Genomic DNA, 57671 nt, shown 5'->3' with positions numbered 1-57671 from the left:
CGATCGGTGACAATTGCCGGACGCCGATATCGTCGCGCTGATTAGCTCGCGACCTGGACGCTCGTTACGCGCTACGCGCTTTCTTGACCATCTGCACTCGACGTTATCGCAACCGCGTTAGCTGCTGTCCGTTGCCGCCGGATCGGCCGCGGCCGCCGTTCGCCGAGAGCCGAAGCCGCATGTGGCGCTCGCATTCACGCGTAGATTGATATGACAGTCTTCGGGATGGAAGTTGACCGGGCATCGGATGTGACGAAGAAGCGCTGTTGCAGGCTTGTCGCAAAGCGCCTGAGGCAGGTATCAGTTCGGCGCCGCGCTGATCCACTGCTCGCCGCAACGGGTAGCGCTCGTACACGCGGCGTATCAAACTCACCGTCAAGAAGCGATGCAGTGGCAACTTGCGACACGCCGCTTCCATCCGGAGTACGAAGCGCCGCACTGGCTGTCTTGCACTCCAGGAAAAGTATCGGGTGGTAGGCTGACCCGACCGGCTACCAGGGCCAGGCTAGCGAGGTTCCCACGCCGGTTTCACGGGCACGCTCATACAGCATGCGCGCCACGGTCAGGTCCTGAAGTGCCAGGCCTGTCATGTCGAACACTGTAATGTCGTCTTCGCGGCGGTTCGCCTGCGCCTTTCCTGTCAGTACATCGCCCAGTTCCGTGCACGGGTTATCGGCTGCCCATTGCGTTTCACCGATCTGGCGCGCCTGGACTTGATCGTCGACGAACAGACGAACCCGCCCTAACAGGCCCTCGGGAAGCTCACGCTTTCCTTTGGTGTCGGCACCTACACAATTAAGGTGCGTGCCGGGTTGAACCGAGTGTGAATCGAACAGCGCTCCGGCGCCTGGGGTAGCCGTGATTACGATGTCGCTTTCACTAACAGCAAGATCACCGTCATTCACATGCGAGATGTCGCAGCGCTCCACGAAGTGAGCTTCGAACGCGGGGTCGCGGTGGCCAGTCGCAGTCAGGTAGCGAACACGAACAAGCGACGGCATGAGCTGCAGAGCGAAGGTCAGTTGCACGCGCGCCTGTACGCCCGAACCGAAGACACACACTCGAGTGCTGTCCGCGCGCGCAAGTTGCAGGAGGCCAAGCCCGCCAGCCGCACCCGTGCGCATGGTGGTCACCGCATTGCCGTCGATGATGCAGAGAGGCCGTCCAGTGGCCGGATCGATCAACATGATGGTTGCCTGGTGAGGTTCACCATTCAGTCCACGATTGGTGGGCCAGAATCCCGCCGCCTTGAAACCCAGTAGTCCTTGCGCCTGAACATCGCCTGATTTGATACCGAATATGCCGCCCGTTACCAACGGTTCCCTGACCACGGGAAAAACACGGCCCTCGCGCTGGCTATGCAGAACAAACGCCTCGCGCACCGCTTGCATCACATCATCGGGCAACAGCAATGACTCGACTTCATTCTTGTCGAGGAGCAACAATTGAGCGTCACTTGGCATCGTTGTATACCGTCGCTCGCGATACGCCCAAATGTAGCGCAACGACCTCCATAGACCGACGTACGTCCATGCTGCCTGACTCTCTGAGCTCCCGCATCAAAACCCGCCTTTCCTCTGTCTTCAATGCTCTGGGTGTCGTCGCCAGCCGCGCGGCGAATTGGTCTATCCGCATTCTTATTCCGTCCGCCCCAGGAGGGTCGAGCTTTTCGTTCGTACCGGCAGAATCGTCCGTGCGCGCGAACTGCCCCAGTACGTTTTGCAAAGCGCCAAAAAGCGTTAGATCGATATTGATGCACAATGCGGCAACGTACTGCCCGTTCGAGTCCTTGATGCCGATTGACGTGCTTTTTGCCTGTCGACCATCGGCGAAACGATTTGAGTAATTGGCGATCACTTGCGGATACTCCGCATTACCGATGCGCGCCAATCCAAGTTCCGTGGCAGGATCACCGACTTCGCGACCCGACAAGTTGTTGTGAATCGCCGCGATGGCGTGATCGGCGTCCAGCAGGTCATGCACAACTACTTCGCAAAACGGCGCAAACGTCTCGCCCAAGCCGAGCGCGACTTGCTTCAGTTGTGCGACCAGCACTTGCTGTTCTTTCGTTTGATTTGACATTTACACAATATATCCAACATTAGACACGTCGTCAACAAGCAAGCCTCAGTGTGCGTCGGGCTTGTCGTCGAACGGAGTAATTTCAAACACTGATCAAAGCACGCTTCGGCGGTTTTTGCTTTTTCTGGGCCATCCGTCAATATGCGACTTTGAAGGTCGGCGAGTCCTTGGGACGGCTCTTGCGCCGGCAATAGATCCGCGTGGTCGCGATGTTCGCGTGGCCGGTCGTTGGGATGAGGGGTTAGGTACCTGACTCGTTGCCCTTCCGCATAGCCGGATGCCCTATGAAGGCCTGCTGGAAAACGCGTTATGACGAGCGATGACAAAATTTACAAATTCCATTACCGATTCTGGAATTGCTCGTCCTTGCCGGGCGATGATGCCCGATGTCGTTTGCGCCAACCGTTCATGCTGCAATGGAATTAACTTAAATACGGATTCCCAGCCACTTGTTTTAATTGCAAATTCAGGCAAGATGGTTATGGCCAGCCTGTTTTTAACAAGTGATTTCAATATTTCGTAAGAGTTACTTTCAAGCACTGGGTGCAACTTGATCCCGACCGCATCCTCGACTACTTTTATACTCTGTCGAATACGATGTTGAGATGGCAGAAGTCCAATCGCAAATTGCTGAAGATTATTCAAGCTCAGCGACTCGGCTTCCGACAGGGCATGTCCTAGCGGAAGAACGACCAGGAGCGGTGGAGCGGAATGAACAACCTTGATGAGGTGATGCTGCGGTGGATTCATGGTTATTCCAATATCAACCACTTCATCAATCACCATCCTTAATACGGCATCGCCGTTGCCTATGTCGATACCGTACGTCATTTGAGGATGGCATTCTAAAAATTCCGGTATTACAACATCGGCTAAATCTGAAACGTATCCATTTCCTGACGCCACTTTTACATGCCCGAATTGCAAGCCGTTCGAAGTGCGGATGGCGTCCTTCACCGCGGCGTCTTGCAGCATGAGCTGACGAATATGCTCACGCAATATGTTTCCCGCGCTTGTTAGCACAATTCGTCGGCCGTGGTGCTCTATCAGCGCCTGTCCAAACTCGCTTTCTAGCAATCTGACTTGGCGGCTAAGCGCTGAAGCAGAAATGTGGACACGTTCTGCGGCTCGTCGAATTGAACCTTCCAGAGCGACCGCGTAAAAATACCGATAAGCAGAATTCAACATGGTTGGCGTAATCAGCTAGCCTGAGTTTCACGATTGTGAGAGGGCGCCTTCGCCGTACGGCACCCCCAGAGACTCGCGGCGATGCATTCGATCGGGGGCACGAGATGGCTCTGCACACATACCTTTCCAGAGCGCGGCCAGGATTTCGCCAACGTCGCGATATCTTCAGACGCGTCAGACGCGACGATAGCACCGATGGAGCAAGAACTGCCGAGACTATCTTCTCGACGCGGTACGGAGAACGATCACGCTCCTCCGAGCGTTACGGTGTGCGGTTCCCTGTTCAAGGTCAGATGCTTCCGGCTGGTTCATCGACGAAATGCACAACACCTGTCACGCGTCGACCAAGGGGACCTACGCGCGAGCTACCAGAAGCCGATGATCCACCGCCATATTTGGCAGAAGTGGTTGCAACACAACCGACCGACTCTGAGCAGACGAAACACACTGCCGGGCGTCCGGGTAAGCACGGTGCTCAAGAAGCCCGCCGCCCGAGAAACCAGCCACACGGGCCGCATCCAATCCCTGGCTGACGCGATAGCGTTCAAAAATTAGAACAATCGCATCCAATAATTTGCCTTGACCCGTTCTTTTTGTAAAAACATATTGGCGCTTCCTGCCATTTTTATCCGAATACCGCTATGCAGACATCGCAATTTGATTCAGCCCTGAAATTGTTGAAAGATATGGTGTCAATCGATTCCAGAAGTTTTGTTTCAAACGTTGAAATAGCGGATTTAATTGAAAATGAACTAGCAGATTGGGAATTGGAATTCATAGATTATTTAGATAATTGCGGGGTAAAAAAGATAAATATTATCGCCCACAATCCAGCCAGCAAATCCACCGTTGCCTTTGCCGGTCATCTGGATACCGTTCCAGACACTGGTTGGACTCGAAATCCTTTTGAACTCGTTATGGAAGGTGGCCGTATCTACGGTTTGGGCACGACTGACATGAAAGGTCCCATTGCGGCCTTCATCACTGCAGCGAAGAGCCTTGATCCCGTGGCGCAGCCCATTTTGGTATTTACCGCCGATGAGGAAGCAGGCAAGCAAGGCGTCCGTGAAGTCGTCGCACGAAGTGAAATACTCAATCGACTAAGGCCGCCGAAGTGCTTTGTTGTAGCAGAGCCGACCAACCTCGGGCTGGTGCGCGGTCATCGCGTGGACATTCAATTCATAGCGCACGCAAAAGGCGTTCAAGCTCACTCGTCAACAGGGAAGGGAAAAAATGCAAATATTTCTCTTGTCCCATTCTTAAGCGATCTGAGAGATCTGCATTTACGCCTCCGCCAAGATGTCACGCTGCATGATACTCAGTATGACCCTCCTTTTTGCGATTTGAATTTCGTAATCGATAACTATGGCGCATTCCCCAATACCACGGTGGGCCTGGCCACATGCCTCGTTAAATTTCGATATTCAAAATCTTTTGATCCAGAGTTCGTAATGAAAGAAATTCGCGACTCGGCATCCGCGCATGGAGTCGATCTGACTATCAAAATGGAGGCGTCGCCTCCCGAGCTTGATAAAAGACATTCACTTGTGACCTCTGCAGAACGGATTTTGGGGTGCCGTGCGTGTGTGTCCGGGCTGGGCACGGAGGCTTCAGAGTATTCCAAGCTTGCTCCCTGTCTGATTTATGGCCCCGGTCATATTGAATGTGCTCACATGCCGACAGAATACATCGACGAAGAACAGTTTTATCGTTCGATCGAAACGTTTAGAAATCTCGCACTCCGTCTGGTTTGATTTCCAGTGCCCCATTAACTTCCAAGCGGGTTATCCCAGGCGCGTCTTCGCGATTGCCGAAGTATTCCCAAAGAACGATCGAGTACGCGTCAATGCCCTTGTTACAGGCGCACTCTTCATTGGAGGCGCGCCAGGCACCGGCTCCATAGCGGCGCGCTAATACATGGCTATGGATGGCGAGTTGCCTACCATGTTTCCTCGATTCATTGAGATCGCGTGGCGTCGGTTCTCTGTTTGCGATCAAAGATGTGCGGCCTCGCTGCTGGTGATGGCCGGCGGCAGCACGAACGGGGCTCGCATATCGCAAGCCTCGTCCACTGGCGAGCATTCGGTGAACCGCTAGAAATCGCTTAGCAGATTCCCTATCACACGCTGATGCGATAAAAATCCGCCGCCGTATCGTGGAACAGGCTTGCCTTCTCTGCATCGGAAGCGCCGCTTGTTATGCGCTTGAAGGCGTTCCACAGCACCCCATATGCGAAGTTGCCCTTGTCGACCGGGAAATTGCTCTCGAACATGCATCGGCTCGTTCCAAACAATCCAATGCATGTTTCCACGTAAGGCCGAATCGCCTCGGCGACAACGACGGATCCCGGCGGGCGAGCCAATTCATGGAAATCGAACCCGAACAGGGTCATGCCGAATCCCCCAAGCTTGATCGATACATTCGGGAAGCTGGCGAGAGTTTTCATTGCCTTGTGCCAGTGATCAAAAACTTCACTGCGCCGTCCCCGATAAGGTCCAATGCCAAGCGGTCCACCGACGTGATTCAAAACGATCCGCGTTTGCGCAAAGGCTCGCGCCAGCGAACACAGTTCATCGATTTGCGTATGAATCACCCAGGCGTCGAAGCTTAAGCCACGCGGCGCCAGTTGACCGAAGCCCTCTCTGAAGCGAGGATCCGTCAGCAGATGCGGCGGCGGTGTTGCCGCCGACGCCCGAACGGACGGGTCGGCATGCCAGACGCCGATATTCCTGATCCCCCTCACCCGTCCACCCGACACGGATATCAGTTCGTCGAGCACCGGAGCCACTTTCGCGCCGAGGGACAGGTCGGCGAAGGCTACCATCGCCGCTCCGACTTTCGTTCGCGCGCCACGCTCCTCGGCCGTGCGGATCTCGCGCAGCACGAACTCTATTTCGCCCACGGGCGACGATTCGACGGGCCCCTCCGTTCTGTACCCCGTTTTGCACTCGATGAACACAGTCGCGCGAACGTTTTGCCCTGAGCCGATGTCGTCGAGCAGGTCCGCGCTCATGTAGCTCTTCTCGGGAAAATGCCACAGATGATGATGCGCATCGATGATCGGCCGTGCAGGCTCGAGCGCCGCTTCCGAATACGACGCAAGCCAGTCGGGCCGTACCGGTATGTGCGGGGGTTGGGTATTCGCGAGTCCATGCCCGCCGTTCTCGAGACTCATGTCAGCTCCCTGCGTGTTGCGATGACATGGCGCCACTGGTCACGGATGCAGCGTCCGCACCGATGGCGCGATGCGTGAGGCACCATGACGACAGCGCGCCGGCTATGAATAGAGCGCCTGCCGTGGCGATGGCGGCGGCGAAATGTCCGGTCGCCTGGACGATGTATCCCGTCACGATGGGCGCGAGAAAGCCGAATACGTTTCCGCCGATCAGCAAGAGGCCCATGGCGCGTCCGAGGTCGCCCCGGGACTGCAGCAGATCCCCCAACAGAGCGATGTTCAAGGCAACGGCCGACGATGCGCTGCCGAGCGCGATCGTGATCAGGCCGAGAACGATCCAGACATTTGAAACCAGGGGCACGAATACGATCGCCGCTCCCGCGACCATCACCGCGCCAACGAGCCTTCGCCGCCGCCCGCTCTCCACTGCCTTTTCAGTCAGCATGCGATCGCTCAGGATTCCCAGCGCCATCGCAAGCACGATCGATCCGAGGTACGGCATCGCCATTGCTGTTCCACTGCCGAGCAGCGTCATGCCGCGTTCAGCCTGCAAGTAGTTCGGCAGCCATGTCAGAAACAGGTATTGGGCATAGACGTTGCATCCTTGCGTGAGCATCAGTCCCAGCATGGTTCGCGAGCGCACTAGTCTGCGCAGTCCGATTGGCGCGGCATCGACGCGCATCTGTAGCGTCGTTTCACGCTCGCGTTCAATCGTCTGCCGCTCGTGGGCGCTCAACCATCCCGTGTTTTCGGGCTGTCGAAAGAAGATGAGCCATACCGTGATCCAGATGAAGCCGACCCCGCCGCAAATCGCGAACGACCAGCGCCATCCCGAGAACGACACTAGCCACGACAGCGCAAACGCGCCCACCGCCGGACCGAAATAGGCTCCCGAATTGAAGATGGTCATCGCCGTGGCGCGCTCACGGGCTGGCGCCCATTCGCGAACGATCCGGGCCGCCGACGGATAACAACTGGATTCGCCGACACCCATCACCATTCTCGCGGCAAGCACGGAGCCCACGCTGCCGGCGGCTCCCGTGAGCATGGTCGCGAGAGACCACACCGTCATGCTTACCGCGACGACGTATCGGGAGCCGAACCGGTCGATCAGAACGCCCACCGGCAGCAGGAACAGCGTATAGCCCCACAAGAACGATGAGAACAGATACCCCAACTGGACCTTGCTGATCGATAAGTCAGCCGACATTTGTCCCGCGCCCACGGAAAGCGCAACCCGGTCCAGGTAATTGATCATCGCCAGCAAGAACAACATCACGTACACCCAGTACCGGGCCTTCCAGCTCACGTCTCCTCCAATGCGATTGGCTTTCCCTGGCAGAACGATCTGTCAACGAACGTGCTGTCGACATCAGGATATAGCTGAATAATCGCTTAGTTTTCCTATGTATATAAAATAGACACGGCCTACTCGATGCAAAAGTTTCGCAGCGGTGAAAAAGTCGCCTCAATATGAGGCGTAAGGAAGGCCGGCTATCGCCAGCCGCTCAGCCGGAAATGAATCCGCGCCCCATATGAAGCGTGACCGGTCCAGACCGTGTTACGGGAGACCTTGCGGCGCGACTCGCCGACCAATCGAAAGAAATCCGAATGATTCCGGCTGGCATTTGTAAACGCTTACTCGACTATAAGCCGACGACTGCTTATCTGTCAATGCACCCGAACCGACAAATGAACCCGGCAGGCCCGCTGTCTAAAGACCGAAAATCGATCGGCTCCAATGCGTTTGTCCGTCCAACGTGAGTGACTACCGCTAAGCGTTCGCTGTTTTTCCTCAACAATTGTAACCGCTTACTCTCGCACTCAGGTCAAATTCATCAACGAACACGTCGATCACGCGTACAAGATTGGCATCGTTTCTGAGCGGAACCCCGGTGACATGGTGAACTTCCACCGCTGACCGGCTCTGCCCTTCGGTGAACGGTCTGCGAATCCAACCTCGACGGGAAAGAATACCGACGGTCTAAAGCAGTCTGGGTGTACCGACCCAGACAACGACCGACTCGATGTGGGCGGTATTCGCCCAGCTATGCGGCACCGTCGATTCGTAATGCGCGCTATCTCCCGCGTGCAATACAAATGTCTTGCCCTCCAGCGTCAGCGATACCTGACCGGCGATCACGTATAGAAACTCCTCACCGGCATGCGTTGTGACTTCCGAACGCTGTTGCCCGGGCGGCATCCTCACGAGAATGGCCTCAAGATGACGGCCTCCGGTCAGGTTGGTGAGTCTGGCAAACAGGTTCGCCGAATCCACAAAGCCGAAAAACGTCAACTGCTCCGCGCGGCACACCGAACGTTCTTCACTGGGCGTGTCGAGGAAATACTGTACGGCTACCCCGAGTGATCTAGCGATACCCGCCAGCGACGTAAGGGAGGGGCTTGCCAGGCCTCGTTCGACTTGCGACAGGAACGGCTTCGAAATGCCAGCCGCAGTGGCCGTATCATCGAGCGTGCGCTTTAGCCGCTGCCGCAGCCCGCGTATCTTGCTACCCAGCGCAAGAGGCGAATCGCTATTGTCAGTTTTAGTGAGCATGGCACGCCGAAATTAGCCATTCTGAACGGGTTTAACAACTTAACAGCGCTACCGATGCGCTGGGCAAGATGAGCGAGGTCGTACCCTCGCATCTGTCGCGGGGTGCTCTCTCAAGTTCTTGCTCGACCCTCGGCATGGGCGAGATCGTTTAGCCGGCTGTAATCCGCTCGGCCTTTTCCATTTGAGTAGGTTCTTCAGTAGAGCCCGGCACCAGTTCTGTCAATCAGCGGCTATTCTGATCGATTGTTATTGCCAGGCTTGACGTTGCGTCGCACTTTGCCAAGATTTTTCACCCCAAATCCCTGATTTAACTTTTGAGCGGGCTGCTGTACGAAAATGAAAGGTTGTTCACATCCAATCACATTGACGACTACCCCTTCTCGTGCGCGAACTGGAATCCTCCGAATGCAGTACGGATGATCAGCATCGCGCGGAACTGCTGCCTGGCCGATAGCGACGCCCCAGACTTACTAATGGTAGTCTCGAAGTCGACTACCATCATGCTGAGCCGGAGCAATATGAATAAACAGTGGACCATGACCGATATTCCGCCGCAGATCGGCAAGCGAGTTCTCATCACCGGTGCGAACAGCGGTATTGGCTACCATGCTGCATTGACCCTGGCGCGCAAAGGCGCGCAAGTCATACTTGCGTGCCGCGATAAACAAAGCGGAGAAGAAGCCTTAGCCCGTCTGAACTCCGCCGCACCCGACGCTCGTGCTGAACTGGCGATTCTCGATCTCGCATCCCTCGCGTCCGTACGACAGTTCGCACAGAGGGAGCTCGCCGGGCAACGCCCCATTCACATTCTGGTCAACAACGCCGGCGTCATGGCGCCGCCAAAACGGCTCGAGACTGCCGATGGCTTCGAACTGCAGTTTGGCACCAACGTACTCGGCCATTTCGCGTTGACTGCGCTCCTCATGCCCGCTCTCGAACTGGCGGCGACTGGATCGCCGGAGCGACCACGCATCGTCACGATTGCTTCCATCGCGCACAAGCATGGACAAATCGATTTCAACGACCTCCAATCCAAAAGGACGTATTCGCCGATGCAGTCCTATCGGCAGTCCAAGCTCGCGGATTTGATGTTTGCGTTCGAGCTCGACCGGCGTTTGCGCGCTGCCAATTCCCGTGTGATGTCGGTTGCCGCTCACCCCGGCGTCGCAAACACCAATCTGTTTCGGGGCGGCGATCGCTCCGCGATTTCAAGAGCCGCCCGCGAGCTCCTTAGTCATTTCATCGGTAACGTGCTGAACACCGATTACGCAGGCGCCCTGCCGACCCTTTATGCCGCTACTTCGCGTGACGTCAGTGACGGTGGCTACTATGGTCCGCAAGGCTTTCTGGAGGCACGCGGAAACAGCATTGGCGAGGCGAGCGTCGCCAGACAGGCAAAGGACACTTCGAACGCCGGCCGTTTGTGGCAGGTGTGCGAGGAACTCACTCAGGTATGCTTCCGCCCGCCGTGCGGGCCGGCCAAATCTTGAAGCGAGGATCAGGAACAGGCGCCTCACGCGGATGTTCGCGGATCGGGCGAACATCAACAAGGGTTAGGCAGGTGCGCGGACCGATAACGGATAGACGCGCGGCGACGCCCCCCGCCGCCGCCCGCGCATCTCCCGTTAATGCGTCACAACCCTCGCCCGCACCTTTGCGACCTGGTCCGCCGTCACAGCCGGCCCGTGATTGCCCCAGCTCGCCCGGATGAAAGTCGCAAGCTGGGCGATATCCTGATCGCCGTAGCGCCAACCGAACGCCGGCATCGCGAGCGGCGACGGCGCCGTTGCAGTCGAAGGCAGACGTGCTCCGGCCAGAATCACGCTCAACAGTGAATCCGGATTCGCCTGCGTCACCATCGGGTTATCGACCAGCGACGGAAACACGCGCGTTGCCCCCTGCCCATTCATCCGGTGACAGGCCGAACAGCTGTCGATATAGATGCTCGCCCCGCGCCCTGTCGCCCCACCCGCGAGCATGCTCTTGAGCGTGCTGTCGTCGCCATGGAACGAGACCGTTGGGACCGGCGCTCCGCCCAGGCTCTTCAGATACACCGCGATCGAATCGAGATCGGCATCGCTCAAGTACTGCGTGCTGTGCTCGACCACCTCGCCCATCGGACCGGAGACCGCCGAATGCGGATTGCGGCCGGTCTTGAGCGAAGCGACGATGTCTTCCTTCGACCAATGCTCGAGGCCGTCACCTGCCGCGGAGCGCAGGTTGATCGGCGCCGTGCGGTCGAGCGCCGCGCCAGACAGGTAAACATCGCTCTTGCCGCTCAGGTCCTTTTCCTGGAACCCGACGCCGCGCGGCGTATGGCAGGTACCGCAGTGCGCCAATCCCTCCACCAGATACGCGCCGCGATTCCACTCGACGCTCTTCGACGAATCCGCGACATAGCGCGAATTGTCATGAAACGTGCGGCTCCAGTACGCTAGCGGCCAGCGGATACTGAGCGGCCACACGATATCCGACGCGTGATTCGGCTGACCCGACGCCGGCACCTGCGTGGTGAAGTACGCGTACAGGTCTTGCAGATCGGCGTCGGATACCTTTGCGTACGACGTGAACGGCATCGCTGGATAAAGCCGCGCGCCGTCGTTCCTCACGCCTTCGCGCATCGCCAGCACGAACTGCTCGAACGTGTAGCCACCCACGCCATGCTCACGGTCGGCTGTAATGTTGGTCGAATAGACCGTGCCGATCGGCGTCTGGATTGGCAGGCCACCGGCAAACGGCGTCCCGCCCTGCGCGGTATGACAGGCGACGCAGTCGCCCACGCGTGCAAGATAGGCGCCGTGTTCGGCGTCGCCGCGCCGACTGGCAATCGTTGCATCGATCGAAGCAGACGGCTGCACCGAAGCGAACGCCCACAGTGCGCCCACGACCACGGCGGCAGCCGCCGCCGTGCCCAAAATGACTTTCCTCATGTCTTATCGCTCGCCTAGATCTGCACCATTGCGCCGGGACTCTTCAGGTACTGCGAGCGGATATTGCTTGCCGCCCAGTATGCGAGACCGCCGACCAGTCCTGTCGGGTTGTAGCCGAGGCCGTGCGCGAACACGTTCGCGCCGAGCACGAACAGATTGGGCACATCCCAGCTTTGCAGGTATTTGTTGACCACACTCGTCTTCGGATCCGCCCCCATCGCGGTACCGCCGCTGACGTGCGTGCTCTGATATGCGCGGGTGTCCCAATGCGTGCCGGGCTTGAGAATGCGGCCCGACATCGATGTCGGATTCATCGCCCGGCCGATCTCCATCATCTTGCCGGCCACGTATTCCGACGCCTTCAGGTCGTTCTCCTGCCAGTCGAGCGTGAGGCGCAGAAGCGGCGAACCGTATGCGTCGCGGTAGTTCGGGTCGAGGTCGGCGAAGCAGCTGCGATAGGCCATGTTGCTGCACTGCGACTCGATTCGCCCTGTATGGACGAAGTTGTCTTTCACGGCCCGCTTCCACTCGGTGCCCCACTTCGGCGTGCCTTTCGGAAGCGGAATGCCGCGTACCGGACCGTTACCCGTCTGACGTCCCCAAATAATCCCGCCGCCGATAAACCCGAGTTCGCTGTGATCGAAGTTGTCGGCGTTAAATTCCTCGATGGCCTGGCCGCCGCCGCCCGCGCCCATGAACGGGTTGATGTACGTCTCCTGGTCGAAGAACATGTTGACGCTATTGAGCAACTGGTAGCAGAAGTTGCGGCCGACCACACCCTCGTTGGTATCGGGATTGAAAGGCTGGCCGATCTTCGACGTCAGCATCAGATGCACGTTGTGCAACTGGAACGCGGCGAGAATCACCATCTCGGCCGGCTGCTCGACTTCGTTGCCTTCCGCGTCGATATAGGTCACGCCGGTGGCGCGCTTGCCGCTCGCGTCCGTATTGACCTTGACGACATGGGCGTTCACGCGCAATTCGAAGTTGGGCTTGCGCAGCAACGCGGGAATGATCGCGGTTTGCGGCGAGGCCTTCGAATAGTTAAGGCATCCGTAATCACTGCAGAAACCGCAGAAATTGCAGGGACCGAGCTGACAGCCGTATTCGTTCTGGTACGGTCCCGACGCATTGCCGGCGGGCAGTGCAAACGGCTTGTAGCCGAGGCCCTTCGCAGCAGCAGCGAACAGCTTTCCGGTGGGATGGTCAGCGAGCGGCGGCAGCGGATAGTCGCCGGAGCGGCGGCCCTCGAACGGATTGCCGCCTTCGACTGGCGTGCCATGAATATTACCTGCCTTGCCCGAGGTTCCGCACACGCGCTCGAAGCGGTCGAAGCTCGGCTCGAGCTCGTCATAGGTCACGCCCCAGTCTTGCAGGTTCATGTCCTCGGGGATGAACTTCGCCCCGTACCGCTCGGTGATGTGGCTCTTCATGCGCAGTTCGTCCGGCATCACGCGCGACTGTACGCCCGACCAGTGCGAACCCGCGCCGCCCACGCCCTCGCCCGGCTTGAACGAACCGATCTGCCGGTACGGCACCGCGGTATCGTTCCTGGTGTGACGGTTCGTGACGGTCGTCTTCGCGAGGTTCTGCAGCAGCGCCTGGCGTGCGGAGTACTTGATCTCGTCGGCGATCTGCGGATACGCGAAATCCGGCACCGTGTTGCGAGCGTCGCCGCGCTCGAGCGCGACCACGTTCAGACCTTCGTTCGCCAGTTCGATCGCCATGATCGAACCGGTCCACCCGAAGCCGACGATCACTGCGTCGACTGGCTTCTTCCTGATGGTTGCCATGCTTATCCTCGCTTGCCGTACAGGCTGACCGGGGCGTACGGATAAGGCTTGGCCTCACCCACGAACTCCAGGTAATCGGCGCGCACGCCGGGGTAGCCGATCATCTTCCACGCCGCCATGTCCTTGTTGCCGCCGTACGATGGGTCGCAGAAATAGCCTTCGTTGACGTTGACCAGCAGGAACGATTCGAAGAACGTTTTCAGCTTGAAACCTTCAACCTTCAGCTTGCCCGACTCGATCTGCTTGAAGAAAACGGTCTGCTGCGCGTGCGTCAGCTCGGCGAAGGTCTTGCCGCCGAAATTTTCGCGGCAGTACGCGTTGATCGTGCGAATGCCGAGCCGGTATTGTTCCTTCGGTGTCAGCTTCGACTGATAGCCGAACTCGGCCTCGGCAGGCAGGAATGGGCCCTGCATGTACCAGCGCGTCGCGTCGCCGTAAGGCGTTTGCATCTGACGGTCGATGTATTGCGGCACGCCGAGTTCCACGGCGCCTGGGCCTACGCTGTCCCTGGGGATCAGGACGTCGCATGCGGCGTTGACGAACGCCCACTCTTCAGGCGTGAAATAGCCGGGGGTGTAGTTATCGTCGGTGGGGCGATCAGGAGGAGGCATCCCGACATCCTGTTGCTGCGCGCGAGATTGGACTACAGCACCGGAGACGCCGACGACGGCTATCGGTGCAATCGCCAGCGAGCCTTTGAGAAAGCTGCGCCGGCTGCGATCGTTGGGTAACGTCATTGTGTTGTTTTGGGGGGTGAAAAAAAATCAGGCAAGCTTGAACACGTCGACAAAACCGTGCAGGTTACGGGATTGCTCGTTGAGCGCCTGAGCAGCGGCGGTCGCCTGCTCGACGAGCGCCGCGTTTTGCTGCGTGATGGAATCCATCTGGCTGACAGCGGTATCGACCTGTTCGATGCCGGTACGTTGCTCTTCCGCAGCGGCCGCAATCTCGTTGACAATATCGGTGACCTGACGCACGGCATGCAGGACTTCCTGCATCGTCTTGCCCGCGTCCGCCACGAGTTCGGTGCCGACCGTCACGGTCTGTACCGATTCGGCGATCAGATACTTGATCTCTTTCGCCGCCGACGAAGAGCGTTGCGCGAGACTGCGCACTTCCGAGGCGACCACCGCGAAACCGCGTCCCTGCTCGCCCGCGCGCGCGGCTTCAACGGCCGCGTTCAGCGCAAGAATATTGGTCTGAAAAGCGATGCCTTCGATAGTCCCCGTAATGTCGGCGATCTTGCGGGAGCTCGCGTCGATGCTGCCCATGGTGCCGACCACACGCTCGACCACCTCGTTGCCGCGTGTGGCGACAAGCGAGGCGCTGTCGGCGAGCGAACTCGCCGTGCGCGCGCTGTCCGCGTTCTGCTTCACCGTGGCCGTCAATTCGCTCATGCTAGCGGCGGTTTCCTCGAGCGACGCCGCCTGCTCTTCGGTGCGTGAAGACAAGTCCATCGTGCCCGAAGCGATTTGCGCGGTTGCGCTCGCAATCGATTCGCTACTGCCGCGCACGGCTCGCACGGTCCTGGCGAGACTCGTCTGCATCTTCTCCACGCCGCGCAGCAGCGTGCCCATTTCATCTTCCTTGGCGATTTCGACGCGACGGTTCAAATCGCCTTCCGCGATCGCATCGAAATGCTCGAGCGCCTGGCTCAGCGGACTCATGATCGCGCGGCGCAGTGCGGCCCAACTCAGACCGGCGGCCAGGACGCCGACCACGATCATCAGGATCGACAGCGTAACGAACGTGTGAAAGCTCGACTCCGCCGCCTCGTAATTCCTCTTTGCGTTGGTGTACAGCGCGAGTTTGACCTTCTGGTTCGCAATGTTCATGTCGTTGTAGAGATCACCCAACTGCGTCATCGTGATCTTGTCGGCCAGGACGTGATCATTTGCCTTGATCGCATCGATGAATGCGGAAATACCGCCTCGCATGGCTTTCCGGCGCTCGCTCGCATCACCGATCAAGCTCGCCTCGTCGGCTTCATGCGGCTGCTCGACGAACTTCTGCCACCACTTCTCCGACTCGTCGAAATAGCCGCCGGCACGTTCGATCAGTCCGGCAGTCTTCGGATCGTCGGGATGCAATGCGACGCGGTCTAGCACGAGACGAGTGCGCGCAATATAAATTTCCGCGTTGCCGATGTTCGTCGCCGCGGTCAGCTTGTTCTCGTACGTATCCTGGTTCGCGCGATTGGCCCGGCTGGTGCCGAGCAAACCCAGAACACCGATTGCCACCATCAAGACAGCTAGAAACCCCATCGTCGACGCAATGCGCAACTGCAGCGACATTGCTGCTTTCCCAGTTCTCATTTCTCTTCTCCGAAGACGCCACTGTGCGGATCACAGTCGTTCATCCCTGTTTACGGCAAACACTTATCCAGATTTAGAGACGATTTGAACTCGCTTGCATACTTTGGAGTGTTAACTTGTTGATTGACATGCAGCGTGATTGTTCATACATCAGGATAACTGACTTAATAGGGACAACGCTCAAGCATCAGACCGTATGCGATGCCTTCCAAAGCCTCGATGTGGACGACGCGCCGACTTTGAAATGACGCGCCACCTTCTCACGGATGGCTCTGATGCAAAGAGTGAAGGTGAATTGGTCAGAGTCGCGGAGACATATGAACTGATGGGTAGTGCTGCGAAAGAAGAGTAAGGCATCCTAGCTATTTGAGAAGCGATGCGCTCACCTATCCGCACCCAAGCTTTCGAATCGAAGGTCCCGACAAGCTGGAAAACAGGGTGCGAAGTTTATCTGCAATTCCATGCATATAGTGCACGTGCACTTAACCTGGTCTTAACTTGTATTTATCAATGAGCACGGTGCCGGGTTGCGAGTTTTCGTGGCGCTGGTCACCTCACCTATACCTCCGTATAGGCAAGTTACGCTAACGCGGCATCGGCATATCCCACCGTAGAGTAGATTCGTGCTCCGGCAAAACCTACTCTTCTCTCATTCCGACAGAACCAGCGAGCGCGCAAACTCGCGTGCGGCAGGAGAACAGAATGACTCTCGAATTTTTAAGCCATCAAGTCATTTTCGACCAGGCGGTCCAGCATCTGTTCCAGCAACGCGAAACAGCGCTCCTGCCGCGCGGCGGCGGCGCATATCGCGGTTACTGCGGCGGCTGTCCAATCGGCAACTTCATCAAGCCACGCGACTACCTGACAGTGATGGAAGGGATTCCCATCCACTATGTCAGCAGGAAAAAGCACGAAGTGCCTGCTTATATGGACGTGGGTGTCGCCGCGCTGAAAAGAGCGCTACTGCGCTCGAAAATCAACGTATACGACCCGCAGACGGTCAGCCTGCTGAGCTGCCTGCAAAACGTACATGACGTCTTCGGCGTCTGGGAATGGCGCAACAGGCTGCAATCGATCGCGCATCAATTCGGCCTCAACGCCGACCGACTGACGAACGCTGCGTGAGGACGGCCTGGGCTCGAGCACACGTCGTGCAGTGCCGCTATGATTGCAACTGCAGTTCCTTGCCAACCCGCTGGAGTATGTTATGCCGGAAGTCGTTGTTTACGCAGTAGCAGGGCGCTCACCCGAGCAAAAGAAAGCGCTGATGACGGGGATTACCAAAGCTGTCGTTGACAGCCTCGGTGTCGCCGCTGAACAGGTTGTCGTGCAGATCGTGGAGTCTCCACCAGACTCCAAGTCAAGAGGCGGCATTCCGTTCAGCGAGCGCCAGCGCACGTCTTGAACCCGCCAACCGGGCGCGAACGCAATCCGCCGACGCGCTCAGGTTGCAATCGCCGCAGTCGTATCCACGTATAGCGCGTACAGTGACTGCCCGGCCGCCATGAACAGCCGGTTGTATGCCGCGCCGCCGAAGCACACGTTCGCGCAGCGTTCGGGCAGAGCGATGCGCCCAATCGCGTCGCCGTCCGGCGCGAATACCATCACACCGTTGAGTCCCGGTCCGGTGCCCCAACCGGCCCACAGGTTACCGTCCGTGTCGCAACGGAAACCGTCTGGCGCGCCGTTCTCGCCCGCGTCGACGAATACGCGTCCGTGCACGAGGCGCCGACCGTCCTCGACATCGTACACACGGATGCGCCGCGGCTTCGAGCCCGACTCGACGATGTAGAGGCGGCGTTCGTCGGGCGAAAAGCAGATGCCGTTCGGATTGACGATGTCGTCGGCGACCACCTCCGCCCGGCCGGGGGCCGGGTCGAAGCGGTACACGTGGGTCGGCAGCTCGGGCTCGGCTTTGACACCCTCGTAGTTGTTGGAGATGCCGAACGGCGGATCCGTGAACCAGATGCTGTCGTCGCTCTTCACGACCACGTCGTTCGGCGAGTTCAGCCGCTTGCCGTCGAAGCGGTCGAGCAACACAGTCAGCGTGCCGTTGTACTCGGTGCGTGTTACGCGCCGGTTGCCGTGCTCGCAGGTGATGAGCCGCCCCTGGCGGTCCCGTGTATTGCCGTTCGCGTACCCCGAGGCCCTGCGAAATACCGACGTCGCGCCAGATTCCTCGTCCCACCGCATGATGCGGTTGTTCGGAATGTCGCTCCACAGCAGGAAGCGGCCGTCGCCGAACCATACCGGTCCTTCGCCGAAGCGCATGCCAGTCGCAAGCCGCTCGACCGCCGCGTTCGTGATCCGGTATTTCAGGAAGCGCGGATCGAGCACTTCCACTGCGGGATCGGGATAGGTTTCACTTTGTTGCCACATAGTGCTGGCCCTTGAGTCAACGGGGCTGCTTGATGAACGCTTCGAATGCCGTGGCGTAGTCCGGATGCCAGCGCGACAACGCGGGCCGGTTCTCGACGATATCGCCTGCGGCCCATAGGATGCGCAGTTCGTCGAGTGAACGCGGCACGTCGTTGTCGGGACACAGTATGTAGAAGTCGCCGGCGTCGAGACGCTCGAACATGAAATCGACGGTCTGCTCGGGCGTCCATGCGGCGACGGGCTTTTCTATGCGGCCGTTGCGTGTCAGTTCCGTGAACACGAAGCCAGGAATCAGCAGATGAGCGCTAATCCGGCAGTCGGCGGTGTTGCGCAGTTCGTGCTGCAGCGCTTCGGTGAACGCTTTCAGACCGGCCTTCGCAACGTTGTATGCGGGGTCGCCGGGCGGCGTTGTGATGCCTTGCTTCGAACCGGTGTTGATCACGAGCCCCGGACGACCGCGCTTGATCATGTCCGGCACGAAGACTTGCGTACCGTGGATCACGCCCCACAAGTTGACACCCAGCACGCGCTCCCAATTCCCGGTTGGACCGAACATCCCGCTGCCGGGTTGAATACCGGCATTGTTCATCAGCACATCCGTTCCGCCGAAGCGTTCGACGACGGTTGCGTGCAGGCGGCGAACATCGTCAGCGACACTGACGTCGGTCTCAACCGCGAAGACGTCTTGCGTGCCGTTTGCGGCCAGCGCGGCGATTTCCTCCACCGCTTGCGCGACGCGATCGGTGCCGAGGTCGGCAATGCAGATGCGCAGCCCAAGCTGCGCAAAGCGTTTGGCAGCGGCCAGGCCGATGCCGGCGGCGCCGCCGGTGATCACGGCAACGGCGCCCGGAGTCAGGGCAGAATGAGTCATGAGAATCCTCGTTGGTGCCGGAATCGCGGCGCCCACAAGCGACTGCGATCCCGATCCGTTGGAACAATGAGTCGGCGATCCTAGCATGAACGTTTTTTTTGTGTGATCGACCGGACTTCCGCTGGCAAGCGGTCCTAAGCATGGTTGCGGGTTCGCCGCGGGGAGTCAGTCGAGCGTCAGGTCGCCATCGCGGGCAATTTGAGCAAGTCCAGGAAAGCACGGGCGACGGGTATCAGCGGTTCTCCCGCGCTTCCCTTAAAAACCGCCGCGAGTTCCCAGCAGGGTTCCTCGGCCTCGCACAGGCGCGCCGTTGCGACCGGCGCGCCGCGCGTGTTGCTCCCTCTCGCCGCGGCCACGGATTCGGGCACCATGCTGATCGCCAGCCCATTTGCGGCCAGTTCAAGCAACATCGGCATGTCGTTGACCTCGAAGCTGGTCCGGCGCTGCAGCCCCGCCGCCGCAAAGCTTCGATCGACGAGCCGCCGCACGCTCCACTCCGGGCGCAGGTCGGCGAATGTTTCGTCGACGAGATCGGCCAGCTCCAGCCCGCTGGCGCCCGCAAGCCGATGATGCGTCGCGCAGACGACGACCATTCCTTCGCATGCGAACATGTGCGATCCAAGATCGTCGAGCGGCGTATCCGGTGGCTGCGTGAACGCGAGGTCGAGTCGACCTTCCCTCACATCGTCAATCAACGCACGCGAGCCGTCCAGTGTCAATTCGATGTCGATCCCGCCGAACGCGGCCCGAAACTGTCCTAGAGAAGCCGGCAGGTCGACGAAAGGCGCGAGACCGTGAATCGCGCCAATACTCAGCCGGCCGCGTGCGAGCCCGTGAACCTGCGTGACGGCGTGCCGCGCGTCGCGGGCGGCAGCCAGTACCCGCTGCGCCTCTGCGAACAGCACTTCGCCGGCAGGCGTCAAGGCGACTCGCCTCGTGCTGCGATTGAATAACGGCCCGCCCAGGTCTTCTTCCAGCGAGCGGATCGACGCGGACAATCCGGACTGCACAAGGTTGAGGCGCCGCGCCGCGCGCGTGAAATGCCGCTCTTCTGCGACCGCCACGAAATGTTCCAGTTGCTTCAAATCCACGTTGGCACTCTTTCTGCAGAGACGATTAATCACGGAAACCGCACAATTGGATCACATCTTTCTATTGGAATGGTAATTCAATCTCCGTTATCGTCGAATGTCTGGGGACGTGAAGGAACGCTGCGCACGAAATGCGGGCGCAATGGGACTTAACGACAGCACGCCAGTTGTGAATCCTCACAACATACATGGAGATTGCTTCATCATGGACTACCGTCAACTTGGCCGTTCGGGCCTCAAGGTGTCGACCGTCACGCTAGGCACGATGACGATGGGCGGCAAAGGCAAATTCGCCAGCGTCGGCGAGGTTGGCCTCGACGAGGCGCGCCGGCAGATCGACATGTGCATCGATGCGGGCGTCAACCTGATCGATACCGCGGACGTCTATTCGAATGGTGCGTCGGAGGAAATCGTCGGCCAGGCGCTCGGCGGCAAGCGCAAAGGCGGCGTGCTGATTGCGACGAAAGCCCGCTTTCCCATGGGTGACGGCCCGAACGACCGGGGTCTGTCGCGGCATCATTTGATAGAAGCCTGCGAGGCGAGCTTGCGCCGTCTCAAGACCGATGTGATCGACCTCTACCAGGTGCACGAATGGGACGGACTCACGCCGCTCGAAGAAACGCTTGAAGCGCTCGACCTGCTTGTCCGGCATGGCAAGGTCCGGTATGTCGGCTGCTCGAACTACTCGGGCTGGCACCTGATGAAGGCGTTGCATGTGAGCGAACGCGATCGCCTGCCGCGCTTCGTGAGCCAGCAGATCCATTACACGCTCGAAGCACGCGAAGCGGAGTACGAACTCGCGCCGATCGCGCTCGATCAAGGCCTGGGCATTCTCGTCTGGAGCCCGCTCGCAGGCGGCCTGCTGTCGGGTAAGCACCGCCGCGACGCGACGCCCGAGGGCACGCGTCAGCTCGCCGGCTGGACTGAGCCGCCGATCCGCGACGCCGAACGACTGTGGTCGATCGTCGATACGCTTGTTGAAATCGCCGGCGAGCAGAATGTCTCGGCTGCGCAGGTCGCGCTCGCATGGACGCTCGGCCGCCCCGCCGTCACGTCGGTCATCATCGGCGGTCGCAACGAGAAGCAACTGCTCGACAACCTCGGCGCAGCGAATCTCAGGCTGAGCGCCGAACAGCGCGAGCGGCTCGACAAGGTCAGCGCGCCACCCCTGCTCTACCCGTACTGGCATCAGGTGCGGACCGCGCACGATCGTCTTTCAGTTGCGGACCTGTCGCTGCTGGAGCCCCATCTGAAGGCGTAGGCTGTGATGCGGCCGACATCGACTCCCGGCCGCCCTGAAAGTTCGCCCCGTCATCCATAGATGTCCGCCTTGGCCGGCTCGCACTCATTCCATTGCAAAGTCGGCTTGCGCTTGCAGCGACTTCACTTGATCGTGGCGCACCGTCATGAGCCTGCCGCGCAAACAAACCGATGGATGCCTCTTCACGCGTGGTGCCACGCGATCCGCGATCGACATCGTGCGTTCACATTCGAACTAGTGACGTAACACCGTATCACATGAAAAAACTCAGAACAGCCATCATCGGTTGCGGAAAGGTCGGTCATTTCCATGCCCGTGCGCTCTCGAATCTGGAGAACTCGGACTTCGTCGCGGCATGCAGCACCTCTCTCGATCGAGCAACGGCCTTCAGCAAACAGTACGGCGTGCGAGCGTTCGATAGCGTCGAAGAGATGGTGGAAGCCGCGCAGGTCGACGTCGCATGCATCTGCACCCCGCATCCTCAGCATGCTCCAGTTGCGATCGCCGCCTTGAAAAGCGGCTGTCACGTTCTCATAGAAAAGCCCCTCGCTTCGTCGCTCGAAGACTGCGATGCCATTCTTTCATGTGCCAAAGAACACCGGCGTACGGTCGGCGTCGTGTGCCAACGGCGCTTTTATCCGTCCGCGATGCGAATCAAGCGGGCCATCGATGCGGGCAAGATCGGCCGCCCTGTGATCGGCAACGTCGTCATGCTCGGATGGCGCGACCGCCAATACTACGAAAGCGATCCCTGGCGTGGCTCATGGGCCGGCGAAGGAGGCGGCGTGCTCGTGAACCAGGCACCTCATCAGCTCGATCTGCTCCTCTGGTATCTGGGCGATATCGATGAGGTCTACGGAGTGTGGAAGAACGTCAACCACGACTACATCGAGGTCGAAGATACCGCGGCGGCCATCATCAAGTTCAAAAGCGGCGCGATTGCCAACATTCTGGTCAGCAACTCACAGAATCCTGCTTTGTACGGGAAGGTCCATATTCATGGAGATAACGGCGCGTCGGTCGGCGTGCAGACGGACGGCGGCGCGATGTTCATCGCCGGCGTCTCGACCATTACCGAACCGCCTTACAACGATATCTGGACGATCAAAAGCGAAGAAGGAATGCTCGCCGAGTGGAGAAAAGCGGATGCGGAGACTTTCAATTCCCCAGATTCCCTTTACTTCTATCACGAGCAGCAAATAGATGATTTCCTGACTGCCGTCGGCAATGGCACGAAGCCTTTGATCGACGGACTGGACGGCCGGAAGACCGTAGAACTATTCACAGCCATCTATCGCAGCACGCAGAACAATGCGGTTGTAAAACTCCCACTCTGAGCAGGACAACGAGTCGCCGGTTCTCCATGCGGGCAATGCATGTTTGGGCGAGCCTCGAGACGGCGTCTTGAATGCGAAATCATGAAAACAACAAAGACCCGATATTTCATCGTTTTTTTACTATTTGTAGTCACGGCCATCAACTACATGGATCGTGCGAATCTTTCGATCGCGGGCAGCAGGATCCAGGGGGAGTTCGGCCTTTCACCGACCCAGCTCGGCCTGCTCTTTTCGATGTTCACGTGGACTTATGCGGCTGCCCAGCTTCCCGTGGGCTATCTCCTTGATCGAATCGGTTCGAGGGTTCTATACGGCAGTGCGATAGTCATCTGGAGCACATGTACGCTCGCGATGGGCTTGGCTTCCCATCATCTTTTCGCGACCCTGGGCGCCTCGTTTGCGGTGCTGCTGGTCTGCCGGGCCCTGATTGGCCTCGCTGAAGCGCCCTCGTATCTCTCGAATACAAAGATCGTCGCAAACTGGTTTCCAAAGAACGAACGCGCACGAGCGACAGCGACCTATATCAGTTCGCAATACATCGGGCTTGCATTGTTCACACCCGTCCTGACTTTTCTGACGAGCCGTTACGGCTGGCAAATGGTGTTCTATGCAACGGGTGGAGTGGGGCTCGTCTTTGGGGTCTACTGGTTGATCGTTTATCGTGACCCCAAAGACAGCACGAAAACCGGTCAGGCCGAACTCGATCTTATCAAGGCCGGTGGTGGCTACGGATCTCAGGATCAATCCACGGTCAGCACCGTGGTCGAGAAAGACGACATCCTGTACTTCCTCAAGAACAAAACTGTCTGGGGCCTGTTCATCACGCAGTTCGCCTACAACTCGACGCTGATCTTTTTCATGACATGGTTCATCGTCTACCTCGAGAAGGCATTGAATCTCACGCTTTCCAAAGCGGGACTGGGCGCATCCATTCCCTATCTCATGGCGATGGTCGGCATGCTGGCGGGCGGCTTCCTCAGTGACAGCCTTCTGAAAAAGGGCAAATCGGTCACGGTCGCGCGCAAGTTGCCGGTGATCATCGGCCTCGTGTTGACCGCCATGATCGTCACCGTCAATTTTTTCGAGAACCAGCCCGTCATCGCGATCGGAATCCTCTCACTGGCCTTTTTCGGCAACAACGTCGCTAATCTCGGCTGGGTCGTGTTTACGGACGTCATTCCTCGCAATTTCATCGGTACGATGGGCGGCTTCCTGAATCTGTTCGGCAATCTGTCCGGTATTACTACGCCCATCGTTTTCGGCATGATCCTGCAGCGCACGCACAACTTCCACTATGCGATGTGGTACGTCTCGATCGTCGCCGTTGTCGGCATCCTTTCGTATATCTTCCTCGTCGGCAAAATCGAAATGATCGTGCCGCCGAAGAAGCGGGAGCCTAACGCGTACGGGGTTACGCAGTCGAACTAGGCTCATCCAGGATGGCTTACGCTAGTCAAGCCAAAGGAAACGCAAACACCGCCTTATGTGATGGCGCCAATCTGCCAGGGCACGAATTCATTCTGGCCATATCCGTGAATCTCGCTTTTCGATGCCTGGCCCGATGCGGTCGCAAGCATAAGCTGGAAGATTTCTTCACCGAGTTCATCGACGGTTCGTTCGCCGTCGAGAATCGACCCGCAATTCAGGTCGATGTCCTCTTCCTGGCGTTGCCACAAAGCGGTATTGGTTCCCAGTTTCAACGATGGCGACGGCGCGCAACCATAGGCGGAGCCGCGGCCGGTCGTAAAGCAGATCAGGTTTGCCCCGCCCGCGACCTGCCCGGTCGCCGAAACTGGATCGTAGCCCGGCGTATCCATGAAAACGAGACCGTGTGCACGCACCAGTTCGGCGTACCGGTAGACGTCGACGAGATTGGTCGTGCCGCCTTTCGCTACGGCGCCAAGCGACTTTTCCAGAATCGTTGTCAGCCCACCGGCCTTGTTCCCGGCCGATGGATTGTTGTTCAGATCGGCATTCATGCGCGCGCAGTAAGCTTCCCACCAGTGAATCCGTTCGATGAGCTTTTCGCCGACTTCACGTGACACGGCCCGGCGCGTCAATAGATGTTCGGCGCCGTAGACCTCGGGGGTTTCGGAGAGAATCGCCGTTCCACCGTGCGAGACCAGACGATCGACTGCCGCGCCGAGTGCCGGATTTGCGGTAATGCCGGAGTAGCCGTCTGAGCCGCCGCATTGCAAGCCGACTACGAGGTGCTTTGCATCGACGGGCTCGCGCCGCACGTTGTTCGCTTCCCCGAGCATCGCCTTGACCTGTTCGATGCCCGCCGCCACCGTGCGCGCCGTGCCGCCGGTCGCCTGAATGGTCATCGTCTTCAGTGCCGCGCCGGGCGTAAGACCCTGGCTTTGCACAAGCCGATCGATCTGATTGGTTTCGCAGCCCAACCCGACGATCAGTACGCCGGCGAAATTAGGATGCCGGGCATAACCACCGAGGGTGCGCCGGATCATTTCCAGCGCTTCGCCTTCGGAATCGATCGCGCAGCCTTGAGCGTGCGTCAGCGCGATCACGCCATCAACGTTTGGATAGTCCGCAAGCGCTTGTGGATGAATATCGCGACGAAAGTAATCTGCGATGGCGCGAGCCGCCGTTGCGGAGCAATTAACCGATGTCAGAATGCCGATGTAGTTACGCGTTGCGACACGTCCGTCAGCGCGTACGATGCCCATGAACCGTGCTGCCGCTGCGACCGTCGACGCCGGCTTCGCATCTGCGCCGAACGCGTAGTCCCGATCGAAGTCGCCCATCGCAAGGTTGTGCGTATGGACGTGCTCCCCGGCTTCGATGGCACGCGTCGCAAAGCCGATGATCTGACCGTAGCGCCGCACTGGCGCGCCCGCCTCGATAGCGCGGACGGCAAGCTTATGACCCGCCGGGATCAACCCGCGTACGGCAAGACTACCGCGGATGCGCATGCCCGCGACAAGCTGGTGCCGCGCGATGACGACATCGTCAACTGGATGCAGTTGCACGATCGGCTCAACGGTTGCCGAAGGATCGGCCATTGCGTTTTCCGCGTCGAATATCATGACGTAGCCTCCTCGATCTGCGCTGCGCGCACTGCTTCGCCCGTTACGGCATCAAGGCCGACGAGCGCATTGATCGATGCGCAAGCGCTGCGTCGTCCGCCGATGTAATGAGGTCCGAGAATGCTCATGTGAATTTCCGGTTAAATCGTGTGCAGCGTGCCTGCCTGTGCCTAGCGCAGCGTCGCTTCGGGCGAGCCAATCGGCGCTTCGGTTACGCGGCGTGAATGCAAGCCGATGCTCAGAAGCAGGAGCACGCCGACGACACCTGCAAACGCCAGGGTGAACATGCCTGCACGTGGGCTATGAAAGAGCGTCTCCACTGCCGTCTTTAATGTCGGCGCGATGAAGCCGCCGAGATTGCCGAGCGCGCCGATCATTGCAATACCGCTCGCTGCCGCGGTACCGCTCAGATAGGCCGTCGGCAAGGTCCAGAAGAGCGGCTGGACGACAACGAAGCCGACCGTCGCGATACAGAATGCGACGAGCACGGGTCCGATGTGAGTACCGAGGGTCGACAGTGCTATGCCTGCCGCGGCCGCCGCCAGCATGGCGACGGCGAGTTGCCGATGCTTCCCGCTCGTGTCCGCGTAGCCGGTGATAAAGCGCAGTGCGATGAGTGCGCACAACCAGGGAATGGCGGTCAGAAAGCCGACCTTCGAGCCGATGGCGGTACCGGTCAGCTCCGAAATCCGCGTCGGCAGATAGAAGATGACGCCATATACGCTGACCTGAATGGCGAAGTAAATCGATACGAAGCGAAGCACGTTCCAGTTGCGCAGCGCGCTCAGCGCAGTAGCCGGCCCATGCGCGACCTTGTGCCGGTCTTCCGCTGCAATGGCGTTTTCCAGCGCGTCTTTTTCGGCTGACGTCAGCCACTTCGCATGGCGCGGTTTGCTAACCAGATAGAAGAACGCGACGATGCCGACCGTTGACGCAGCGAGACCTTCGATGAGGAACATCCATTGCCAGTTGTGCAACCCGAGGCGGCCACCCATGACTTCCATCAAATAACCTGACAACGGGCTGCCCAGCACGAGCGCCACTGGCAAACCGAAGTAGTAGATGCCTAGCGCCTTGCCGCGTTCGCGTGCAGGGAACCAGTATGTGGAATAGAGAATGACGCCAGGCGAAAAACCAGCTTCGGCCACGCCCAGAATGAAGCGCAGCGTATAGAACGAGGCCTCGTTGTGCGCAAACATCATGGCCGCCGATGCAAGCCCCCACGTGACCATGATCCGGCTCAACCAGAGCTTCGCGCCCACCCGATGCAGCATCAGATTGCTCGGGATCTCGAACACGGCATAGCCGATGAAAAAGATCCCGGCCCCGAGTGCAAACGCTGCGTTGCCGATGTTGGAATCGACCTGAAGGGCCTGTTTGACAAACCCGACGTTCGAACGGTCGAGCATCGATAGCGCGAACATCAGCGCGAGGAAGGGTGCGAGCCGCAGGCGCGCCTTGCGCACCGCGCTTTCCAACGGGTCTTGCGTACCGTGTTGAGTCTGCATCTCATCTGTCTCCTTGAGGAAGCCGGGTATGCCGGTCTGTTATGGCGCATCAGAGCGGGTTCGTAGGTGATCAGAGAGAGGCTGTGCCGAGTAGTCCTCGTGCCGCAAGGTTCGCCATCAGCGCGCGCACGCCGAAGGTCCACGGCTCGATGCGATCGCTGTGGTTGACCCGGTTGACCAGCGTGCCGAGCTGCCGGCTCGAAATCTTCACGATATCGCCCAGCTTGTGTGTGAAGCCCGCGCCAGCGGCGTCGCGGTCTTCGATTGGCGCAAAGAGCGTTCCGAGGAACAGCAGCGCGCCATCGGGGTATTGATGGGTCGAACTGATCGTCTGCGAAACGAGATCGAGCGGGTCGCGCGTGATCTGGTCCATCGAACTCGCGCCGCGCAAGACAAAACCGTCGCTGCCCTCGACGCGCAAATCGACCGTCGCGCGGCGCACGTCGTCGATCGAGAAAGTCTCGTCGAAAAGCCGCAGGAAAGGGCCAATCGCGCACGATCCATTATTGTCCTTCGCCTTGCCAAGCAGGAGCGCGCTGCGTCCTTCGAAGTCGCGCAGATTGACGTCGTTGCCCAGCGTCGCGCCAAGCGCGCGGCCGCGACTGTCGATCGACAGCACGATTTCCGGCTCCGGGTTGTTCCAGACCGAATTCGGATGCAGCCCGATCTCCGTGCCCGTACCTAGAGCCGCCAGCACCGGCGCTTTTGTGAAGACTTCCGCGTCAGGGCCGATTCCGACTTCCAGGTATTGGGACCATAGTCCCTGCTCGATCAGCAGCGCCTTCAATTCGCGCGCCTCGGCGGAGTCCGGTCGGATGCTGGTGAGACTATCGCCGACGAGCGACCTGATCTGCTCTCGCACGCGCACCGCGCCTTGCGGGTCGCCCTTGGCCTGCTCCTCGATCACTCGTTCAATCAGGCTCGCCGCAAAGGTCACCCCTGCTGCTTTGATGACCTGCAGATCGCAAGGCGCGAGCAGACGGGCGCGCTCCGGGTTGCACGCCGCGCCGCCCGTTGCATCGGCGGTATTGCCGATGATCGTGTCCAGCTTGCCGATCCAGCGGCCACTCGCGGCTCGCACTGTCGCGACCGGATCTTCCCGCTCCAGCAAGCTGCTGATGGTTGGTGCCGCGTCGGAAATGTCGAACACGCCATCGGCGCGCAAAACGACTACGGCGGGACCTGCGGGCATTGAATTCGTGGCAGGAACCCAGGCGCGGCCGACAAGCGTGCCGGACAACCCGTCCGACGGAAGCGTGTCCGTTACGCTGAGTGAAAGCGGGGATGTCATGTCTGTCTCCACTGAAGTTTGTCTGGCGCACGCGGCTTGCCGCCGGTTCGCGCGTTGATTCGCTCAGCTGCAACTTTAGGCAGCCGACCAATAAACATCCAATCTCTTATTCAGTACAATCGATTCCATCCGGTTATGAGTTCTTGCGTGTTTACCCCATGTCCAGACAATTTACGGTGCGTACCTCGAGCGTCCTGGCGAGGCTGCGCTTCAGACATCTTCAACTGCTCGATGCCCTCGGACGCACGCGCAACTTACGCATCGCAGCCGAACAGATGCTTATCACCCAGCCCGCGGCGACAAAAATCCTGAGTGACATCGAATCGATGTTCGGGGCCCGGTTGTTCGAACGGTTACCCAGGGAGATGCGCCCAACCGATCTCGGCGTATTGTCCGTGCGCTATGCGACCACGGCGGTCGCCGATCTGGGCAAGTTCGTGAACGAGTTCAGCACCTTGAGTGATGGCGGCTACGGTCATCTCACCGTGGGCGCTATCTCGGCTTCGGCCGCTCAGGTGGTGACGACCGGCATCAGGGAGATCCGCCAGCAGCGGCCGCAACTGGTCATCAAACTGGTCGAGCAAAGCAGTGACCAACTGGCGATCTGGCTCGAAGAGAGGAAGCTGGACGTGATGGTCGGCCGTCTGACGGAGCCGCGCCACCAAGTACTGTTCGACTTCGAGGTGCTGTCCGGGGAACCGGTCTGGGTAGTCGTCGGACACCATCATCCGTTGCTGCAGCGGCGGCGGCTCGAGTTGGCCGATCTTGGCGCGTGGCCATGGATCCTCTATCCGCAAGCAACGGCTATCAGGCAGCTGTTCGACGAAACGTTCGCCGGCGCGGGCATTCCCGCGCCAGTGGGCATGGTGGAAACGCCTTCAATCTTTTCGACACTGGAACTGTTGCAGGCGACCGACATGATTTCGCTGCAGCCGCGTGCCGCTGTCGAAAAATATGTAAGCAAGGGTCTGCTCGGGCACCTGCCCGTTCCCATCAGCCGGACCATGACGAGCTACGGTATCGTCACGCGCAAGCACGAATTGCCGTCGCAGCCCATGCAGGATTTCATCGCCATTCTACGTTCCGTTGCCGGACGTATCGGCGATCGGGCGCTTCCAACGCGGGACGGATCGTGTGAGGCAACGTGACGATAGGGATCGACCAGAGCGGTCCGACGATAGCCTTAGAACGATGTGCCTATCTGGAACTGGAATTTCTGATACTGATCGCCTGCGTGCTTGACGAGCGGAAAGCCCAGGCTCAGCTTGAGCGGACCGATCGGCGAGATCCAGGCGAGACCCAGCCCATAACCGTAGCGCAATCCGTTCGCGCCGATGCTACTGCCTTCGCTGCCCCAGACATTGCCGCCGTCGAGGAAGGTAAAGACGCGCAACGTGCGGTCATAGCCGGATCCGGGCAATGGAACGGTCAGCTCGATGTTGCCGACGACCATCTTCGAGCCACCGATGGGATCGTTGGTGGTCGCGTCGCGCGGGCCGAGCGAACTTGGTTCATACCCACGCACTGAACCGATACCGCCCGCGTAGTAGTTCTTGAAGATCGGATACGGCTTGCCGTCCAATCCATTGCCATAGCCGCCCTGAAAATTCAGGCCAAGCACGAAGCCACGCGCGAATGAATAATAGTATTGCGCCTGGAGGTCTGCCTTGTAGTACGGTGTATCACCCAGCGGCGTGCCGTATTCGGCATTGGCTTGCGTATAGTAGCCCCGGCTTGGAACAAGCGCGCTATCGCGGTCGTCACGCGACCATCCCGCCGTCAACGGAACATTGTTGGAGACACGGCCAAATTGCGTGACGTAATCCTTATAGCTCTGCGGCGTATTGGCATCGATATCCAGACGATTCTGCTCGAACCCCAGGCCGAAGTACACCATGTCCGCCTCGGAGAAAGGCACGCCGAATTTGAGGTCCGCTCCTGCCGTGATGATTCGGAAGCTCGAGTCGGTCGAATAATACAAGGGCTCCGTCGTGCGGTAATAGACGTCGGTGATACGCTTGATGCCGTCAATCGTGAAGTACGGATCGACCTGCGTGACCGTCAACGTACGGTTGGTCGTCGAGGTGTTCACATTCAGTGCGAGGCTCGTGCCCGAGCCAAACACGTTGTCCTGCGATACGCCCGCGGAGATAATGGGCCCCTCGCCCGAGCCGTAGCCCAGGCCCAGCGAAATCGAGCCCGTGGGTTTTTCCGTCACCTTGACGTCGATATCGACCTGGTCCGGCGTGCCTTCGACCGGCACCGTGGTCACGTCCACATCCGTGAAGTAGCCGAGACGGTTGATCCGGTCTTTCGACAGCGCGAGGCGGTTCGAGTCGAACCACGAGCTCTCCATCTGGCGCATTTCGCGGCGCACCACTTCGTCGCGGGTACGCGTGTTGCCGACCACGTTGATATGGCGCACGTAGACGCGACGGCTCGGGTCCACCTGCAGCGTCAGGTCGACCTTGTGGTTGGCCTGATCAATCTGCGGCTGCGCATTGACGGTGGCGAACGCATAGCCGTATTCGCCCAGCTTGTCGACGATCGCCTTGGTGGTGGCCTGCAGCTTTTCCGCCGAGAAGCGGTCACCCGGTTTGATCTTGATGAGCCTGGCCAGCTCCGGCTCGCGGTCGAGCAGATTGCCCGCCAGCTTGATGTTCGAAATCGTGTACGGCTCGCCTTCGTGCAGCGTGACCGTCAGGTACATGTCCTTCTTGTCCGGCGAAATCGACACCTGGGTCGAGTCGATGTTGAACTCGAGGTAGCCGCGATTCAGGTAATACGAGCGGACGTTTTCGAGGTCGCCGGTCAGCTTGTCTTTCGCATACAGGTCGTTCTTCGTGTACCACGAGAACCAGTTCGGCGTGGACAACTGCATTTCGTCGCGCAGCGTGCCCGTGCTGAACGCCTTGTTGCCGATGAAGTTGACCTGGCGGATCTTCGCGCTCGGACCTTCAGCCACCGAGAACAGCACCGCCACGCGATTGCGGTCGATCGGCGTGATCGTGGTGGTGACTTCGGCCGCGTAATAGCCGCGCGTCAGATACTGGCGCTTCAGTTCCTGCTCGGCCTTGTCGACCAGCGCCTTGTCATAGTACTGGCCTTGCGACAAACCCACGGCGTGTAGCGCCTTGGTCAGGTTTTCCTTGTCGAACTCGTGAATGCCGGCGAAGTCGATCGTGCCGATCGCCGGACGTTCCAGCACCTGCACGATGACGACGTTGCCTTCGGTCGCGATCTTGACGTCGTTGAAGAAGCCCGTGGCATACAGGGCGCGAATGGCCTCCGATGCCTTGTCGTCGCTGAAGGTGTCGCCTTGCTTGATGGGCAGATAGGCGAACACCGTACCAGGTTCGACGCGTTGCAATCCTTCGAGCCGGATATCGCGAATCACGAACGAGTCGCTCGCGTGGGCCGACATCGCTGCCACACTCAAGCCGACGACAGTCACCGCCCTGCTACCGCGTGTAGTTGAAATTTGAACAAGCATGCAAAGGGAAGCCAAATGATAGAGACACAACGTGGAGACCCGACTGCAATACGCTGTGTCGCATATCGATCGAGGGCGGCGATTCAGACGCGAGCGCTATTGCACCGTGATGGCGGACAAGTCACCGATCTTTGCGATGCCGCTCACAAGCGCCAGGACTTCCGTCATGTGTGCAGCCTCAGTGCGTTGCATGCGAAACGACAGTTCCGCGCCGCCGGGCAGACGGAATGTAAGAATCAGATGGGCTGCCGCGCCGGCGTCCTTGCCGATCTCCCAGGCCTCACACGGCATCGCGAATTTCACACTCTTGTTCTTGCTGCGAATCCGCTCCGACACGCCAATAGCGTTCGACAAGGCCGCCAGCAACTCGTGCATGACTGAGCAATGCAACGCAATGCTGGAGGTCTGATTGGCCTTCAACATCAAATACTGACCGTCGCCCGTCAATTCGAAGCCACGTACAGAGTCGATCGCAAGGGAGGGTCGCGGTGCCATGGAGCACTCCGGAATCAGGCAAGGACTGAAGTGTAGGACGCGCTCCCACGCCTTGAGTTACGCGACGGTTAGCTAAACTTTCCTTCGCCCCTTATCCATTACTGAATCTTCAATCCAGCAAATCTATGCGGCCCGCAGGCAACGTTGCCCTTGTACATTTCGAAATGGAAAAGGAGGTCGGCATGCGATTGAAAGCGGCGCTCGCCGCCGATCGACGACCGGCTCGCGGGCGTGAAAATCACTTGCTGGTCCACTTGTTTTCCGCACAACTGTTTTGTGCAAAACGTCGCGTTTATCGTCACGTTCATCTCGAATGATGTGACAGTGACGTGAAGACCTCATCTCCAGAATAGGAGTTAGTTCTTCCTATGCCACTTGGCGCAGGTGTCCAGAGCGCATGTGGACCTCTCGAACAATTGGTAATAAAAAAAGCCGACGGTTTAGCGTGCGCAGGAAGCGATGCTCGTGCGCCTGTGTCCGGTTCTTTCCAGACATCCCTCTGTCCAGCAATGACAAGGTATTCCCGGTAGGTGTGGTCAAAGCGAAATGAACCCGGCTGACATTCACACGTGCCTGGCGTCTTATTTGTCCTTCAGCAGGAATGCCGAGCTTTGTGTACATTCGCGCTTGAGTTGCGTTGCAGCACATCGGCATGTGGCCAAGGCAACCCTCTTCGTTGCGCATGTCTTTCTCTTCCAAACGCCGGGCAATTGAAAGATGCGCGCAAGCTTTTTGACTGATCGTAAGCAGCAGAGCAATTCTCAAGAAATGCAGATTATGCGCAGCCCTATCCAGTATTCCGTCGCGTTCGAATATGCCGGCAGTTCAAGCGCGTCCTGTGCTTGTGGCAGGTACAAGCACACGGCTGCGCGTCATCGCACGCCGCGCTAGCCTCCGCCAAGACACTCTTACGTTTTACCCCAAGCTCTGGAATTCTCATGCTCGGCCTAGTCCGTATCGCCCTTCGGCGACCCTACACCTTCGTAGTCCTGGCGATCTTCATCCTCATCATCGGTCCTTTGTCCGCGATGAGGACGCCAACCGATATCTTTCCGGATATCAGGATTCCCGTGATCAGCGTCGTGTGGCAGTACACGGGTCTGCCGCCGGACCAGATGGTCGGCCGCATCACCTCGCCATTCGAACGCACGCTGACGACCACTGTGAACGACGTCGAGCATACCGAGGCGGAATCGGTCGCCGGCTTCGGGATCATCAAGATCTTCTTCCAGCCGGGCGTGAATATCAGCACGGCGAACGCGCAGGTGACTTCGGTTGCGCAAACTCAATTGCGGCAGTTGCCTGCAGGTACGACGCCTCCTCTGATCCTGAACTACAACGCGTCGACCGTGCCGATCATCCAGCTGGCGCTATCCGGCAAGGGACTCTCTGAACAGAACCTCGGTGACCTTGGCCTGAATGCGGTGCGCCCGATTCTCACGACGGTCGCAGGCGCAGCGATTCCTTACCCGTTCGGCGGCAAGACACGTCAGGTGCAAATCGACGTCGACCCGGCGGCACTCCAGGCGCGGGGCTTGTCCGCACAGGATGTCGCCAATGCGCTTGCCGGCCAGAACCTGATTACGCCGGTCGGCACAGAAAAGATCGGTGACTACGAGTACACGTTGCAACTGAACAATGCACCGTCGCAAATCAAGGCGTTGGGCGATCTGCCGGTCAAGGCGGCCAATGGCACCACGGTCTATATTCGTGACATTGCGAATGTGCGCGACGGCAGCCCGCCGCAGACCAATATCGTGCACGTCGACGGCCGGCGCTCGGTACTGATGTCGGTGCTCAAGAACGGTTCGGTTTCGACGCTCGGCATCATTTCCGGCATCAAGGAGCGGATTGCAGCAGGTAAGGCGTCATGGCCCGATAATCTGCAGATCGAGCCCATCGGCGACCAGTCGCTGTTCGTACGCGCGGCGATTACCGGCGTGGCGCGCGAGGGGGTGATCGCGGCTGTGCTGACGAGCCTGATGATCCTGCTGTTCCTTGGCAGTTGGCGCTCGACAATCATCATCGCAACCTCGATCCCGCTCGCAATCCTCGGCTCCATCGCCACGCTGTCCGCGCTCGGCGAGACGTTGAACATCATGACGCTTGGCGGTCTCGCGTTAGCGGTGGGGATTCTGGTCGACGATGCCACGGTGACCATCGAAAACATCAACTGGCACCTCGAGCATGGCAAGGAGGTGGAGACGGCTATTCTCGACGGCGCCGCGCAGATCGTCACGCCGGCGTTCGTCTCGCTGCTGTGTATCTGCATCGTGTTCGTGCCGATGTTCTTCCTGAACGGCGTCGCGCGGTTCCTGTTCGTACCGATGGCTGAAGCGGTGATCTTCGCGATGATCTCATCGTTCATCCTGTCGAGAACCCTTGTGCCGACGATGGCCAAATACCTGCTGAAACAGCATGTGCAGGACGAGCACGCCCAGGACACGAAGCGCCCCGGTCCGCTCGGGCGTTTCCAGCGCGGCTTCGAAGCGCGCTTTGAAAAGGTGCGCAGCGCCTACCGCAGGTTGCTCGAACTCGCGCTGACCCACCGGCGTCCGTTCGTCAGTGGCTTCCTCGGCTTTGTCGTCCTCTCGTTCGCGCTGGTGCCGTTCCTCGGCCGCAACTTCTTCCCTTCGGTCGATTCCGGACAAATCCTGATGCATGTGCGCGCACCGGTCGGCGTTCGCGTTGAAAAAACCGCGCAGATCTTTGCGGATGTCGAAGGCGCGATCCGCCAGATCGTTCCGCCCGCGGACCTCGGCACCGTGGTCGACAACATGGGCCTGCCGGTCAGCGGCATCAATACCGCGTACAACAACACCGGTACGGTCGGCTCGCAGGACGGCGACATCCAGATCGCGCTGAACGAAGGCCATCGTCCAACCGACGAGTATGTTCGCGTCATGCGCGAGAGATTGCCGCGAGAATTCCCGGGCGTCACGTTTTCGTTCCCGCCGGCGGACATCATCAGTCAGATCCTGAACTTCGGCTCGCCGGCGCCGATCGACCTGCAGATTCGCGGCAATAACCTGAACGCCAACTTCGCGTATGCGGACCGTCTGCTGCGCCAGGTTCGCGATGTGCCGGGTGTGGTCGATGCGCGGATCGAGCAGTCGCACGGCAACCCGACCTTCAACGTCGATGTCGACCGCACACGCGCGCAATTGCTCGGCATCACCGAGCGGGACGTGACGAACAGTATGGTGGTGAACCTCGCGGGTTCCAGCCAGGTCGCGCCCACGTTCTGGCTGAACAACGCGAACGGGGTGTCTTATCCGATCGTGATGCAAACGCCGCAATACAGCCTCGATTCGCTCGCCGCCCTGCAAAATCTGCCGATCACGGCCAGCGGCGGAAGCACCGCCCAGATCCTCGGTGGTCTGGCGACAGTCGAGCGCACCAGCAGCAATGAGGTGGTCAGCCAGTACAACATCCAGCCCATGGTCGAGATCTTCGCGACCACCCAGGGCCGCGACCTCGGCGCGGTGGCATCCGATATCCAGCGCATCGTGCATGACAACGCCAGCACCTTGCCGAAGGGCTCCGCCGTTGCGCTGCTGGGCCAGGTGCAGACGATGAACAGCGCCTTTGCCGGCATGTTGTTCGGCCTGCTAGGTGCGGTGGTGTTGATCTATCTGCTGATCGTGGTCAATTTCCAGTCGTGGGCCGACCCGTTCGTGATCGTGACCGCGTTGCCTGCCGCGCTGGCGGGTATCGTCTGGATGCTGTTCGCAACCCACACGACGCTCTCGGTACCGGCATTGACCGGTGCGATCATGTGCATGGGGGTGGCGACGGCCAACTCGATTCTGGTCGTCAGTTTCTGCCGCGAACGTTTTGCCGTCCACGGCGACCCGTTCAAGGCCGCGCTCGAAGCGGGCTTTACGCGTTTTCGCCCTGTGCTCATGACCGCGCTCTCCATGATCATCGGCATGATGCCGATGGCGCTCGCCCTCGGCGAAGGCGGCGAGCAAAACGCGCCGCTTGGCCGCGCAGTGATTGGCGGTCTGCTGTTTGCCACCACCGCTTCGCTGTTCCTCGTCCCCGTCATTTTTTGTATCGTGCACGCGCGCCCCGGGCGCGCGGCTACCCCGGCATCCGTCTCGGGAGGTCCCGCTCATGTCGTCTGAATCTACTTTTCCCACTAACACATCGTCGCGCCGCCCGCTTCTGGTAGCAGGCGTGGTCGGCCTGCTGGTCGTCTTAGGCATCGTCGTCGCCGGCCTGACGCTGCGAGCCGCCGATGCCCGCAAACTGAAAACCTGGACCGACGCCCAGGCCATACCGACCGTCAACGTGATCCAGCCCTTGCGCGACGCCAACGGCCCCTCGCTGCAGCTGCCCGGCCGCCTCGAAGCATTTACGCGGGCGCCGATTTTCGCGCAGGTCAGCGGCTATCTGAAATCATGGAGTGTCGACATCGGCGCGCCGGTCAAAGCGGGCCAGGTACTCGCCGAAATCGAAACGCCCGAGCTCGACCAGCAATTATTGCAAGCGCGCGCGGATCTCCAGAGTGCGCAGGCGAATGCCTTGGTCGCGGGTACGACCGCGAAGCGCTGGGAAGCGCTAAGCGGCACCGATTCCGTCGCCCAGCAGGATGTCGATCAGCGCACCGCTGATTACACCGCCAAGGAAGCGATCGTCGCGGCCGCGAAGGCCAACGTGGACCGCCTCGTCGCCACCAAGGCTTTCGCGCGCATCGTCGCGCCATTCGACGGCGTGGTGACCGCCCGCGATACCGACGTCGGCGCGTTGGTCAACGCCGGCAGCGGCGGGGTCGGACAGGAGCTGTTCGCAGTCTCCGACGTCAAGCAGTTACGCGTGTATGTCCAGGTGCCGCAGAACTACGCACCGGCGATCCACGACGGCACGACCGCCATCCTGACCGTCCCCGAGTATCCCGGCCAGCAGTTCACCGCGCGCGTGATTGCAGCGGCAGACTCGGTCAATTCGAGCTCGGGAACGACGCTGGTTCAACTGCTGGTCGACAACGCCAACGGCAAGCTGCTGCCGGGTGGGTTCGCCAGCCTGAAATTCTCCCTGCCCGCTTCCGCCGATTCGCTCCGTGTACCGGCCAGCGCGCTCGTCTTCGATAGCCGCGGCGTCGTGGTCGCCACGCTCGGCGCGAACGGTCACGTGCTGTTCAAACAGGTGAAGATCAACCGCGACCTGGGCGACTCGGTGGAGATCGGCTCAGGGCTCGCCGCAACGGATCGCGTGATCGATACACCGCCCGACGGACTCGCTGACGGCGACAGCGTGCAAGTGGCGACAGCGACCGACAAGAAGGCAGCCGCACATGGTTAAGTATGGACTTCCGACGCTTCTCGCGAGTGTCGTCGCGCTCTGCGCCTGCTCGCTCGCGCCGCAATATCAGGTCCCGCCGACGCCGGTCGCAGCGCAATACAAGACCGTTGGCCCCTGGACCACGGCACAGCCCGCCGACCGGATCGACCGCAACGGCTGGTGGAAGATGTATGGCGACGCACAGCTCGACGATCTCGAAACACGTCTGCTGGCGAACAACACCGACTTGCGCGCGGCGTACGCACACTATGCGCAAGCGCAGGCCTTCGTGGCGCAGGTCGAATCGGGACTGTATCCGTCGATTAGTGTGAGCGCTGTGCCGCAGCGCGATCGCCAGTCCGACACCCGGCCGTTGCGCGCTGGCGGCCCGAACGACTACAACTCCGTCACGCTTGGCGGCGAAATCAACTATGACCTCGACCTCTGGGGCCGCGTGCGCGACTCCGTGGTGGCCGGCAAGGACGAGGCGCAGGCGACCCAGGCCGATCTGGCCTCGGTCAGGCTGAGCCTGCAGGTCGAACTCGCGGACAGTTGCCTCCGCTTGCGCGGCCTCGACCAGCAAACCGAGTTGTTGAACGAGACTGTCGTGGCGTATACGAAGGCGCTGCAACTCACTGAAACGTTGCACAACAGCGGGATCGTGTCGGGCCTCGACGTTTCCCGGGCGCAGACGCAACTTTCCTCGGCGAAGTCGCAGCTGTCGCAGAACCTGGCGCAACGGGCACTGATTGAACACGCGATCGCGGTCCTGGTCGGAACCTCTGCGTCAGAATTCAGCCTGCCGCCCCAGACCGCCGCCATCGCGTTGCCGGCGATTCCAACCGGCCTGCCGTCGACGCTGCTGCAGCGAAGGCCCGACGTCGCTGCAGCGGAACGCCGGGTGGCCGAGGCCAACGCAAAGATTGGCGTCGCACGGGCGGCCTACTTCCCGGACATCATGCTGAGCTTGCAGGGCGGTGTGCAAAGCGCAGCGTACGCCGGCCTCGTTAGCGCGCCCAATCTGTTCTGGGCGGTCGGCCCGCAGATCGTGCAGTACGTGTTCGACGGCGGGTACCGTCGTGCGCAACTCGACTCCGCCAAGGCGGCAACCGAAGAAGCGGGAGAACGCTACCGCGGCGTGGTGCTGTCTGCATTCCAGCAGGTTGAAGACAACCTTGCCCTGCTGTCGTATCTCGGCACTGCGTTGGGTGAGCAACGGGATGCAGCCAACGCCGCGCAGTACTCGGTCGACCTCGCGTTGCGTCAATATCGCCAGGGCGTGGTGGGCTACCTCGATGTCGTGCAGGCGCAGACGGTCGCACTCGAAGCACAACGCAGCGTGCTCGATATCCAGACGCGCCAGTTGAGCGCGAACGTGCAACTCCTGCATGCGCTCGGCGGTGGATGGTCGAGCGATGAACTGGCTCAAGCGGCTGCGGCGCCGGCACTCGTCGCAACAGCAACGGCAACGGCAACGGCACCCAGCGCCAATTGAACGCCGCAGCGCGGCGCGGGAACGGCAGCCCCGTATGGTTGGCTACTACGGAGCGCGTTCCCTGCCGGACTATTGCAACCTGTTGGCGGTCGCGGAAACGTTGAACCCGGAGTCGTCGCGGCGATCAGTCGGCCGTGCGTCTTCCGAGACTGGCGAACGAAGGTTGCTTCTGTTCAACCTGGCAAATCGCGCTTTGGCCTCGATCACGTGTCGGGTCGCAGCCGCCGTCAGTTGCTGATCGTGAATGGCGAGGATTTCCTCAAGCATACTCGCGACCTCCGCACTGACTTGCCACACGCCGTCACGCTGTGCCCTGCCAGCAGCTTGATCCAATGCAGTCTCGGCACGCCGATACAAATCGACAGATGCATTACCGAATCCGACCTCTTGTAAGTAGTACGTCAGATAGACGGCTCTGTTCAACTCACTGATCAGATGAGCGTTTCCTTGCCCTTTGCGGCAGACCGCAAGCGCAAGGTGATTTGCAAGCGAGATCTCAGAGGCAGCTCGCCTCGTCATTGGGAGCAGCATCTCCTTGCTCAGGTGACGCCGACCAAAAGAAGCGCGGCCCGTGGGCCGGCGAGTGCTATGGGACATTGAAAGTGTATCGACTAGAGAGTTGCGAAACGGCCCTACTGGCCCGCGAATCATCGACATTCACGGTTGGGCCGCGTCAATTCTATAGCGATATCGACGAGGCTGCATTTACGATAAATTTGCAACGGCACTGTGCCGCTTAGCCACTATTGAATTCCAGGGCCACTTGCAAAAAAGCCTGGATCAGCCGGATCCGCACCGAAGAGCGTCCCCATATCAACCCGACCACGCGCTTCTGAAAGGGATGCGGCAGCGGCCATTTGGCAAGCGATAGATCGGCAGGTGGTTTTGTCGTCCAGTCGGGCACGAGCGAAACGCCGAGACCGCGGTCCACCAACGCGGCAATCGCGCCGAGCCCGTCGAGCTCGCAGCGTTGATGCGGCGTAATGCCATGTTGCCGCAGGTAGCTCTCGGCGAGTTGCCCACCGACAACATTGCGGTCATAACGGAGAAACGGTTCCGTCTGCAACGTGACGTGCGGATCCGTCACCTTCATCGCGGCAGGCGTCAGGAGCACGAGCGGCTCTTCCCTGAACGTGTGCCAGTCGCAACTTTTCGGTAGATTGAACGGCGGTCGTGCGACGACCGCGGCATCGAGATCACCACTGACCACTTTCCGGTACAGGTCGTGCGAGGTGCCAGGCTCGAGATAAAAGTCGATTCCAGGGTGACGCGCCAGCAGTTCGGCAAGCATGACGGGGATCAGACTCGTCATCATCGTTCCCATGCCGCCGAGGCGCAGTTGCCCACCCAGCATTGACGGATTGTCCAGATCCGACTTCAGGTCGCGGATGTCGTGCAGCACCTTGCGAGCGCGTTCGAGGATGCGCTCGCCGGCCTCCGTCGTACCGACCGTGCGTCCGCAGCGGCGCACGAGTTGGCCGCCCAACTCCGTCTCGAGCATCTTCACGCGCTGTGCCACCGCGGCCGGCGTCAGATCGAGCCGGCGGGCGGCTTCCGCGATCGAGCCAAATTCGACCACGTAGACAAAGCTCTGAAGATAGCGGGAGTCCATCGAAAGAAATTTTATGTTTTGAAGAAAGTAAAGACTACTTCTTCTGAGGGGCGATGACTAGCATACTCGTCGCAACGTCGACCGGGAGCCTGGCGGTCCATAAATAGGAACGAGACGATGACTGTGTCAGCCAGCCTGTCCGGCACGACTGAAACGCTTGTGAAAAGCGTTGCGCTGTTCAACCTCGGCACACTGATCAACGACCAGTCGTCGTTGACGATGCGGCGCGGAATGGGCACGCGCGTCGAGGTTCCCGTGACCGGCGCGTTGATCGAAATGACGGACGGTGAACATATTCTGTTCGATACCGGCCTTCTGCCGCATGACTGCGAACGCGATGACGGCGCCGATCCCTGCCTGTCGATGAAGCGCTTCTCCGAAATGATCGCGCGCTATGACCGACGGGACGACATTCGCGCCCGGCTGGCCGACCTCGGTCGTACCCCGGAGGATGTCAAGATCGTCATCAACAGCCACTTCCACTGGGACCACTCGGGCGGCAACCGGTTATTCCCGCACGCGCGCTTCCTGGTACAGGGTTCGGAATACCGCTTTGCATATCAGCCAGACAGCTTTGCCGCGCGGCCGTACGAGCGCGCCTACTTTGATTGCGACATCGACTATGAACTGTTGCGCGGCGATCAGGTGATCAAGCCCGGCGTGGCCGTGCTCACGACACCGGGCCACACGCCGGGACATCAATCGTTGATGGTGCGTCTGCCGTCGGGATCGCTCATGCTCATGTCCGGCGACGCCGTGTTCTGCCCGGCCAATCTCGAACCCGATTCGCCGCCCGGCAATGCGCACACAACGGAACAGGCGATCGCATCGATCGCGCGGCTGCGCCTGCTGTGCGAGTTCTTCGGCGGTGAACTGGTGATCTGCCACGATCCCGACTTCTGGAAGAAGTGGCAACCGGCGCCGTATCGATACACGTGAGTCGGAAGGTTTGGCCCCAAATGCTCAACGCGGCGCCAGATCGGATTTAATTCTTGCGCTGCCTGAGCAGAATTTCGTGCAGTGCCTCGCATGCTGGGACGGCTAAGACCGTCGCGATGCAACGCCGGGATAGTTAGCAAGACGTAGCGATACAAAGATAAACACGTGTTGTCGCGCTGGGCTAGTTGCCGCCTTGTCGCCGTGCACGCGAAACATGGAGACAGACGATGAAGCAAAGATGGTTTCGCTTACTGCCCGTAATGATGATGACCCTTATCATCGCGTTCATGGACCGCACCAACATCGGCTTTGCGATTCCGTCGATGGGCAAGGAGCTCGGGCTGACCGCCTCGATTCTCGGATTTGCGTCGGGCGTGCTGTTTCTCGGCTACGGTGCTTCGCAGGTTCTGGGCGGCTGGATCGCCGACAAGGGCCACGGCAAGGTGTTGATCGCCATGCTGATGGTGCTGTGGGGAGTGATCGAAATGGCGCAGGGGTTTGTGCACAATGCGCAGGAGCTGGTCGCGGTTCGCTTCGCCATCGGCGTATTCGAAGGCGGCATCTTCCCGACGTTCCTGCTGTTCGTCAGGAACTGGTTCGCGCCGTCCGAGCGCGCTCGCGCAAATGGCATCTGGCAACTTTGCTACCCGTTCGCCGCGATGGCGAGCGGTCCTATCGCCGGCTACATCCTGAAACTCGGCGACTGGCGCACGTTGTTCATCGTCGAGGGCGTATTCCCGCTCGTATGGGTATTTGTGTGGCTGTGGGGCGTGGCCGATTCGCCGCGCAACGCGAAGTGGTTGAAAACCGCCGATCGCGCGCAACTGCTCGAACACCTCGACTCGGAAAACAAACGGCACGCGTCGCAAGCGCCGTCGCCAATCCCAGTGTCCTTCGGCTCGCAGTTGCGGCGTCCGGCAGTGTGGCTCTTTGCAACGGCGATCCTGCTTTGGAACACCGGCTTCCTCGGCTTCGTGATCTGGCTGCCTAGTGTGATTCATCAACAGCCGGGGCTTTCGCCGACGGACATCGGCTGGCTCTCATCGATTCCCTACGCGTTCGCGATCGTGCTCATGCCGATCCTGACTTACTGGTCCGACCGCAAACTGGACCGGCGGCTCTTTTCCGCGATACCGCTGGCCATTTCCGGCCTGGCCCTCCTGGCTGGCGGCGAGACCTTTGAGTCCAATACGTTCGTCGCGAACATGGCGCTGCTCGTGATCGCCGGCGCGACGCTTTACGGATCGCAGCCGGTACTCTGGTCGATCGCGACCGATCTCGTGCCCCCCGAAGTGACGGCCCGAATCAGCGGCATGATCAACGGTATCGGCATGATCGGGGCATTTGGAGGGCCTTACTTTGTCGGCTTCGCGCGCTCGTTGACCAACTCGTTTTCCGCCGGACTGTTGGTAATGGGCCTCTGTCTGATTGGCACAAGTGCGTTCGTGATGTTGATCAAGGAAACCGCGAGACCACGACGTCAGCGTGACACGACGGCGGAGCCGAATATGGGCCGTAGCTGAGCCAGGAATAGCAGCCTGGATCCGCCCATAGTCGACATCCCCACTCGCGCGCTGTTCGACACGTCGAATGCCGCTCATGGCGAGCGGCATCGTGCCCATTACGCTCGGCCGCCGTGAAGCGCGTTGCTCAAGCCGGCATCGGACAACGCACAAAGCGCCACCGCCGACCAGTCATGTTCAGCGCCGAGCCCTTGCGAGCGCAACGTCAGGAACCGGTCGTGGACGAGACTTGCCAAAGGGAGCGGAACGCCCAGTGCCTCAGCGGCCGCCAGCATCAGGCGGTTGTCCTTCTGGCCGAGCGGCAACGAGAAGCCAGGCGGCTGGAATTGCTGCGACGCAATCAGCGGGCCGTAGATCTTGTATGGCGGCGCATTGAAGTTGGCACTCGTCAACAGCTCGACCAGACGCATCGGATCGATGCCGGCCTTGCCCGCTACGGCACAGGCTTCGCCCAGCGTTTCGATGATCACGGACAGCATGAAATTGCCGATCAGCTTCACCAGATTGGCCTGCGAAGGATCGTCGCCGACAATGCCGACCGACTGCCCAAGCGTTTCGAGAAGCGGCACGGCAACCTTGAGGTGCTCGTCGGCTCCGGCCGCCATGATGAACAGCTTGCGCGCCGCCGCGGCATCGGGCCGGCCGAACACCGGCGCGGACACGAAGGCAAGCCCCGCTTCACGGTACTTCGCAGCGTGATCCTGCGCGGCGGAGACACTGATCGTGCTCATCGAGATGTGCAGCGCACCGGGTTTCAGCGTGGTGGCGATGCCCGCCTCGCCGAACGTGACCGCTGCGTGCGCTGCATCGTCGGCCACCATCGTGAACACAACGTCGGCCCCCAGCGCCGCCTGCGCGGGACTCGACGCGACGCTCGCCCCTGCTTCGCGCAGCGGTTCGGCGCGGCCCGGACTACGATTGAAAACCTGCACGTTGTGTCCGGAGTCGATCAGGTTTTTCGCAATCGCTGCGCCCATCGAGCCAAGTCCTACAAATCCAATTTTCATCATGCCATTCCAAGTGATCAGCCGCGCGAATGCGGGCCCGTTTCAGACTGCAAATTGATAGACCTGACGGCTCACGTCGAGCGTCACGTCGCCGTGTTCGCCCAAGGCCGTCATCCCGTGCTCTTCGAGCTTCGCGATCAGCGTCCCGATTGACTGGCCGCCAATCTGGTAGTCGCGCAGGCGGGTTCCTACCGACATGCGTTCGAAGAACACGCGGGTCGCTGTGATCGCCGCACTGATACGCTCGTCCTCGCTACCCTCGGCGATGTTCCAGACGCGTTCGGCGTACTGCAGCAGCTTCGCGCGCTTCGACTCGCGGCGCACGCTCAGCATGGCCGGCAGCACGATGGCGAGCGTCTGTGCGTGATCGAGTCCGTGCAGCGCCGTGATCTCGTGACCGAGCATGTGGGTCGCCCAGTCCTGCGGCACGCCGGCGCCGATCAGGCCGTTCAGTGCAAGCGTTGCCGTCCACATCAGGTTGGCCCGCACCGCATAGTTGTGCGGCTCGGCAAGCGCTTGCGGGCCGACTTCAGTCAGCGTGATCAGCAGGCCTTCAGCGAAACGGTCCTGCACCCTGGCGTCCACCGGATAGGTCAGGTACTGCTCGACGATATGAACGAACGCGTCGACGACACCGTTGGCAATCTGCCGCGGCGGCAACGAATAGGTGGTGGTCGGATCGAGCACCGAGAAGACCGGATAGGTCGCCTCGCTACGGAACGGCAGCTTGTCGCCTTTCGCGCGGTGGCTGATCACGCCGCCATTGTTCATCTCCGAACCGGTGGCGGGCAGCGTCAGCACGCTGCCGAACGGCATCGCGCCGCGGATCTCGGCCTGCTTCGCGAGAATGTCCCACGGTTCGCCGTCGAACTTCACCGCGGCAGCGATGAACTTGGTGCCGTCGATCACCGAACCGCCACCTACCGCCAGCAGAAAATCGATGTTCTTCTCACGGGCGAGCGCAACCGCTTCCATCAGCGTTTCGTAAGTGGGATTCGGCTCGATGCCGCCGAACACGTGCCACGCGCGCTCACCGAGTGCCGCCTGCACTTGCGCGAGCACACCGTTGCTCTTGATGCTGCCGCCGCCGCACGTAATCAGCACTCGCGCGTTGGGCGGGACGTGCGCATCGAGTGCGGCAATCTGGCCTTCGCCGAAAATGATTCGTGTGGGGTTATGAAACGTAAAGTTCTGCATTGAATCTCTTTTCCTTACATTGAAATGACCGGTCGTCTTAAAACGAAGCAAACGGCCGCCCGGATCGAAACCAGACGCCGTTCAAACCAGCGACGACCGTTACTGCGGGGATTTGAAAAACAGATCGAACATTGAATGCACGCAAGCCCTCAGTGGCTCGACCGAGTCATCCAGCTTCATTCGCAACAGGCTGCCTTCCCACGCGTTCCAGAACAGGTCAGCCATGGCTTCAGCTGAAAGATCGTGCCGCACGGAGCCGTATTCCTGGCCGCGGCGCAAATAATCGGCACAGCCGACACGCCATTCATTGACTGTCGTGCGCGCGGCGAGCCGGCACAGATCGCTCGACTGCGCGATCTCGCCTGCAAAGTTGCCGACCAGACAACCGTAGCGGTCGTCACAGTCTTCGTAGTCGGCAACGATGTGCGCGTAGATCCCGCGAAGCGCGAGTAGCGGATCGGATGACGCGGCTTGGAGCGAATACCGCTTCCATTCAGCGGCCTGCTCCTGCGCGTAGTGATGCAGGATCGCCGCGCCGAATGCCTCTTTGCTCTCGAAGTAGTTGTAGAACGAGCCCTTCGGCACGCCGGCACGCTCGACGATGTCTTTGACGCCGGTGCCGTGATAACCCGTTTCGGCGAACAGCGCGACACCCGCTTCGAGTAGCCTTTCGCGAAAGTCTTCAGTGCGTCGTGTGTGCATAACCATGACAACTACAGCCCTAAGGGCACGGTGTCGCTCCGCGCGAGCGGGCGGCACCGCGCACGTACATCGATTTCTAGCCGCGTCAGGCGCGGCGCGTCGCGAGTTCGGCGCCTTGACGCAGTGCTTCGAGCAGGCTGCGTTCGTCAGCGATGCCTTTGCCCGCGATATCGAACGCCGTGCCGTGATCGACCGAGGTACGGATCACATCGAGGCCGACCGTCACGTTGACGCCGGCTTCGAGGCCGAGCACCTTGACCGGACCATGGCCCTGATCGTGGTACATCGCCACCACCAGATCGAAGTCGCCGCGTCCCGCACGGAAGAACAGCGTGTCGGCCGGGAGCGGGCCTTCGATGTCCCAGCCGCGCTCACGCAAGACCTGCACGGCCGGAACGATTTTTTCCTCTTCCTCGCCGTAACCGAACAGGCCGTTTTCGCCGGCATGCGGGTTGATGCCGCACACGGCGATGCGCGGATTGGCAATGCCCGCCTTCACCAGCGTCGCGTGGCCTCGCTCTAGCGTGCGCTGCACGAGGCCCGGTTCGATCTTGCGGATCGCATCGATAATGCCGATGTGGGTCGTCACGTGAATCACGCGCAGTTTCGGCGCGACCAGCATCATCGACACCTCCTCGATGCCCGTGAGGTGCGCGAGCATTTCAGTGTGGCCGGGATACTTGTGACCGCCGGCGTGCAACGCTTCCTTGTTCAGCGGCGCCGTGCAGATCGCATCGATCTCGTCGGCCTTCGCGAGTTCGACGGCGCGCGCGATGTACTGATACGCGGCGTCGCCTGCGAGCGCCGACAGCGCGCCGAAAGGCAGGTCGGCAGGAATCAGCGCGAGGTCGATGCAGTCGATGGTGCCCTGCTCATATTGCGCATCCGCCGGCGTCGCGATGCGGCGCACTTTCGTGCTGCCGCCGACAATCCGGTTGGCCTGCTCGAGGCGCGCCGCATCGCCGATGACGAGCGGGCGGCACTGCCGGTAGACGGACTCGTGCGTCAAGCTCTTGACGACGATTTCCGGACCCACGCCGGCTGCGTCGCCCATCGTGATGCCGATGACTGGAAGATAGTTGCTCATGATGTTTTGCCTGAATGACGTTGGTTCGTTTCGCGAGCCGGCGAAGGTGCTGTGGTGCCGCTCGGGTGTGCCGATCCGGACTCGTTGTGAGCGAACTCCGGTGTGCCCCGCAGATGAAGGTAGGCGCCGTACAGCGCGTGCTCGCTGCCAAAGGCGCCGGCTTTGGTGACGACGGTGAGGCGCGGATTGCCGTGCGGGCGGCCCACCGCCACGCCCGGCTCGATTTCCGAAAGCAATTGCAGGCTGTCGATGCCGGCTGTACCGAGCATCGCGCGCGCGGTTTCGCCGCCGGTCGCGATCAAGCCGCTCAGATGCGTGAAAAACGGTGCCACGAGTGAAGCGAGCGCCGCCGACAATTGGGCGCCTTCGGCGGGATCGAACAGATTGTCGCGACCAATTCGCACCAGCAAGTCGGTGTGCGCGCTCAGATGCGCGCCGACGCGCGCTTGCCAGCCCGCCCACTCCGGATGAGGCTCGCCCGCACGCAGCACGACCGGCGGCACGATCAGCTCGCTCATGCCCGCACGCTCGCGCAGCATCGCGCATTGCTGTTCCGAGACGGCCGACAGGCTGCCCACCAGAATCAGGATCGCGCTTCTCTGCTGCACCGGCTCCGGCGGCACGTCTTGTGCTGCTTCCGGGGCAACATCGAAGAGATCGCTCAACGACGCCAGCTCACGAGCCAGACCGCCTGAGCCGACCCAGAACAGGGCTTCGTCCATCGACGCCGTCGCCTGCGCGAGTGCTCTCAAATCCGCATCCGTTTCCGCATCGACGATGAGCGCCTGCGCGCCACTGCTCGCCACCGCGGCAATGGCATCGCGCAACGCTGTGGGATCGCCACGCAGCGCGTCGACACCCAGCGCCGCGGTGCGCAAGCCGACCGCCTCGACCATGGCGTTGAGGTCGGCGGAAAGCGCGGCGTGTTCGAGCTTCCACGTTTCCGTGTTTTCGAGCGGCACGCCGCGCACGAACACGCGGCCCTCACGCACGGTGCGCCCGGTGGCGGGAAAGGCCGTGGCAACGATCGCGAGGCCCGCGAGCGGCTGCAACGCGGCCACTTCCGCAGCCCAGTTACCGCGCAAGGTCGAATCGATTTTCTTGTACAGACGCCGTCCCGGCCCGCGCTGCGCCAGCCACGCGGCGCAGGTGCAGTGCGCGGCTTCGGCCGGCGGCATGCGGCGCGTGTCGGTATCCACCGCGATCACCTCCGCCGCGCCCATCGCGCGCGACGCGTTCAGCGTCACCGCCGTACTGCGCCCCGCTCCCGCAAACGCAATCGCGCAGTCGGCGGCGCCGGACAGGTCGTCGGCGATGATCAGAATGCTCTTGTTGTTCACTGGCTCACCTCCAATGCAGCCGCGCGGCTGGCGTCGGTCTGCTTGCCAATCCGCTTTGCGACGGCCGCAGTGAGGATCGGCGACACGATCGCGGTCACGACGACGCACGAGGCGACCAGCAAAGTCGCGCTCTTCGCGGCCTCGGCATAGACGGGGTTGGCCGCTGCAATCAGCGCCGGTACGGCCGCTCCGTTGCCTGCCGTGTTGGCTGCCGCCACGCCTGCGACACCCGTGCCGCCAGTCAGCCGATCGGTCAAATACAGGGGGATGCCCGTCACGATCACCACCGCGACGCCGAGGCCGATGCCGAGCAAGCCGGCTTGCCATACTTTGTGCAGGTCGAGGCTCGCGCCCAGCGCCAAGGCGAAGAACGGGATCATCACAGGCACAGCGCGGCCGAGAAAGTTGCGCATCTCACGGTCCAGATTGCCGAGCAGCATGCCGGCCGCGAGCGGGAGGATGCTGCCGACCAGCGTCTGCCACGGAAACGCCGACAGCCCGGCTACGCCGAGCGTGACCATCGTCAGGAACGGGCCGGATTCGAGCGACATGATCGTGTAAGCGCCGACGTCTTCAGACTTCCCATATTGACCCATCAACGCCATGTACAGGCCGCCGTTCGTGTCGTTCATCGCGGCAACCACCGCCAGCGTCGACATGCCCGCGAACAGGCCGGACGAAACCGGCTGCTCACCCAGAAAGTGGCCCAGCACGACACCCACCAGAATCGCGGACCCAACCTTCGCCGCGAACAGCGCCCCGCCCTTCTTGAGCAGATAAGGCGTTGCCTTCACATCGATCGACGAGCCCATGCACACATAGAACACGGCGAGAATCGGCAGCGCGCCGGTAAACAACGCGTTCGTGAACGAGCCGAAGAACTTCGGCATGTCCGGCAAGAAGGTGGCGATCATTGCGCCGAACAACAGCGGGACGATCATCATCCCGCCCGGAACGCGTTCGATCGCGCGCTTGATAGGTAGCTGAGCCATTATTGTCTCCTGTTTGAAAATGATCGAAACAATCATGTTAAGTTGATCGATTCAATCATTCGGAGTGTACGCGACGGGACGCCTGTGCGCAATCCGGTCATTGTTATCCGGTCAAGGTCGGCAAATTCGCCAAACAAGTGTGTCAAGGCGTAGCGCGGGCCGAAATTGATCGAATCGATCACATTGAGCCAAAAACACTCGCCTGCCGTAACGACGTCGCGGGCGCAGCGCGCCCCGCCCCGTGCGCGTTGCTCCGGCAGCCGGTTTGATTACACTTACGCCCGTTGGCGCCTTTCCTCTCTATTGCGCGCACCGTTCGCATGACCCGCTACCCTCTATCACCATGAAAGTTACGAACCGCCGCGAGGCAATGCTGAAGGCCGTCCTGTCCGGCATGAACGACGTAGGCGCCCTGTGCGAGCATTTCGGCATGTCCGAAGCAACGGTGCGCCGCGACCTGCGCGCGCTCGCCGACGAACGGCTCATCGTGCGCACGTATGGGGGCGCGGCCGCCTCGGTCGGAATTCACGAACCCGAGGAGTCGCTCGATCTGCGGCGCGAAAGCTTCCGCGAGCAAAAGGATGCGATTGCGCAGGTGGCGGTGAGCCACGTCCAGGACGGCGACACCATCTTTCTCGACGGCGGCACCACCACCGCTGCAATGGCCCGGCTGCTGGCCGGCCGCCGCGACATTCGCGTGGTCACCAACAACCTGCTGGCAATTGGCCTGCTCGCATCTAGCGACGTGCCAGTCACGCTGATCGGCGGTGACCTGCGGCCCTCGAGCATGAGCACGCTTGGGCCGCTCGCGCAGATCGCGTTGAACCGCCTGTCCGTCGACAAGGCCTTTCTTGGCGCAGACGGTGTAGTCGCCGGCCGTGGGCTCTGCGAGGCGACCGCCGAGCAGGCCTATCTGAAGGAATGCATCATCAGGCAGGCAGCCAACGTCTTCGTGCTGGTGACGTCGCACAAACTGGATCGCGCGAGCCAGCAGCACTGGACACCACTCGAACGCGACTGGACCCTGGTGACCGATGCTCAACCGGGCGCGCCGGAATTGGCAACGTTCATGCTGCACGGCGAAGTGACGATCGAAAGCGCCTCGCAGGAGGCGCGCCAGCCTCTGCCTCACGGAAAGTCATAGGGTCTTTCAGGCGTCGGCGCCGCGCGGCCCTTACCGACCACGCAGTCGCACAGGACAGCCGCGAAGTTTCATAAGTGACTGACAGGCCAATCGATCTGTCGAAAGCGGCTTTGATCTGGCAATCCAGTTTGGCTTTGCTGCCCGACAAACACCTCAATGCGCGACGTGTGATGTCGAACCGGCGATTCCGTGGCGAGGCGCACAGCAACAGTAGAGTCTTCCAGGTGGTCATCTCCACCGCGGCGCATCTTTACGAAACATTCCGCACCGTCGCGGGGCATCGAGTCCCACCATTGCACCAGCGCTCGGCGTCGTATTGATGTCGCATCAGCGACCCGTTTTGTCCTCAATTTCCGTCTCGGACAAAAACCGCCACATTTTCCGTGCATTCGGGACAAGCTGATTTCCGGCACAGACGGATGACGGCGACAGGCCTGGTACTCGCTCTATTGAGTCAGTCTCGATCAGCAACGGACTCTCTCATGAATCGCACACCCACACCGCTCAAGCTTCCCGTCACCATCATCTCCGGGTTTCTCGGCGCGGGTAAAACCACCCTCGTCAATCAGCTACTGCAGCAACGGGCGCCGGGATCAATCGGCGTGGTCGTCAACGAATTCGGCGAAGTCGGCATCGACGGTCAACTGATCGTCGCCGAAGAACAGGCGCTGGTCGAAATCAATAACGGCTGCGTGTGCTGCACGGTGCGCGCGGACCTCGTCGGCAGTGTGAAAGCGCTGCTCGCGCGTCCGCAGACCGGCGCGGCGCCCATGCAGCGCCTGATCGTCGAGACATCCGGACTCGCCGATCCGGCACCGGTCCTGCAAACGTTCCTCGCCGATCCCGACCTGCGCGAAGCCGTGGATCTCGAATCGGTCGTCACTGTGGTCGACGCACTGCATCTGCGCCGACAACTCGATGACGACATTGCGCGCGAACAGGTGGCGTTCGCCGACGTCATTCTGATCAACAAGCTCGACCTGATCACGGAAGGCGAGCTAGTCGCCGTCGAACGGACGATCCGTTCATTGAATCCAACCGCCGCCATCATCACCTCGACCCGTTCGCAAATCCGCGCGGACGCTCTGCTGGGTATGCGCCGCTTCTCGCTCCCCACGCTGCTCGCGATCGAGCCCGATCTGCTCGACGAAGGCGCTCACGACCACGAACACGACACGTCGATTCAATCGTGCGCGCTGGTCGAAAAGGGCGACCTCGATGCCACGCGCTTTAACCGTTGGATCAACGAACTCGTACAGCAGCAAGGCCAGCAACTGATGCGGATGAAAGGCGTCCTCAACTTCCACGCCGAAGCGCGACAGTTCCATTTCCATAGCGTGCATATGTTGCTGGAAGCCGAACCCGGACGCGCATGGCAGAAGGACGAGCCGCGCGAGAACAAGTTCGTGTTCATCGGCCGCAATCTGGATTTTCCGCGACTACGCGAATCGTTTCTCAGCTGTATCCACTAGCCCAACTTATCTCGAGGAGTCTGCAATGAAGAAGACTGATGCGCTTACCGTCAGTATCGGCGTGCTCGCCGTCGTCGACACCTATGTCACGGCAACGGTGTTTCCGGTCCCCGTATGGGTCACGTTTATCGCGTGGGCATCGTTCTTCGTGGTCGGCGGCGGTCCGCGTGGCTTCGTGCAGAGCGTCGCGTCGAATCTCACCGGCCTCGTCATCGCGTCGCTCTCGCTAATGGCGATCGCCAATAGCGGTCCGGCCCCGCTCGCCGCAGCGATCTGTGTCGGTGTCGGGAGTGCGGCAATGGTGCAGGTGTCAAAACTGAAGCTGCTGAATGTACTGCCCGCTGTCGTGTGGGGCTTCGCTTCGACGGTCGGCACCACAGTCGCCACCGGTAAGGCGATTACCACGGTCGGCATCCAGAATCCCGCGTTGGCGGCCGCCGCCGCGCTCGTCACCGGCGCTGTCTTCGGCATCGTCTCCGAAGCGTTCGGCGAAGCACTGTGCCGCAAGCCCCAGGCCCAACTCAACTGACCTAACACTTCAGGAACCGCACACCATGAAACTACAGCACAGCCTTGGCGGGCTCGAAAATCTCGGACCCGTCAATGTCGAGACACGGGTTTTCGTCGAGCCGTGGGAGAAGCGAATTTTCGGCATTCATACGGTGATGATGGCGGAAAGCACGCATCTGTCGGACGCGCTGCCAAAGTACCCGGTGGCGACGCTGCCTACCACGTTCAGGAATACGTGGACCTGGGCGTCGCTGCGCACCGGCGCCGAAGGCATGCAGCCGTTCGAATACTTCAAATACCGCTACTACGAAAAGTGGCTGATGGGCATTTCTCAATTCTTCATCGATCAGGGTTATGTATCGGCCGACGAGCTCGCGCAAAAGACCGCGCATTACCGCGCCCAACCAGATGCGCCGCTGCCTGCGCAGCCGAATCCGGCCATTGCCACGCAGATCAACGACTACCTTGCAAAAGGCGATTCGGGGCTGAACGCACTGAAACGGACGCCGCGTTTCGAACCCGGCGCCCAGGTGTGCATCGCTGATCCAGCCGCCGTCGATCACACGCGTTTACCGGGCTACCTGCGCAACAAGCGCGGTCTGATCGACTTCGTCTATCCGGGCGCCTATTCCTACTTTGTTTCGACCGGGCCCGACGGCATCGGCGAGCCGATGCCCGTCTATCGCATTGCATTCAAGGCCGAGGACATTTGGGGCAAGGACAAGAGCGAACCCAACACGACGATCTACGCTGATTTATACGAAGCGTATCTCGATGCATCGAACTGAATCTCTACACCCATCATCTGGCATGGAACTAACATGAGCGAACTTTTCAAATATGACGACGAGCGCGAGACCGCGAGCGCGGCCAAGGTACGAGCGCTCGAAGCGCTTCTGATCGAGAAAGGGGTGCTGGGCAGCGACTCGGTCGATACCGTGCTGGCCCATTTCGAAACGATGGCTGGCCCGTTCAATGGCGCGAAAATTGTGGCGCGCGCGTGGATCGATCCGGCGTTCAGAGAACGCCTCGTCGAAGACACACCGAAGGCGATTGCGGAAATGGAGTTCCCGGCCGGGATGGAAGGCGCGGAAGGCGAACACATGGCCGCAGTCGCCAACGGCGACGGCGTTCACAATCTCATCATCTGCACGCTCTGCTCCTGTTATCCCTGGCCCGTGCTGGGTCTGCCGCCCTATTGGTACAAGGACCCGGTGTTCCGCGCGCGCGGCGTGCGCGAACCGCGCGCCGTGCTGAAGGAGTTCGGCGTGCCGGTTTCGGACGACACGGAAGTCAAGGTGTGGGACAGCAGCGCCCAAATCCGCTGGTTCGTCATCCCGGAGCGACCCGCCGGCACCGAAGGCATGAGCGAAGCGGAACTGGCCGCGCTCGTGACACCCGAAGCGATGATGGGTGTGGCGCTGGTGCCCTCGCCTTCTGCGTCGCCGCGGCCGGCGGTCTGATCATGTTTACCCGGTTCGAGGAATATGCCGCCTCCAGCATGCTTGGACATCCGGACTCTCCGCCGCGCATGCAAGGCAAACTGCTGTTCGACAAGCCATGGGAACGGCAGGTATTCGGGCTCGCGCTTTCGCTGTCGAAGGCGGGGCACTTCGAGTGGGAAGACTTCCGCCAGAATCTCATCGAGTCGATCGCCGAATGGGAAGACGGATACTGCGCGGGGCAGCCGCCGTGGGATTACTACGAGCGCTTTCTGCTCGCCCTCGAAAAAACCGTGACGCAGGCTGGGGTGCTGTCGGCCACAGACATGGCGTCGCTGAATCTGCACGCATTGCGTCCGTCCAGTAACTGAGCCGTGCCCTTGCTTCCGGCGTTCAGACAAGGGCTCGAGAACGCTCGCCATATCGCGTAACGAAGTTTCATCAGGATATCTATCATGCTCAAGCAACTGTCCAATGTACTCACGGGATCCGATCCTCAGGTCCAGCGCAAGCTCTTTGGCATTTACGGCCTGCTGTTGGTGACTAATGCCGCCGCGTGGATCTGGGCGTTCGTGTCGTTCTGGGACCACCCGGTCCTGCTCGGCACCGCGTTGATCGCCTATGGACTGGGCTTGCGCCATGCGGTCGATGCCGATCACATTGCCGCGATCGACAACGTGACCCGTAAGCTGATGCAGGAAAAAAAGCGTCCTGTCGCCGTGGGCTTTTTCTTCTCGCTCGGTCACTCGACCATCATCGTCATCGCCTCGCTCGCGGTCGCTGCGGTTGCAAGCGTGTTGAGCACGCGCTTCGTCCAATACAAGGAATTGGGCGGACTGATCAGCACGTCGGTATCGACCGTCTTTCTGTTCGCGATCGCATTCCTGAACCTGCTGATTCTGAAATCGATCTTCCAGGCGTGGCGCCACGTACGCGCAGGCGGCGCCTACGTCGACGACGACTTCGACATGTTGCTGGCCGATCGCGGCTTTCTCGCGCGGATCTTTCGCCCGATGTTCCGGCTCGTCACGCGCAGCTGGCACATGTTCCCACTTGGCTTTCTGTTCGGACTGGGTTTCGATACCGCGACCGAGGTGAGCCTGCTCGGCATGTCCGCGTCGCAGGTTTCGCACGGCATTTCGCCATGGGCGGTCATGGTGTTCCCGGCGCTCTTCAGCGCGGGGATGTCGCTGGTCGATACGCTCGACGGTCACCTGATGCTCGGCGCCTACGGCTGGGCGTATCTCAAGCCGATTCGTAAGATCTACTACAACATGACGATCACGCTGGTGTCGGTCGCGGTCGCGCTGCTGGTCGGCACGATCGAGGCCTTGGGCCTGATTTCTGACCACTTGAAGCTCGAAGGCAAGCTGTGGGATGCTATCGGTACGTTGAACGACAACTTCGGCACGCTGGGCTACTTCATCATTGGTATCTTCGCCGCGAGCTGGCTCGTATCGATGGTGCTTTACCGAACCCGGCGCTTCGACGAACTCGAGGCGAGCCGCTAAGCGAGCGCATGCGGCATGCGTCGCGCCAGCCTCGGCTCCATTTTGACTGACACCTTATGCGCAAGATCACTGTCGGAATGGTGCTGTTCCCCGGCTTCCAGCTGCTCGATATCGCGGGCCCCAAGGACGCCTTTGCGGAAGTCCGCATCCTCAGTCAGGGGACGTGCGAATACGAAATGCTGACGATCGGCACGACGCGCGGCAGCGTGCTGTCTTCCAGCGGCCTCACGGTGATGCCGGACCGGACCATTTTCGATCCGTGTCCGCATTTCGACACGGTGATCGTGCCCGGCGGCCTCGGCGTATTCGAAGTACTCGAAGACTCGACGCTCAGCGAATGGCTCGCGAAGCAGCACAAGAGCACGAGGCGGATCGCCGCTATCTGCAACGGCGTTTTTGCGTTCGGCGCCGCCGGCATGATCGATAACCGGACGGTCACGACACACTGGATGGACGCCACGCGTCTTTCTTCGATGTTTCCGAAGGCGAAGGTCGAACCCGACCAGATCTACGTAAAAGACAGCGGCCTCTATACGACCGCCGGCGTGACCGCCGGCATCGATCTCGCGCTGGTCATGATCGAAGAGGACTTCGGCAAGCAAATGGCGCTCGACGTCGCCAAGTATCTGATCGTTTATGTGCGCCGCGCGGGCGGCCAATCGCAATTCAGCCCCCTGTTGGAAACCCAGGCCGCCAGCGATTCCCAGATCCAGTCAATTCAGCAGTACCTGCTCGACAACCTTCATCTGAATCACACGACCACGTCGCTTGCGCGCCGGCTCAAAATGAGTCCGCGCAATCTGTCCCGCATCTTCACCAAGGAATGCGGCGTCAGTCTCATCGCATTCCTGAACGACGCGCGCATCGATGCCGCGCGCCGCTACCTCGAAAGCACCCGCCACCCGATCGGCGAAATCGCGAAGCGCTGCGGCTTTGAGAGCGCGGATACACTTCGGCGTACGTTTAGCCGCCGGCTTCAGATCAGTCCCGCCGAATACCGGCAGCGCTTTCGCTCCGGCGATCCGGTGAACGAGGGGGCTGCGGCACTGCGTCACCGATGACGAAAGCGATCGCGAACTACGCGTGATCGTCGAGACGCGTCCCGGTTTCAATTTGAAATGCTTGTGTGCAAACAGTGGAGCGCGCTCTGAGACGGCCAGCGCGCCGACGATGCTTTACTGGCGAGCTGGAGTCAACCTACGCTATCCAGCGCGTCTCCGGCGCGTGTGCTGGCCTTATACAGCTCGCTGGCCAGAATCACTGCATCGCTGTTGAGTGGTTTGAACGGTCCGCGGATTCGGGGACGGTAGATCCGGTCGCCCTTGCTGATAGGCTCGCCAGACAGGGCGCAACGCCCTGCCGCGGGAGCGAAGCAGGGGGCCCAGATTTGCTCCTCGTAGTTGCAAAGCGTAGCGTCGTGCCAGCGCAACGCGAAGAGCGAATTGGACAGTTCCTCCACGACCGTCACCGTATAGGTGCGCACGTCACTACCGTCCGACTCACGCGAAATGATCGGCTCGCCACCCAGGCGGGAGCGACCGGACAGGTCCGCAGGATTCCGCATCGGGTCTGTCGGAGAAAAAAATGAGTCAATGACCG

The 57671-nt window shown here is 60.4% G+C and carries 50 protein-coding genes; 21 read left to right on the top strand and 29 right to left on the bottom strand.

Going from position 1 to position 57671, the window contains the following annotated elements:
• Positions 1-491: 491 nt before the first annotated feature.
• The 3 genes from PQR32_RS07710 to PQR32_RS07700 form a co-directional block, all read right to left on the bottom strand.
• Positions 492-1463 carry an ornithine cyclodeaminase family protein gene (locus PQR32_RS07710; protein WP_408223940.1) on the bottom strand — a complete coding sequence of 324 codons (972 nt, stop codon included), beginning with the start codon at positions 1461-1463 and terminating at the stop codon, positions 492-494.
• Positions 1453-2082, bottom strand: coding sequence for a helix-turn-helix transcriptional regulator (locus PQR32_RS07705; RefSeq protein WP_408223937.1), 630 nt, complete (start codon positions 2080-2082; stop codon positions 1453-1455). Before PQR32_RS07705 ends, PQR32_RS07710 begins: the two co-directional genes overlap by 11 nt.
• Before the next feature lie 282 nt (positions 2083-2364).
• The gene (locus PQR32_RS07700; protein WP_408223934.1) at positions 2365-3270 is read right to left on the bottom strand and encodes a LysR family transcriptional regulator; all 906 of its coding nucleotides are present in this window, start codon (positions 3268-3270) and stop codon (positions 2365-2367) included.
• Between the two features lie 641 nt (positions 3271-3911).
• Here PQR32_RS07700 and PQR32_RS07695 point away from each other — a divergent pair.
• A complete protein-coding gene (locus PQR32_RS07695) occupies positions 3912-5024 on the top strand; it encodes a M20/M25/M40 family metallo-hydrolase (protein ID WP_408223931.1) in 1113 nt (370 codons plus the stop codon).
• Positions 5025-5389: 365 nt separating this feature from the next.
• Here PQR32_RS07695 and PQR32_RS07690 read toward each other — a convergent pair whose 3' ends face one another.
• The 3 genes from PQR32_RS07690 to PQR32_RS07680 all read right to left on the bottom strand — a co-directional run bounded on the left by PQR32_RS07690 (position 5390) and on the right by PQR32_RS07680 (position 9002).
• Positions 5390-6445, bottom strand: coding sequence for an amidohydrolase family protein (locus PQR32_RS07690; protein WP_408223928.1), 1056 nt, complete (start codon positions 6443-6445; stop codon positions 5390-5392).
• Between the two features lies 1 nt (position 6446).
• Positions 6447-7754: an MFS transporter gene (locus PQR32_RS07685; RefSeq protein WP_408223925.1), complete on the bottom strand. Its 1308-nt coding sequence runs from the start codon at positions 7752-7754 to the stop codon at positions 6447-6449.
• A 675-nt stretch (positions 7755-8429) separates the two neighbouring features.
• Entirely contained in the window at positions 8430-9002 is a 573-nt protein-coding gene (locus PQR32_RS07680) for a cupin domain-containing protein (RefSeq protein WP_408223922.1), read from the bottom strand.
• A 518-nt stretch (positions 9003-9520) separates the two neighbouring features.
• On the opposite strand from PQR32_RS07680, the gene PQR32_RS07675 reads away from it, so the two are divergent.
• Positions 9521-10492 carry an oxidoreductase gene (locus PQR32_RS07675; protein ID WP_408223919.1) on the top strand — a complete coding sequence of 324 codons (972 nt, stop codon included), beginning with the start codon at positions 9521-9523 and terminating at the stop codon, positions 10490-10492.
• Between the two features lie 135 nt (positions 10493-10627).
• Here the strand turns inward: PQR32_RS07675 and PQR32_RS07670 are convergent, their stop codons facing one another.
• The 4 genes from PQR32_RS07670 to PQR32_RS07655 all read right to left on the bottom strand — a co-directional run bounded on the left by PQR32_RS07670 (position 10628) and on the right by PQR32_RS07655 (position 16040).
• Positions 10628-11932 (bottom strand): cytochrome c, encoded by a 1305-nt coding sequence (locus PQR32_RS07670; RefSeq protein WP_408223916.1) that lies wholly within the window; start codon positions 11930-11932, stop codon positions 10628-10630.
• Between the two features lie 14 nt (positions 11933-11946).
• A complete protein-coding gene (locus PQR32_RS07665; RefSeq protein ID WP_408223914.1) occupies positions 11947-13725 on the bottom strand; it encodes a GMC family oxidoreductase in 1779 nt (592 codons plus the stop codon).
• Between the two features lie 2 nt (positions 13726-13727).
• Positions 13728-14336: a gluconate 2-dehydrogenase subunit 3 family protein gene (locus tag PQR32_RS07660; protein WP_408223911.1), complete on the bottom strand. Its 609-nt coding sequence runs from the start codon at positions 14334-14336 to the stop codon at positions 13728-13730.
• Positions 14337-14489: 153 nt separating this feature from the next.
• On the bottom strand, positions 14490-16040 hold the full coding sequence (locus PQR32_RS07655) for a methyl-accepting chemotaxis protein (protein ID WP_408223909.1): 1551 nt from the start codon (positions 16038-16040) through the stop codon (positions 14490-14492).
• Positions 16041-16742: 702 nt separating this feature from the next.
• On the opposite strand from PQR32_RS07655, the gene PQR32_RS07650 reads away from it, so the two are divergent.
• Together PQR32_RS07650 and PQR32_RS07645 are read left to right on the top strand one after the other, a co-directional pair.
• On the top strand, positions 16743-17165 hold the full coding sequence (locus PQR32_RS07650) for a hypothetical protein (RefSeq protein ID WP_408224042.1): 423 nt from the start codon (positions 16743-16745) through the stop codon (positions 17163-17165).
• 43 nt (positions 17166-17208) lie between these two features.
• Positions 17209-17445, top strand: coding sequence for a tautomerase family protein (locus tag PQR32_RS07645; protein ID WP_408223906.1), 237 nt, complete (start codon positions 17209-17211; stop codon positions 17443-17445).
• 38 nt (positions 17446-17483) lie between these two features.
• Here PQR32_RS07645 and PQR32_RS07640 read toward each other — a convergent pair whose 3' ends face one another.
• The 3 genes from PQR32_RS07640 to PQR32_RS07630 all read right to left on the bottom strand — a co-directional run bounded on the left by PQR32_RS07640 (position 17484) and on the right by PQR32_RS07630 (position 20381).
• Positions 17484-18419, bottom strand: a complete 936-nt coding sequence (locus tag PQR32_RS07640) for an SMP-30/gluconolactonase/LRE family protein (protein ID WP_408223903.1) — start codon at positions 18417-18419, stop codon at positions 17484-17486.
• Between the two features lie 16 nt (positions 18420-18435).
• Positions 18436-19290 carry an SDR family NAD(P)-dependent oxidoreductase gene (locus PQR32_RS07635; RefSeq protein ID WP_408223900.1) on the bottom strand — a complete coding sequence of 285 codons (855 nt, stop codon included), beginning with the start codon at positions 19288-19290 and terminating at the stop codon, positions 18436-18438.
• 176 nt (positions 19291-19466) lie between these two features.
• The gene (locus PQR32_RS07630; RefSeq protein ID WP_408223897.1) at positions 19467-20381 is read right to left on the bottom strand and encodes a LysR family transcriptional regulator; all 915 of its coding nucleotides are present in this window, start codon (positions 20379-20381) and stop codon (positions 19467-19469) included.
• Positions 20382-20586: 205 nt separating this feature from the next.
• Here PQR32_RS07630 and PQR32_RS07625 point away from each other — a divergent pair, with 205 nt between their 5' ends.
• The 3 genes from PQR32_RS07625 to PQR32_RS07615 all read left to right on the top strand — a co-directional run bounded on the left by PQR32_RS07625 (position 20587) and on the right by PQR32_RS07615 (position 24407).
• The gene (locus PQR32_RS07625; RefSeq protein ID WP_408223894.1) at positions 20587-21642 is read left to right on the top strand and encodes an aldo/keto reductase; all 1056 of its coding nucleotides are present in this window, start codon (positions 20587-20589) and stop codon (positions 21640-21642) included.
• A 257-nt stretch (positions 21643-21899) separates the two neighbouring features.
• Entirely contained in the window at positions 21900-22979 is a 1080-nt protein-coding gene (locus tag PQR32_RS07620) for a Gfo/Idh/MocA family protein (protein ID WP_408223891.1), read from the top strand.
• An 81-nt stretch (positions 22980-23060) separates the two neighbouring features.
• Complete coding sequence (locus tag PQR32_RS07615; RefSeq protein ID WP_408223888.1) at positions 23061-24407, top strand: MFS transporter; 1347 nt, start codon at positions 23061-23063, stop codon at positions 24405-24407.
• A gap of 53 nt (positions 24408-24460) precedes the next feature.
• On the opposite strand, the gene PQR32_RS07610 is transcribed toward PQR32_RS07615, so the two are convergent.
• From PQR32_RS07610 to PQR32_RS07595, 4 genes are all read right to left on the bottom strand, one after another.
• On the bottom strand, positions 24461-26026 hold the full coding sequence (locus tag PQR32_RS07610; protein WP_408223885.1) for a UxaA family hydrolase: 1566 nt from the start codon (positions 26024-26026) through the stop codon (positions 24461-24463).
• Entirely contained in the window at positions 26023-26154 is a 132-nt protein-coding gene (locus PQR32_RS07605; protein ID WP_408223882.1) for a hypothetical protein, read from the bottom strand. The genes PQR32_RS07610 and PQR32_RS07605 overlap by 4 nt, the downstream gene beginning before the upstream one ends.
• Positions 26155-26196: 42 nt before the next feature.
• Positions 26197-27534, bottom strand: a complete 1338-nt coding sequence (locus PQR32_RS07600) for an MFS transporter (RefSeq protein ID WP_408223879.1) — start codon at positions 27532-27534, stop codon at positions 26197-26199.
• 70 nt (positions 27535-27604) lie between these two features.
• The gene (locus PQR32_RS07595) at positions 27605-28825 is read right to left on the bottom strand and encodes a fumarylacetoacetate hydrolase family protein (RefSeq protein ID WP_408223876.1); all 1221 of its coding nucleotides are present in this window, start codon (positions 28823-28825) and stop codon (positions 27605-27607) included.
• Between the two features lie 158 nt (positions 28826-28983).
• Here PQR32_RS07595 and PQR32_RS07590 point away from each other — a divergent pair, with 158 nt between their 5' ends.
• Positions 28984-29973, top strand: a complete 990-nt coding sequence (locus PQR32_RS07590; RefSeq protein WP_408224039.1) for a LysR family transcriptional regulator — start codon at positions 28984-28986, stop codon at positions 29971-29973.
• A 35-nt stretch (positions 29974-30008) separates the two neighbouring features.
• Here the strand turns inward: PQR32_RS07590 and bamA are convergent, their stop codons facing one another.
• The 3 genes from bamA to PQR32_RS07575 all read right to left on the bottom strand — a co-directional run bounded on the left by bamA (position 30009) and on the right by PQR32_RS07575 (position 33578).
• Positions 30009-32249 (bottom strand): outer membrane protein assembly factor BamA, encoded by a 2241-nt coding sequence (gene bamA / locus PQR32_RS07585; protein WP_408223873.1) that lies wholly within the window; start codon positions 32247-32249, stop codon positions 30009-30011.
• A 165-nt stretch (positions 32250-32414) separates the two neighbouring features.
• Positions 32415-32813, bottom strand: a complete 399-nt coding sequence (locus tag PQR32_RS07580; protein WP_408223870.1) for a hypothetical protein — start codon at positions 32811-32813, stop codon at positions 32415-32417.
• A gap of 366 nt (positions 32814-33179) precedes the next feature.
• Positions 33180-33578 (bottom strand): hypothetical protein, encoded by a 399-nt coding sequence (locus PQR32_RS07575; RefSeq protein WP_408223868.1) that lies wholly within the window; start codon positions 33576-33578, stop codon positions 33180-33182.
• 173 nt (positions 33579-33751) lie between these two features.
• On the opposite strand from PQR32_RS07575, the gene PQR32_RS07570 reads away from it, so the two are divergent.
• From PQR32_RS07570 to PQR32_RS07560, 3 genes are read left to right on the top strand one after another with little or no spacing between them, the layout of a single operon-like run.
• Entirely contained in the window at positions 33752-36943 is a 3192-nt protein-coding gene (locus tag PQR32_RS07570; RefSeq protein WP_408223865.1) for an efflux RND transporter permease subunit, read from the top strand.
• Entirely contained in the window at positions 36933-38120 is a 1188-nt protein-coding gene (locus tag PQR32_RS07565) for an efflux RND transporter periplasmic adaptor subunit (protein ID WP_408223862.1), read from the top strand. The genes PQR32_RS07570 and PQR32_RS07565 overlap by 11 nt, the downstream gene beginning before the upstream one ends.
• The gene (locus PQR32_RS07560) at positions 38113-39594 is read left to right on the top strand and encodes an efflux transporter outer membrane subunit (RefSeq protein ID WP_408223860.1); all 1482 of its coding nucleotides are present in this window, start codon (positions 38113-38115) and stop codon (positions 39592-39594) included. Before PQR32_RS07565 ends, PQR32_RS07560 begins: the two co-directional genes overlap by 8 nt.
• A gap of 69 nt (positions 39595-39663) precedes the next feature.
• On the opposite strand, the gene PQR32_RS07555 is transcribed toward PQR32_RS07560, so the two are convergent.
• Together PQR32_RS07555 and PQR32_RS07550 are read right to left on the bottom strand one after the other, a co-directional pair.
• Complete coding sequence (locus tag PQR32_RS07555; protein WP_408223858.1) at positions 39664-40125, bottom strand: hypothetical protein; 462 nt, start codon at positions 40123-40125, stop codon at positions 39664-39666.
• Positions 40126-40330: 205 nt separating this feature from the next.
• Entirely contained in the window at positions 40331-41206 is an 876-nt protein-coding gene (locus PQR32_RS07550) for a LysR substrate-binding domain-containing protein (RefSeq protein ID WP_408223855.1), read from the bottom strand.
• Positions 41207-41323: 117 nt separating this feature from the next.
• Here PQR32_RS07550 and PQR32_RS07545 point away from each other — a divergent pair, with 117 nt between their 5' ends.
• Complete coding sequence (locus PQR32_RS07545; protein WP_408223852.1) at positions 41324-42145, top strand: N-acyl homoserine lactonase family protein; 822 nt, start codon at positions 41324-41326, stop codon at positions 42143-42145.
• A gap of 227 nt (positions 42146-42372) precedes the next feature.
• Positions 42373-43668 (top strand): MFS transporter, encoded by a 1296-nt coding sequence (locus PQR32_RS07540; RefSeq protein ID WP_408223849.1) that lies wholly within the window; start codon positions 42373-42375, stop codon positions 43666-43668.
• 98 nt (positions 43669-43766) lie between these two features.
• Here PQR32_RS07540 and PQR32_RS07535 read toward each other — a convergent pair whose 3' ends face one another.
• From PQR32_RS07535 to PQR32_RS07510, 6 genes are all read right to left on the bottom strand, one after another.
• Positions 43767-44678 carry an NAD(P)-dependent oxidoreductase gene (locus PQR32_RS07535; protein WP_408223846.1) on the bottom strand — a complete coding sequence of 304 codons (912 nt, stop codon included), beginning with the start codon at positions 44676-44678 and terminating at the stop codon, positions 43767-43769.
• A gap of 39 nt (positions 44679-44717) precedes the next feature.
• Positions 44718-45872, bottom strand: coding sequence for an alcohol dehydrogenase (gene yqhD / locus PQR32_RS07530; RefSeq protein ID WP_408223843.1), 1155 nt, complete (start codon positions 45870-45872; stop codon positions 44718-44720).
• A 99-nt stretch (positions 45873-45971) separates the two neighbouring features.
• On the bottom strand, positions 45972-46580 hold the full coding sequence (locus tag PQR32_RS07525) for a TetR/AcrR family transcriptional regulator (protein WP_408223840.1): 609 nt from the start codon (positions 46578-46580) through the stop codon (positions 45972-45974).
• A 79-nt stretch (positions 46581-46659) separates the two neighbouring features.
• Positions 46660-47661: a 4-hydroxythreonine-4-phosphate dehydrogenase PdxA gene (pdxA, locus tag PQR32_RS07520; RefSeq protein WP_408223837.1), complete on the bottom strand. Its 1002-nt coding sequence runs from the start codon at positions 47659-47661 to the stop codon at positions 46660-46662.
• Positions 47658-49001, bottom strand: a complete 1344-nt coding sequence (locus tag PQR32_RS07515; RefSeq protein ID WP_408223834.1) for a four-carbon acid sugar kinase family protein — start codon at positions 48999-49001, stop codon at positions 47658-47660. The genes pdxA and PQR32_RS07515 overlap by 4 nt, the downstream gene beginning before the upstream one ends.
• Complete coding sequence (locus tag PQR32_RS07510; RefSeq protein ID WP_408223831.1) at positions 48998-49993, bottom strand: 2-keto-3-deoxygluconate permease; 996 nt, start codon at positions 49991-49993, stop codon at positions 48998-49000. The genes PQR32_RS07515 and PQR32_RS07510 overlap by 4 nt, the downstream gene beginning before the upstream one ends.
• A gap of 343 nt (positions 49994-50336) precedes the next feature.
• On the opposite strand from PQR32_RS07510, the gene PQR32_RS07505 reads away from it, so the two are divergent.
• The 8 genes from PQR32_RS07505 to PQR32_RS07470 all read left to right on the top strand — a co-directional run bounded on the left by PQR32_RS07505 (position 50337) and on the right by PQR32_RS07470 (position 57133).
• Positions 50337-51137 (top strand): DeoR/GlpR family DNA-binding transcription regulator, encoded by an 801-nt coding sequence (locus PQR32_RS07505; protein WP_408223828.1) that lies wholly within the window; start codon positions 50337-50339, stop codon positions 51135-51137.
• Between the two features lie 482 nt (positions 51138-51619).
• On the top strand, positions 51620-52609 hold the full coding sequence (locus PQR32_RS07500) for a CobW family GTP-binding protein (protein ID WP_408223825.1): 990 nt from the start codon (positions 51620-51622) through the stop codon (positions 52607-52609).
• A gap of 25 nt (positions 52610-52634) precedes the next feature.
• A complete protein-coding gene (locus tag PQR32_RS07495; protein WP_408223822.1) occupies positions 52635-53138 on the top strand; it encodes a DUF1097 domain-containing protein in 504 nt (167 codons plus the stop codon).
• A gap of 25 nt (positions 53139-53163) precedes the next feature.
• Entirely contained in the window at positions 53164-53907 is a 744-nt protein-coding gene (nthB, locus tag PQR32_RS07490; RefSeq protein ID WP_408223820.1) for a nitrile hydratase subunit beta, read from the top strand.
• A 33-nt stretch (positions 53908-53940) separates the two neighbouring features.
• Positions 53941-54582, top strand: a complete 642-nt coding sequence (gene nthA, locus PQR32_RS07485) for a nitrile hydratase subunit alpha (protein WP_408223817.1) — start codon at positions 53941-53943, stop codon at positions 54580-54582.
• A 2-nt stretch (positions 54583-54584) separates the two neighbouring features.
• Positions 54585-54932 carry a nitrile hydratase accessory protein gene (locus PQR32_RS07480; protein WP_408223814.1) on the top strand — a complete coding sequence of 116 codons (348 nt, stop codon included), beginning with the start codon at positions 54585-54587 and terminating at the stop codon, positions 54930-54932.
• Positions 54933-55016: 84 nt separating this feature from the next.
• Positions 55017-56072, top strand: a complete 1056-nt coding sequence (locus tag PQR32_RS07475; RefSeq protein WP_408223811.1) for a HoxN/HupN/NixA family nickel/cobalt transporter — start codon at positions 55017-55019, stop codon at positions 56070-56072.
• Between the two features lie 56 nt (positions 56073-56128).
• Positions 56129-57133, top strand: a complete 1005-nt coding sequence (locus PQR32_RS07470; RefSeq protein WP_408223808.1) for a GlxA family transcriptional regulator — start codon at positions 56129-56131, stop codon at positions 57131-57133.
• Positions 57134-57264: 131 nt separating this feature from the next.
• Here the strand turns inward: PQR32_RS07470 and PQR32_RS07465 are convergent, their stop codons facing one another.
• Positions 57265-57636 (bottom strand): DUF3331 domain-containing protein, encoded by a 372-nt coding sequence (locus tag PQR32_RS07465; protein WP_408223805.1) that lies wholly within the window; start codon positions 57634-57636, stop codon positions 57265-57267.
• Positions 57637-57671 lie beyond the last annotated feature (35 nt).

Origin of the sequence: Paraburkholderia dipogonis (assembly GCF_046027395.1) — a bacterium.
Classification (GTDB): Bacteria; Pseudomonadota; Gammaproteobacteria; order Burkholderiales; family Burkholderiaceae; genus Paraburkholderia; species Paraburkholderia dipogonis_A.
The sequence above is the reverse complement of the archived record's forward strand: the minus strand, read 5'-3'. Positions and strand labels throughout refer to the sequence as shown.

Coding starts and splice junctions, on each gene's coding strand:
- PQR32_RS07710 (WP_408223940.1), bottom strand. CDS start 1,463: ATGCCAAGTGACGCTCAATTGTTGCTCCTCGACAAGAATGAAGTCGAG.
- PQR32_RS07705 (WP_408223937.1), bottom strand. CDS start 2,082: ATGTCAAATCAAACGAAAGAACAGCAAGTGCTGGTCGCACAACTGAAG.
- PQR32_RS07700 (WP_408223934.1), bottom strand. CDS start 3,270: ATGTTGAATTCTGCTTATCGGTATTTTTACGCGGTCGCTCTGGAAGGT.
- PQR32_RS07695 (WP_408223931.1), top strand. CDS start 3,912: ATGCAGACATCGCAATTTGATTCAGCCCTGAAATTGTTGAAAGATATG.
- PQR32_RS07690 (WP_408223928.1), bottom strand. CDS start 6,445: ATGAGTCTCGAGAACGGCGGGCATGGACTCGCGAATACCCAACCCCCG.
- PQR32_RS07680 (WP_408223922.1), bottom strand. CDS start 9,002: ATGCTCACTAAAACTGACAATAGCGATTCGCCTCTTGCGCTGGGTAGC.
- PQR32_RS07675 (WP_408223919.1), top strand. CDS start 9,521: ATGAATAAACAGTGGACCATGACCGATATTCCGCCGCAGATCGGCAAG.
- PQR32_RS07670 (WP_408223916.1), bottom strand. CDS start 11,932: ATGAGGAAAGTCATTTTGGGCACGGCGGCGGCTGCCGCCGTGGTCGTG.
- PQR32_RS07665 (WP_408223914.1), bottom strand. CDS start 13,725: ATGGCAACCATCAGGAAGAAGCCAGTCGACGCAGTGATCGTCGGCTTC.
- PQR32_RS07660 (WP_408223911.1), bottom strand. CDS start 14,336: ATGCCTCCTCCTGATCGCCCCACCGACGATAACTACACCCCCGGCTAT.
- PQR32_RS07655 (WP_408223909.1), bottom strand. CDS start 16,040: ATGAGAACTGGGAAAGCAGCAATGTCGCTGCAGTTGCGCATTGCGTCG.
- PQR32_RS07650 (WP_408224042.1), top strand. CDS start 16,743: ATGACTCTCGAATTTTTAAGCCATCAAGTCATTTTCGACCAGGCGGTC.
- PQR32_RS07640 (WP_408223903.1), bottom strand. CDS start 18,419: ATGTGGCAACAAAGTGAAACCTATCCCGATCCCGCAGTGGAAGTGCTC.
- PQR32_RS07635 (WP_408223900.1), bottom strand. CDS start 19,290: ATGACTCATTCTGCCCTGACTCCGGGCGCCGTTGCCGTGATCACCGGC.
- PQR32_RS07625 (WP_408223894.1), top strand. CDS start 20,587: ATGGACTACCGTCAACTTGGCCGTTCGGGCCTCAAGGTGTCGACCGTC.
- PQR32_RS07620 (WP_408223891.1), top strand. CDS start 21,900: ATGAAAAAACTCAGAACAGCCATCATCGGTTGCGGAAAGGTCGGTCAT.
- PQR32_RS07615 (WP_408223888.1), top strand. CDS start 23,061: ATGAAAACAACAAAGACCCGATATTTCATCGTTTTTTTACTATTTGTA.
- PQR32_RS07610 (WP_408223885.1), bottom strand. CDS start 26,026: ATGATATTCGACGCGGAAAACGCAATGGCCGATCCTTCGGCAACCGTT.
- PQR32_RS07605 (WP_408223882.1), bottom strand. CDS start 26,154: ATGAGCATTCTCGGACCTCATTACATCGGCGGACGACGCAGCGCTTGC.
- PQR32_RS07600 (WP_408223879.1), bottom strand. CDS start 27,534: ATGCAGACTCAACACGGTACGCAAGACCCGTTGGAAAGCGCGGTGCGC.
- PQR32_RS07595 (WP_408223876.1), bottom strand. CDS start 28,825: ATGACATCCCCGCTTTCACTCAGCGTAACGGACACGCTTCCGTCGGAC.
- PQR32_RS07590 (WP_408224039.1), top strand. CDS start 28,984: ATGTCCAGACAATTTACGGTGCGTACCTCGAGCGTCCTGGCGAGGCTG.
- bamA (WP_408223873.1), bottom strand. CDS start 32,249: ATGTCGGCCCACGCGAGCGACTCGTTCGTGATTCGCGATATCCGGCTC.
- PQR32_RS07580 (WP_408223870.1), bottom strand. CDS start 32,813: ATGGCACCGCGACCCTCCCTTGCGATCGACTCTGTACGTGGCTTCGAA.
- PQR32_RS07570 (WP_408223865.1), top strand. CDS start 33,752: ATGCTCGGCCTAGTCCGTATCGCCCTTCGGCGACCCTACACCTTCGTA.
- PQR32_RS07565 (WP_408223862.1), top strand. CDS start 36,933: ATGTCGTCTGAATCTACTTTTCCCACTAACACATCGTCGCGCCGCCCG.
- PQR32_RS07560 (WP_408223860.1), top strand. CDS start 38,113: ATGGTTAAGTATGGACTTCCGACGCTTCTCGCGAGTGTCGTCGCGCTC.
- PQR32_RS07555 (WP_408223858.1), bottom strand. CDS start 40,125: ATGCTGCTCCCAATGACGAGGCGAGCTGCCTCTGAGATCTCGCTTGCA.
- PQR32_RS07550 (WP_408223855.1), bottom strand. CDS start 41,206: ATGGACTCCCGCTATCTTCAGAGCTTTGTCTACGTGGTCGAATTTGGC.
- PQR32_RS07545 (WP_408223852.1), top strand. CDS start 41,324: ATGACTGTGTCAGCCAGCCTGTCCGGCACGACTGAAACGCTTGTGAAA.
- PQR32_RS07540 (WP_408223849.1), top strand. CDS start 42,373: ATGAAGCAAAGATGGTTTCGCTTACTGCCCGTAATGATGATGACCCTT.
- PQR32_RS07535 (WP_408223846.1), bottom strand. CDS start 44,678: ATGATGAAAATTGGATTTGTAGGACTTGGCTCGATGGGCGCAGCGATT.
- yqhD (WP_408223843.1), bottom strand. CDS start 45,872: ATGCAGAACTTTACGTTTCATAACCCCACACGAATCATTTTCGGCGAA.
- PQR32_RS07525 (WP_408223840.1), bottom strand. CDS start 46,580: ATGGTTATGCACACACGACGCACTGAAGACTTTCGCGAAAGGCTACTC.
- pdxA (WP_408223837.1), bottom strand. CDS start 47,661: ATGAGCAACTATCTTCCAGTCATCGGCATCACGATGGGCGACGCAGCC.
- PQR32_RS07510 (WP_408223831.1), bottom strand. CDS start 49,993: ATGGCTCAGCTACCTATCAAGCGCGCGATCGAACGCGTTCCGGGCGGG.
- PQR32_RS07505 (WP_408223828.1), top strand. CDS start 50,337: ATGAAAGTTACGAACCGCCGCGAGGCAATGCTGAAGGCCGTCCTGTCC.
- PQR32_RS07500 (WP_408223825.1), top strand. CDS start 51,620: ATGAATCGCACACCCACACCGCTCAAGCTTCCCGTCACCATCATCTCC.
- PQR32_RS07495 (WP_408223822.1), top strand. CDS start 52,635: ATGAAGAAGACTGATGCGCTTACCGTCAGTATCGGCGTGCTCGCCGTC.
- nthB (WP_408223820.1), top strand. CDS start 53,164: ATGAAACTACAGCACAGCCTTGGCGGGCTCGAAAATCTCGGACCCGTC.
- nthA (WP_408223817.1), top strand. CDS start 53,941: ATGAGCGAACTTTTCAAATATGACGACGAGCGCGAGACCGCGAGCGCG.
- PQR32_RS07480 (WP_408223814.1), top strand. CDS start 54,585: ATGTTTACCCGGTTCGAGGAATATGCCGCCTCCAGCATGCTTGGACAT.
- PQR32_RS07475 (WP_408223811.1), top strand. CDS start 55,017: ATGCTCAAGCAACTGTCCAATGTACTCACGGGATCCGATCCTCAGGTC.
- PQR32_RS07470 (WP_408223808.1), top strand. CDS start 56,129: ATGCGCAAGATCACTGTCGGAATGGTGCTGTTCCCCGGCTTCCAGCTG.
- PQR32_RS07465 (WP_408223805.1), bottom strand. CDS start 57,636: ATGCGGAATCCTGCGGACCTGTCCGGTCGCTCCCGCCTGGGTGGCGAG.